Annotated in this window: 63 protein-coding genes and 1 other annotated feature (2 of these 64 cut by a window edge); of the genes, 16 read left to right on the top strand and 47 right to left on the bottom strand. The window is 38.1% G+C overall.

Annotated features, from left to right (window positions below; genetic code table 11):
- Positions 1-389 carry the final stretch of an alanine/glycine:cation symporter family protein gene (locus J2Y03_RS16050; RefSeq protein ID WP_310195701.1) on the top strand. It extends 1,090 nt beyond the left edge of the window, so the window shows 389 of its 1,479 coding nt (coding positions 1,091-1,479); its start codon lies off the left edge, out of view; its stop codon occupies positions 387-389.
- A 136-nt stretch (positions 390-525) separates the two neighbouring features.
- On the opposite strand, the gene J2Y03_RS16045 is transcribed toward J2Y03_RS16050, so the two are convergent.
- Both J2Y03_RS16045 and J2Y03_RS16040 read right to left on the bottom strand, forming a co-directional pair.
- Positions 526-1,752 (bottom strand): MFS transporter, encoded by a 1,227-nt coding sequence (locus J2Y03_RS16045; protein ID WP_310195960.1) that lies wholly within the window; start codon positions 1,750-1,752, stop codon positions 526-528.
- Positions 1,753-1,816: 64 nt separating this feature from the next.
- Positions 1,817-2,734, bottom strand: coding sequence for a ketopantoate reductase family protein (locus J2Y03_RS16040; protein ID WP_310195699.1), 918 nt, complete (start codon positions 2,732-2,734; stop codon positions 1,817-1,819).
- Positions 2,735-2,861: 127 nt separating this feature from the next.
- On the opposite strand from J2Y03_RS16040, the gene J2Y03_RS16035 reads away from it, so the two are divergent.
- Positions 2,862-3,686, top strand: coding sequence for a S1C family serine protease (locus tag J2Y03_RS16035; RefSeq protein ID WP_310195697.1), 825 nt, complete (start codon positions 2,862-2,864; stop codon positions 3,684-3,686).
- A 161-nt stretch (positions 3,687-3,847) separates the two neighbouring features.
- On the opposite strand, the gene J2Y03_RS16030 is transcribed toward J2Y03_RS16035, so the two are convergent.
- The 6 genes from J2Y03_RS16030 to J2Y03_RS16005 all read right to left on the bottom strand — a co-directional run bounded on the left by J2Y03_RS16030 (position 3,848) and on the right by J2Y03_RS16005 (position 9,106).
- Positions 3,848-4,081: a hypothetical protein gene (locus J2Y03_RS16030; protein WP_310195694.1), complete on the bottom strand. Its 234-nt coding sequence runs from the start codon at positions 4,079-4,081 to the stop codon at positions 3,848-3,850.
- Between the two features lie 181 nt (positions 4,082-4,262).
- Positions 4,263-5,606 (bottom strand): multi antimicrobial extrusion protein MatE, encoded by a 1,344-nt coding sequence (locus J2Y03_RS16025; protein ID WP_310195691.1) that lies wholly within the window; start codon positions 5,604-5,606, stop codon positions 4,263-4,265.
- 127 nt (positions 5,607-5,733) lie between these two features.
- Positions 5,734-7,281 carry a DUF4145 domain-containing protein gene (locus J2Y03_RS16020; RefSeq protein ID WP_310195690.1) on the bottom strand — a complete coding sequence of 516 codons (1,548 nt, stop codon included), beginning with the start codon at positions 7,279-7,281 and terminating at the stop codon, positions 5,734-5,736.
- Positions 7,282-7,406: 125 nt separating this feature from the next.
- A complete protein-coding gene (locus tag J2Y03_RS16015; RefSeq protein WP_310195688.1) occupies positions 7,407-7,883 on the bottom strand; it encodes an aminodeoxychorismate lyase in 477 nt (158 codons plus the stop codon).
- Positions 7,873-8,253: a hypothetical protein gene (locus tag J2Y03_RS16010; protein ID WP_310195959.1), complete on the bottom strand. Its 381-nt coding sequence runs from the start codon at positions 8,251-8,253 to the stop codon at positions 7,873-7,875. The genes J2Y03_RS16015 and J2Y03_RS16010 overlap by 11 nt, the downstream gene beginning before the upstream one ends.
- Before the next feature lie 349 nt (positions 8,254-8,602).
- Positions 8,603-9,106 (bottom strand): DinB family protein, encoded by a 504-nt coding sequence (locus J2Y03_RS16005; protein WP_310195686.1) that lies wholly within the window; start codon positions 9,104-9,106, stop codon positions 8,603-8,605.
- A 201-nt stretch (positions 9,107-9,307) separates the two neighbouring features.
- On the opposite strand from J2Y03_RS16005, the gene J2Y03_RS16000 reads away from it, so the two are divergent.
- Entirely contained in the window at positions 9,308-9,535 is a 228-nt protein-coding gene (locus J2Y03_RS16000) for a hypothetical protein (protein ID WP_132086808.1), read from the top strand.
- A 256-nt stretch (positions 9,536-9,791) separates the two neighbouring features.
- Here the strand turns inward: J2Y03_RS16000 and J2Y03_RS15995 are convergent, their stop codons facing one another.
- The 19 genes from J2Y03_RS15995 to J2Y03_RS15905 form a co-directional block, all read right to left on the bottom strand.
- The gene (locus J2Y03_RS15995; protein ID WP_310195685.1) at positions 9,792-10,193 is read right to left on the bottom strand and encodes a PaaI family thioesterase; all 402 of its coding nucleotides are present in this window, start codon (positions 10,191-10,193) and stop codon (positions 9,792-9,794) included.
- A gap of 130 nt (positions 10,194-10,323) precedes the next feature.
- Positions 10,324-11,169 (bottom strand): 3-hydroxybutyryl-CoA dehydrogenase, encoded by an 846-nt coding sequence (locus tag J2Y03_RS15990; RefSeq protein WP_310195683.1) that lies wholly within the window; start codon positions 11,167-11,169, stop codon positions 10,324-10,326.
- A gap of 30 nt (positions 11,170-11,199) precedes the next feature.
- A complete protein-coding gene (locus tag J2Y03_RS15985) occupies positions 11,200-11,976 on the bottom strand; it encodes an enoyl-CoA hydratase/isomerase family protein (protein ID WP_310195681.1) in 777 nt (258 codons plus the stop codon).
- Positions 11,977-11,998: 22 nt separating this feature from the next.
- Positions 11,999-12,781, bottom strand: a complete 783-nt coding sequence (locus J2Y03_RS15980; RefSeq protein WP_310195679.1) for an enoyl-CoA hydratase/isomerase family protein — start codon at positions 12,779-12,781, stop codon at positions 11,999-12,001.
- A gap of 39 nt (positions 12,782-12,820) precedes the next feature.
- Complete coding sequence (locus J2Y03_RS15975; protein WP_310195677.1) at positions 12,821-14,008, bottom strand: CaiB/BaiF CoA transferase family protein; 1,188 nt, start codon at positions 14,006-14,008, stop codon at positions 12,821-12,823.
- 22 nt (positions 14,009-14,030) lie between these two features.
- Positions 14,031-14,540 carry a hypothetical protein gene (locus J2Y03_RS15970; protein ID WP_310195675.1) on the bottom strand — a complete coding sequence of 170 codons (510 nt, stop codon included), beginning with the start codon at positions 14,538-14,540 and terminating at the stop codon, positions 14,031-14,033.
- The gene (locus tag J2Y03_RS15965) at positions 14,479-15,060 is read right to left on the bottom strand and encodes a hypothetical protein (protein WP_310195674.1); all 582 of its coding nucleotides are present in this window, start codon (positions 15,058-15,060) and stop codon (positions 14,479-14,481) included. Before J2Y03_RS15965 ends, J2Y03_RS15970 begins: the two co-directional genes overlap by 62 nt.
- Before the next feature lie 16 nt (positions 15,061-15,076).
- Positions 15,077-15,844 carry an SDR family NAD(P)-dependent oxidoreductase gene (locus J2Y03_RS15960; RefSeq protein ID WP_310195672.1) on the bottom strand — a complete coding sequence of 256 codons (768 nt, stop codon included), beginning with the start codon at positions 15,842-15,844 and terminating at the stop codon, positions 15,077-15,079.
- Between the two features lie 12 nt (positions 15,845-15,856).
- Positions 15,857-16,645: an enoyl-CoA hydratase/isomerase family protein gene (locus J2Y03_RS15955; protein WP_310195670.1), complete on the bottom strand. Its 789-nt coding sequence runs from the start codon at positions 16,643-16,645 to the stop codon at positions 15,857-15,859.
- 26 nt (positions 16,646-16,671) lie between these two features.
- A complete protein-coding gene (locus J2Y03_RS15950) occupies positions 16,672-17,580 on the bottom strand; it encodes an acyl-CoA dehydratase activase (RefSeq protein WP_310195669.1) in 909 nt (302 codons plus the stop codon).
- A gap of 109 nt (positions 17,581-17,689) precedes the next feature.
- On the bottom strand, positions 17,690-18,994 hold the full coding sequence (locus J2Y03_RS15945) for a 2-hydroxyacyl-CoA dehydratase subunit D (RefSeq protein ID WP_132086826.1): 1,305 nt from the start codon (positions 18,992-18,994) through the stop codon (positions 17,690-17,692).
- Between the two features lie 49 nt (positions 18,995-19,043).
- A complete protein-coding gene (locus tag J2Y03_RS15940) occupies positions 19,044-20,198 on the bottom strand; it encodes a 2-hydroxyacyl-CoA dehydratase subunit D (RefSeq protein ID WP_132086828.1) in 1,155 nt (384 codons plus the stop codon).
- A 40-nt stretch (positions 20,199-20,238) separates the two neighbouring features.
- Positions 20,239-21,009, bottom strand: coding sequence for an SDR family NAD(P)-dependent oxidoreductase (locus tag J2Y03_RS15935; protein WP_310195665.1), 771 nt, complete (start codon positions 21,007-21,009; stop codon positions 20,239-20,241).
- Positions 21,010-21,060: 51 nt separating this feature from the next.
- Positions 21,061-22,200: an acyl-CoA dehydrogenase family protein gene (locus J2Y03_RS15930; protein WP_310195664.1), complete on the bottom strand. Its 1,140-nt coding sequence runs from the start codon at positions 22,198-22,200 to the stop codon at positions 21,061-21,063.
- A 31-nt stretch (positions 22,201-22,231) separates the two neighbouring features.
- On the bottom strand, positions 22,232-23,470 hold the full coding sequence (locus J2Y03_RS15925) for a thiolase family protein (RefSeq protein WP_310195662.1): 1,239 nt from the start codon (positions 23,468-23,470) through the stop codon (positions 22,232-22,234).
- 77 nt (positions 23,471-23,547) lie between these two features.
- Entirely contained in the window at positions 23,548-24,168 is a 621-nt protein-coding gene (locus J2Y03_RS15920) for a TetR/AcrR family transcriptional regulator (RefSeq protein ID WP_310195661.1), read from the bottom strand.
- Between the two features lie 353 nt (positions 24,169-24,521).
- Positions 24,522-26,174, bottom strand: a complete 1,653-nt coding sequence (locus J2Y03_RS15915) for a class I adenylate-forming enzyme family protein (RefSeq protein WP_310195659.1) — start codon at positions 26,172-26,174, stop codon at positions 24,522-24,524.
- A gap of 533 nt (positions 26,175-26,707) precedes the next feature.
- Positions 26,708-27,313, bottom strand: coding sequence for a TetR/AcrR family transcriptional regulator (locus J2Y03_RS15910; protein ID WP_132086841.1), 606 nt, complete (start codon positions 27,311-27,313; stop codon positions 26,708-26,710).
- A 196-nt stretch (positions 27,314-27,509) separates the two neighbouring features.
- Entirely contained in the window at positions 27,510-28,487 is a 978-nt protein-coding gene (locus J2Y03_RS15905) for an aromatic ring-hydroxylating dioxygenase subunit alpha (protein ID WP_310195656.1), read from the bottom strand.
- 262 nt (positions 28,488-28,749) lie between these two features.
- Between J2Y03_RS15905 and J2Y03_RS15900 the strand changes: the two genes are divergently transcribed.
- Positions 28,750-30,093 (top strand): uracil-xanthine permease family protein, encoded by a 1,344-nt coding sequence (locus J2Y03_RS15900; protein WP_310195655.1) that lies wholly within the window; start codon positions 28,750-28,752, stop codon positions 30,091-30,093.
- Between the two features lie 38 nt (positions 30,094-30,131).
- Here the strand turns inward: J2Y03_RS15900 and J2Y03_RS15895 are convergent, their stop codons facing one another.
- Positions 30,132-30,887, bottom strand: a complete 756-nt coding sequence (locus J2Y03_RS15895; protein WP_310195653.1) for a GNAT family N-acetyltransferase — start codon at positions 30,885-30,887, stop codon at positions 30,132-30,134.
- 45 nt (positions 30,888-30,932) lie between these two features.
- Positions 30,933-31,424 carry a hypothetical protein gene (locus J2Y03_RS15890; protein ID WP_310195652.1) on the bottom strand — a complete coding sequence of 164 codons (492 nt, stop codon included), beginning with the start codon at positions 31,422-31,424 and terminating at the stop codon, positions 30,933-30,935.
- Positions 31,425-31,656: 232 nt separating this feature from the next.
- Between J2Y03_RS15890 and J2Y03_RS15885 the strand changes: the two genes are divergently transcribed.
- On the top strand, positions 31,657-32,484 hold the full coding sequence (locus J2Y03_RS15885; protein WP_310195650.1) for a formate/nitrite transporter family protein: 828 nt from the start codon (positions 31,657-31,659) through the stop codon (positions 32,482-32,484).
- A 64-nt stretch (positions 32,485-32,548) separates the two neighbouring features.
- Here the strand turns inward: J2Y03_RS15885 and J2Y03_RS15880 are convergent, their stop codons facing one another.
- Positions 32,549-33,499 carry a ribose-phosphate diphosphokinase gene (locus tag J2Y03_RS15880; protein WP_310195649.1) on the bottom strand — a complete coding sequence of 317 codons (951 nt, stop codon included), beginning with the start codon at positions 33,497-33,499 and terminating at the stop codon, positions 32,549-32,551.
- Positions 33,500-33,884: 385 nt separating this feature from the next.
- On the opposite strand from J2Y03_RS15880, the gene J2Y03_RS15875 reads away from it, so the two are divergent.
- Entirely contained in the window at positions 33,885-34,031 is a 147-nt protein-coding gene (locus J2Y03_RS15875; RefSeq protein ID WP_310195648.1) for a hypothetical protein, read from the top strand.
- Between the two features lie 79 nt (positions 34,032-34,110).
- A complete protein-coding gene (locus J2Y03_RS15870) occupies positions 34,111-34,809 on the top strand; it encodes an AIM24 family protein (protein WP_310195958.1) in 699 nt (232 codons plus the stop codon).
- A 63-nt stretch (positions 34,810-34,872) separates the two neighbouring features.
- On the opposite strand, the gene J2Y03_RS15865 is transcribed toward J2Y03_RS15870, so the two are convergent.
- Together J2Y03_RS15865 and J2Y03_RS15860 are read right to left on the bottom strand one after the other, a co-directional pair.
- Complete coding sequence (locus tag J2Y03_RS15865; protein ID WP_310195647.1) at positions 34,873-35,646, bottom strand: NADPH-dependent oxidoreductase; 774 nt, start codon at positions 35,644-35,646, stop codon at positions 34,873-34,875.
- A gap of 873 nt (positions 35,647-36,519) precedes the next feature.
- Positions 36,520-38,223 (bottom strand): 2-isopropylmalate synthase, encoded by a 1,704-nt coding sequence (locus J2Y03_RS15860; protein WP_310195646.1) that lies wholly within the window; start codon positions 38,221-38,223, stop codon positions 36,520-36,522.
- 57 nt (positions 38,224-38,280) lie between these two features.
- Positions 38,281-38,500, bottom strand: a binding site (T-box leader).
- A 284-nt stretch (positions 38,501-38,784) separates the two neighbouring features.
- On the opposite strand from J2Y03_RS15860, the gene J2Y03_RS15855 reads away from it, so the two are divergent.
- Positions 38,785-39,138 (top strand): YisL family protein, encoded by a 354-nt coding sequence (locus J2Y03_RS15855; RefSeq protein ID WP_310195645.1) that lies wholly within the window; start codon positions 38,785-38,787, stop codon positions 39,136-39,138.
- Between the two features lie 176 nt (positions 39,139-39,314).
- Here J2Y03_RS15855 and J2Y03_RS15850 read toward each other — a convergent pair whose 3' ends face one another.
- Both J2Y03_RS15850 and J2Y03_RS15845 read right to left on the bottom strand, forming a co-directional pair.
- Positions 39,315-39,617 carry an MTH1187 family thiamine-binding protein gene (locus J2Y03_RS15850; RefSeq protein ID WP_132086942.1) on the bottom strand — a complete coding sequence of 101 codons (303 nt, stop codon included), beginning with the start codon at positions 39,615-39,617 and terminating at the stop codon, positions 39,315-39,317.
- Between the two features lie 173 nt (positions 39,618-39,790).
- Positions 39,791-40,351 (bottom strand): class I SAM-dependent methyltransferase, encoded by a 561-nt coding sequence (locus J2Y03_RS15845; protein WP_310195643.1) that lies wholly within the window; start codon positions 40,349-40,351, stop codon positions 39,791-39,793.
- Positions 40,352-40,586: 235 nt separating this feature from the next.
- Between J2Y03_RS15845 and J2Y03_RS15840 the strand changes: the two genes are divergently transcribed.
- A complete protein-coding gene (locus tag J2Y03_RS15840; RefSeq protein ID WP_132086946.1) occupies positions 40,587-41,030 on the top strand; it encodes a cell wall hydrolase in 444 nt (147 codons plus the stop codon).
- Between the two features lie 94 nt (positions 41,031-41,124).
- Here J2Y03_RS15840 and J2Y03_RS15835 read toward each other — a convergent pair whose 3' ends face one another.
- From J2Y03_RS15835 to J2Y03_RS15825, 3 genes are read right to left on the bottom strand one after another with little or no spacing between them, the layout of a single operon-like run.
- Complete coding sequence (locus J2Y03_RS15835) at positions 41,125-41,892, bottom strand: dioxygenase family protein (RefSeq protein ID WP_310195642.1); 768 nt, start codon at positions 41,890-41,892, stop codon at positions 41,125-41,127.
- Between the two features lie 12 nt (positions 41,893-41,904).
- A complete protein-coding gene (locus J2Y03_RS15830; RefSeq protein ID WP_310195641.1) occupies positions 41,905-42,258 on the bottom strand; it encodes a DoxX family protein in 354 nt (117 codons plus the stop codon).
- Positions 42,259-42,274: 16 nt separating this feature from the next.
- Positions 42,275-42,649, bottom strand: a complete 375-nt coding sequence (locus tag J2Y03_RS15825) for a DoxX family protein (RefSeq protein ID WP_132086951.1) — start codon at positions 42,647-42,649, stop codon at positions 42,275-42,277.
- A 125-nt stretch (positions 42,650-42,774) separates the two neighbouring features.
- Here J2Y03_RS15825 and J2Y03_RS15820 point away from each other — a divergent pair, with 125 nt between their 5' ends.
- Entirely contained in the window at positions 42,775-43,116 is a 342-nt protein-coding gene (locus J2Y03_RS15820; RefSeq protein ID WP_310195640.1) for a winged helix-turn-helix transcriptional regulator, read from the top strand.
- A gap of 62 nt (positions 43,117-43,178) precedes the next feature.
- Here J2Y03_RS15820 and J2Y03_RS15815 read toward each other — a convergent pair whose 3' ends face one another.
- Positions 43,179-43,745, bottom strand: coding sequence for a TetR/AcrR family transcriptional regulator (locus J2Y03_RS15815; RefSeq protein WP_310195638.1), 567 nt, complete (start codon positions 43,743-43,745; stop codon positions 43,179-43,181).
- 207 nt (positions 43,746-43,952) lie between these two features.
- Between J2Y03_RS15815 and J2Y03_RS15810 the strand changes: the two genes are divergently transcribed.
- Complete coding sequence (locus J2Y03_RS15810) at positions 43,953-44,879, top strand: DsbA family protein (RefSeq protein WP_310195636.1); 927 nt, start codon at positions 43,953-43,955, stop codon at positions 44,877-44,879.
- A gap of 161 nt (positions 44,880-45,040) precedes the next feature.
- Here the strand turns inward: J2Y03_RS15810 and J2Y03_RS15805 are convergent, their stop codons facing one another.
- From J2Y03_RS15805 to J2Y03_RS15785, 5 genes are all read right to left on the bottom strand, one after another.
- A complete protein-coding gene (locus J2Y03_RS15805) occupies positions 45,041-46,108 on the bottom strand; it encodes an alpha/beta fold hydrolase (RefSeq protein ID WP_310195635.1) in 1,068 nt (355 codons plus the stop codon).
- A gap of 20 nt (positions 46,109-46,128) precedes the next feature.
- The gene (locus tag J2Y03_RS15800; RefSeq protein WP_310195634.1) at positions 46,129-46,701 is read right to left on the bottom strand and encodes a polyhydroxyalkanoate biosynthesis repressor PhaR; all 573 of its coding nucleotides are present in this window, start codon (positions 46,699-46,701) and stop codon (positions 46,129-46,131) included.
- A 103-nt stretch (positions 46,702-46,804) separates the two neighbouring features.
- Positions 46,805-47,713 carry an alpha/beta hydrolase gene (locus tag J2Y03_RS15795; protein ID WP_310195632.1) on the bottom strand — a complete coding sequence of 303 codons (909 nt, stop codon included), beginning with the start codon at positions 47,711-47,713 and terminating at the stop codon, positions 46,805-46,807.
- A gap of 201 nt (positions 47,714-47,914) precedes the next feature.
- Positions 47,915-48,439: a hypothetical protein gene (locus J2Y03_RS15790; protein ID WP_310195630.1), complete on the bottom strand. Its 525-nt coding sequence runs from the start codon at positions 48,437-48,439 to the stop codon at positions 47,915-47,917.
- Positions 48,440-48,690: 251 nt separating this feature from the next.
- Positions 48,691-50,319, bottom strand: coding sequence for a transposase (locus tag J2Y03_RS15785; RefSeq protein WP_310195628.1), 1,629 nt, complete (start codon positions 50,317-50,319; stop codon positions 48,691-48,693).
- Between the two features lie 244 nt (positions 50,320-50,563).
- On the opposite strand from J2Y03_RS15785, the gene J2Y03_RS15780 reads away from it, so the two are divergent.
- Positions 50,564-50,935, top strand: a complete 372-nt coding sequence (locus tag J2Y03_RS15780; RefSeq protein WP_310195626.1) for a VOC family protein — start codon at positions 50,564-50,566, stop codon at positions 50,933-50,935.
- 121 nt (positions 50,936-51,056) lie between these two features.
- Here the strand turns inward: J2Y03_RS15780 and J2Y03_RS15775 are convergent, their stop codons facing one another.
- A complete protein-coding gene (locus J2Y03_RS15775) occupies positions 51,057-51,281 on the bottom strand; it encodes a YdbC family protein (RefSeq protein WP_310195624.1) in 225 nt (74 codons plus the stop codon).
- A 358-nt stretch (positions 51,282-51,639) separates the two neighbouring features.
- Here J2Y03_RS15775 and J2Y03_RS15770 point away from each other — a divergent pair, with 358 nt between their 5' ends.
- Together J2Y03_RS15770 and J2Y03_RS15765 are read left to right on the top strand one after the other, a co-directional pair.
- On the top strand, positions 51,640-51,963 hold the full coding sequence (locus J2Y03_RS15770) for a BC1872 family protein (protein WP_310195622.1): 324 nt from the start codon (positions 51,640-51,642) through the stop codon (positions 51,961-51,963).
- A 107-nt stretch (positions 51,964-52,070) separates the two neighbouring features.
- Positions 52,071-52,250, top strand: a complete 180-nt coding sequence (locus J2Y03_RS15765) for a hypothetical protein (protein WP_310195620.1) — start codon at positions 52,071-52,073, stop codon at positions 52,248-52,250.
- 91 nt (positions 52,251-52,341) lie between these two features.
- On the opposite strand, the gene rarD is transcribed toward J2Y03_RS15765, so the two are convergent.
- Positions 52,342-53,271 (bottom strand): EamA family transporter RarD, encoded by a 930-nt coding sequence (gene rarD, locus J2Y03_RS15760; protein ID WP_310195618.1) that lies wholly within the window; start codon positions 53,269-53,271, stop codon positions 52,342-52,344.
- A gap of 277 nt (positions 53,272-53,548) precedes the next feature.
- On the opposite strand from rarD, the gene J2Y03_RS15755 reads away from it, so the two are divergent.
- Positions 53,549-54,961: a vWA domain-containing protein gene (locus J2Y03_RS15755; RefSeq protein WP_310195616.1), complete on the top strand. Its 1,413-nt coding sequence runs from the start codon at positions 53,549-53,551 to the stop codon at positions 54,959-54,961.
- 106 nt (positions 54,962-55,067) lie between these two features.
- Here J2Y03_RS15755 and J2Y03_RS15750 read toward each other — a convergent pair whose 3' ends face one another.
- Positions 55,068-55,829 (bottom strand): TerC family protein, encoded by a 762-nt coding sequence (locus J2Y03_RS15750; RefSeq protein ID WP_310195614.1) that lies wholly within the window; start codon positions 55,827-55,829, stop codon positions 55,068-55,070.
- A gap of 24 nt (positions 55,830-55,853) precedes the next feature.
- Entirely contained in the window at positions 55,854-56,291 is a 438-nt protein-coding gene (locus tag J2Y03_RS15745) for a MarR family winged helix-turn-helix transcriptional regulator (protein ID WP_310195611.1), read from the bottom strand.
- Between the two features lie 166 nt (positions 56,292-56,457).
- On the opposite strand from J2Y03_RS15745, the gene J2Y03_RS15740 reads away from it, so the two are divergent.
- Positions 56,458-57,671 carry the 5' portion of a Na+/H+ antiporter NhaC family protein gene (locus tag J2Y03_RS15740; protein WP_310195609.1) on the top strand. The gene runs 208 nt beyond the window's last position, so only the first 1,214 of its 1,422 coding nucleotides appear in the window; its start codon is at positions 56,458-56,460; its stop codon lies beyond the right edge, outside the window.

Here is a 57,671-nt window from a genome sequence, read left to right as displayed (position 1 = left end):
GCTTTGCCTTCACGACGATTTTTGCTTATTACTATATTGCAGAAACTAATCTTGCTTATCTAGTTAAAGGCAAACAAAGAAAATTAGCTATGACCATATTAAAAATTGTACTCTTAGGTTCTACTTTCTATGGATCAGTTAAAACGGCTGGGACAGCTTGGGCAATGGGTGATATCGGACTTGGAATCATGGTATGGTTGAATTTAATTGCTATTCTTTTATTATTCAAACCAGCGAATATTGCTCTAAAGGATTATGAAGCGCAACTGAAGCAAGGCCTGGACCCTGAATTTAATTCTACTAAATTAGGTATTAAGAATGCAGAATTCTGGGCTAACGGTTATCGAACAGATAAAAAAGATGAAAAAAAACATGCTGCAAACGAATAATTTTTTAGAATCTCCAAATAGTTTGTTACTCTAGACATGTGCACACAGTGCCAGGCTCCACCCAATCAAATTCCCGTAAATCGTAACGCTAAAAGCCGTTTTCTTTTAAAAAGAGAACGGCTTTTTGTATTTCTTTCTAATTGGCGCTTTCTTTTACTACTGGTTTACCAGCTTCAAGAAGAGCCTTACTTCCAACTAAGAAGAATCCTTGAAAAAACATTAGTATTCCAGTCCCTATCAACAGCCATTCTATTTCGATAATGTCTGAGATTGGTCCGAATATGAGCATTCCCAGCGGCATCATTGAAGTTGAGATCATTCCTAAGATACCAAAGACTCTACCGAGATAATCTCCCTCTACTTTTTCTTGCAGTAAGACCGTAGAAGGTGTATTAAACATCGGCATTGCAACACCCACTATTCCCATGAAGATCAAATAGATCCAGAATACTGGGATGATTCCTAATGCGAATGTACAGGCTCCCATAATAAGAGCAGCAAGTGTCATCGTATGAATCTTATTTTTAAAACCACCCCAGGATGCCATGACTCCCCCACCAAGCATCATTCCGATTGAGAAAGTAATTTCGATTGCCGTTAACCGCCAAACATCGTCACCAAAGCTGCGCGTGACCTGAAGTGGAGTAAGAAAAGCAACGGGTGCAGCTAACACAAAGAAAAAGGCAAAAAACACAAAAAACTTCTTAACAAATTCATGATTTTGAATATAGATAAAACCTTGTTTTAAGTCATTGAAATAGCTGGTCGTTTGCTTTTCTGCAGCTTTTGCATGGATTGGTATATGCAAAAATGCTAGTAAAATAAAAATCGCAATGGCAGCGGTGATCACATCAATAAAGAATATTGCTTCCATTGAAGCCATTGTAAGAAGTGCCGCACTTGCCATCGGTGCAACAAGCATAATTAGCGCTTGAATACTGCCGTTTGTTCCATTCACTTTTGTTAGTTTATCCTCTGGAACTAATTGAGGTAGAATAGCCCCCACTGCTGGACCTTGAATACCTGTTCCAATGGCCCGAATGGCTGACATTAGAAATAATAACCAAAGTGCCTCGTATCCCATTAAAAACAGTATAGCTAATATTAAGGTCGATATGGCAATTAAAGCATCTGATAAGATGATGAGTCGTTTCCGATTGTAACGATCCGCCCATACCCCAGCAAATGGAGAAAGGAAAAAGGTTGGAACGAAGCCGCAAATGATGGAAATCGTCATCATCACACCAGATTGAGTGTTCAAGGTGATATACCACATAATCGCATACTGGACCAAAGCGGACCCAAATAGCGATATGGTTTGACTTCCTAAAAAGAGAATCGTATTTCGTTTCCAATTATTCATTTCATGTTTCTGTGTATCCATAGATTACACGTCCTATTTGTGTTAAATATCAAAAGAATTCCTCTCAGTAACTACTTTCAATTGATTTAATCGTATCATATAGTTTCTTGTTAACAGGTGTTGAAATATGATAGTTTTCTCCTAGCTCCAATACAGTTCCTGCAAATAATTCAACCTCACTGTAACGCCTTGCTTCCACATCTTGAGCCATTGATGGTTTTCCATCAGGGCTTAATGTAGCTAATACACTTAACCAGTAATTCAGGTCTGCCTCTGTTAAATGAATCCCTTCATATTCGGACAAAGCAATCACCTCTCTCATAGCTGCAATCATGGTTTCCCTTGCTTCTCCTTCCCTTTGAATTTCACCATAATTACTATTAAACACAGCCACCGTTTGGTTAACGCCGACATTAAGCATAAACTTACCCCATAGCCTTTTATCCATTTTGGTATCTACTTGGTATGGAAAATCCATTTTTTCAAAAAATGCTGCAACACACTTAACGCTTTCTGACATAATCCCAGATTTTTGATCGCCAAACACAAGCATCCCCATATGATCGTATGTAAGTTTATTCCCCACTTTAACTGCGTCCATCCCTTGAGCTACACTAAATAGGACACGATCCCTGCCAAAAGTGCGACCGATGATGGTTTCACTTGTAATTCCATTTAAGGCAGATAAAATGATGGTATTCTCATCGACATGATTTTTTACAGCTTGAATCGCCTCATGCAAGCCTTCATACTTCACTGTAAATATAAGTAGATCGGCTGGCTCACACGTTTCATCAGGTGTTACATAATGAAAATCACATTTTTCACCATTACAATAAACGTGTTCATTTTTATATTTTTGAATTCGCTTCTCATCCGCAATAATCCTTAAATCATCCTTGGGCATTCTCTTCGCTAAATGATTCCCAAATAAAATTCCTAATGCTCCTAATCCGATGATGGTAACTTTCTTAATTTCCATTTTTTCTATATTTCCTTTCCACTTTTTATAAAAATTTTATCATGAAAGTTCAATCATTAATAATTATTAGTTTTTCATTAATAACCGATATAATAAATATATACAAATGAGTAATGAGGGATGGAAAGTGGATAACGAAAACAAAGACCAAAACCATTCGGAAGAGGAAATAGATTGGGAAGTATTTTTCAATCCAGATGATAAGCAGGAATGGGAAAAAGAGAAACAGCATAAGAAAAAACGAAAAAAATTTATCGTTAAAATTATTAGTTCTCTGCTAGCGTTGGCGCTTGTAATCAGCGGATTAGAGGTATGGGTTTCTATCTTTAACCTCCCTGCTATTAACTTTGTTAAAGTATCTACACAATTATCAAAGGAGCCTGACATAAAAGAATACAAAAAATCTGTTGTGACGATTGAATGGGATGGAGTAAAAGGGACAGGATTTACAGTTTCGCCAACTGGAATCATCGTAACCAATGAACATGTGGTAAAGCGTACAAATAGAGTTATTGTCCATTTTAATTCCGGGGATTCTTTTGTTGGAAAGGTGATTGCTAGACACCCGGAACTTGATGTTGCTATTGTAGATATCAACACAGAAAACCTGCCTTATCTTTCCTTATCTTTTGAAGATGATTGGGAAAAGTCGGCAGGTGATAAAATCATTTTTATAGGAAACCCTTTAGCCTTTACCCAAATCGCCAATCAAGGTACGATTCTAGGAAAAGTGCAGTTAACTGACTGGGAAGTGCCGGTTATGATGATTGAAGCTCCAATCTATAAAGGTAACAGTGGCAGCCCTGTACTAAATAAAAATGGTGAGGTAATTGGTGTCATCTTTGCCACTTTACAAAACCCTGAAATCGAAACAAAAGAAATCGTTGGCGTCGCCATACCCTCGAACTACATAAAGGAAATAGTAGATAACCTGTCAATGGACGCACCTTGATGTTCATAGACCGTACTCAAGGAATCAATTCCGCAAGAAAGTCCGGTACCAACTCCCCCTTCATTGGGCAACGGTGTTGAAATAAGGTTTTCACATTGCACATGTATCGGCTTGTATTTATATATTTGTGCAATTAAAGGGATTAAATGATTATTTAATCCCTAAAACAGTTTTTCGGATAACGGTCCTTTGACCTTAATATTTTGTCCTTTTTTAAGACCTAGCCAAAGGAGTCCAACCAAAAAAGCGTCAACCCGCTCTGTGGTCATGTATTGTCCAAATTTCCCATTCGTCTCATTCCAAAGTACACTTTCCATTCCATCGTCTTCAAATTTGGCCTGAAGGCGTACTTTCCCGTTGATGTTGACTTTTTCAGGTTGGTGTATAGTAATCATGTAGGTCACCACCATTCATTAATTGCTACTATTCTATGATGATATATCCTCCATACCATGGACAAACTTACCTATCAATAATAAATTATTCACACTATCACGTGTAGGTGGTGCCGGTACCCCTTCCCTGCTGGCTATTACAAGCGTAATGGGTTCACATATATATCAAAAAGGAGCTTAATCAGCGATTCCTTCCTTGTCTCGATAAGCTTTTTAATAAAAGGATTTTCGGCTTGCCTTTTTTGCGCTCAATGGCATGGACAAAACTTATAAGGACGATTAACTCTGCTAAAAATCCAAATGAATTTCCTAATGCACCAATTATGCCATTCCATTGCGCAGCAAAATTTATACCAATAACTAAGACTAATATTGTAATAATTAGATGTGCTGATTGAGAATAGATCGTTACTTTGGTTTGTTTATATACCATCAACAGTCCATTAAAGTAATCGATGAACGGAAACAAAAGTGCCATTAGCACAAAAACTTTTAAGACTTGTAAACTTGCATCTAACAGCCGTCCATTTACCCCTATCACATACTCTAAAAAGAAGGCACCAAATGGGGTGTAGCAAAAAACACCAACCAATAAGCACGGGATAAATCCAACTAAAATTGAAAACTTTTTTACTTCTGATTCATGATGATCATAAAAATTAATGACAATTTGATGGATATAGGAAAAAAAGCTTAAAAACAATTGTGCCACACTTCCAGCAATGGCGTAACTGGCGATGGCGAGTTCAATATTGGTTGTTTTACCTAAAAAAATATTGATTGCGGGTCCAACCAAAACGATAATAACGGAAGAAAACATCAGCGGACTGTAAAATTTAAAAATAGTCCGCTTCGACTTTATCTTTTGCTCATGATTTTCAGCCATTTTACGAACTAAAACCCTAGCTTCAATAAAGCTAATTGTGCACTCTATAATCATCCCAACCAAAAATATGATGGCCCCTGTTTTCCCTGTAATGTTCCCTGTGTGAATAAAATACAAGGACAACACATACATGGCTGCAAGTCTTATAACCATCCCAATGGTTAACCATTTTGTTTGTCGATTATAGATAATAATTCCCTGACATAAACATCGCAATGCTGAAAAAATCGTAACTAAAATAAGTATCTGATAAATTCCTTTAATATCCTTAACCATATTTTGTTCAGCCCCAAAAATCTTTGCAAAAATAAAGTCACCTGTTGGTGTATAGGCGACGGCAAAGGCAACCAACATTAAACTAACGATTAAGTAGGTGGCAAAATTAGACATTATTTTATACGAATGCTTATCTCTCACCAAGGAAGAGCAGGTTTGACGAAGTAAATTTCCTAATCTTTCCGTTATAGCGAACAAGCTCATCGCAATCGCGTAGCTAGCGATAATATACTCAGAATTTTCGCCCCTTACTAATGTGCTATTGATGATAATATGCGACAACGTTACAAGACTTGCGGACAAGCCTAGTGGAATAAAGAAAAACAACAACGTTTTCATATCCAATTCTTCAGTTTTTTTCATATCCCCATCACCTTTTATTTTTACTTATTTCGTAACTCTAAGTAAATGTTATTTAATGGGACACCTAAATATGAAAAAAATTACCGACACTTATTTTTAGAGTGTCGGTGGTATGAATAATTAAAAATCAATCATCTAAACCTTCTAACAATGGTATCTTTACCTCTACACCCAATCTTGTTAGTAATTTTGCCAGCGTTTCAAGTCCAGATTTTGGATTAATTTTGGTTTCAAGGTAATAAGTAGTACCTGTTCGTTTCGATTTATACGTATGCATTTGGGTAAAATTCCTTTTATCTTTATGAACAGGTTCAAGTGCGATTGCAAATCGTTTGCCCGAATCGGTTGAACCAAGGACAACACCTTCTTCTATTATTCGATGAAGTGGAAGGTTATGGTCTTCTATCCAATTTAGGCCTTCCTTCCATAGGGCAGGCACACTTTCACCACGGATCACCGTGTTTCCTTTTCCGAGCTTTACGTTGATATACAACGATTCCCATTTTTTATAACTTGTCCGATTGGAATCCTCGACCTCTGTTACAGTTTTTTCACTGGCTTTTTGCTTCAATTGTTCAAACAATTTTTCAACTGTTCCTATTCCAACATTTTCATATTTTGCTAGAATCACAAGCTCTTTCGGAAGCTGCCCCACCGTATCAATCTGATCTTCGTTAAGCTGTCTTACTAAGCCCGGAATTCCTGAGAATTCGGCGGTTGTAAGCGGGACTTTTGCAAGTTCTTCCGTAACGACAAGATGATCATCCTTATAAAAGAAAAACAACTCACCTTGACGTTCAAGTGATAGCTTCCTTCTAATTTTTTCCTCTTCAATAAAGGTCCGTAATTCCTCAAAGAAAATTTCATCGTTCTTTTCACTGTAGCGCTTTACATGTTTATGGAGACCCGCCAAGTTCTTTGGCAGCTCACTCATGATTCGTGCCTGCTGCTCTGCTCCAAGCCGGATGAGAAAGGTTTCAGATTTATCAAATCGCTGTGGCAATAAGAAGGCATCGCGTAGAAAGTATGGAACTTCTAGCTGCCTGCCATTTAACGATATAGTACGAATAGTGGTAAATCCTGGATTACCCTTTTCACCTATCGATACTGCCTCTTCAATTCTTTCAACACTTGCCGCTGCTTCCGCTTGAGCTGTTTCAGTAGTTAGTACTTGAACTGAATTAGATAGGAGTTCTTCAAGTGACCTGAGTCGTATTTCCAGTTCAGTCATATCGTACCTTTTTTCCATTCTAGGTGAGGGATCCTGATAATCCGGAACGGAAGCATCTACAGGTCCATACACCTCCACATACCATCTGACAATTTTGTATAAAGCTTCCCATGACAAAAGTGCCTCCGAATAGCGAAACATTCTCGAATTGTGTGCAGCTTGGTTTCCACTTTGTCTAACAAAATGCAAAGCATCACGTATTTCAGGAATTAAGTACCCCTTGTCGTTCAGCATATCTAACTGGTCTTTAAAATTTGCTCGCGGCTCCTCTGGCAGCAACTCAGCGCGTATTACCTGCTGCAAAATATTCTCCACAAAAACCCGGGCATGGGTCAGCATCGTTCTCGGACTGGTAAAAATACTATTTTCCAATTCACGTGCCACTAGTGCCAGCTCTTTTGAAATCGGTTCAATAAATTGATAGAAGTATGATTGGTTATCCATTTGATAGCCCTCCGAATATATTATATTTTTATAATATCATATCAAAGCATTTTTGGAATATACTAGTAGATTCCTTAATAAAGAAAAGCCGATCTCTAAGAGAACGGCTTTTCTTTATGCTATATTTAATTCGTAAAAATCGTTGCAATGATTTGGTCGTATGACATTCCACTATTGACTACAAAGGAACCTGGACGCAAAGCATTTTGTAACCCTTTGCTTTCGATATCCTTTGTGAAAGCAAAAGCATCTGGGATTAATTTTGCTTGAACAAGCACATTACCAACATCGATACTCGTCATACCATCAGCAACATTAACTACAACTTGGGTTACGGTTTTAGCTTTTTCTTCTGAATCTACTGGTGTCGTTTCGGAGCTCTTTGCTGCTTGCAATGTTTTTTCTAGTTCATCTTTCGTTTGAACCACATAGCCTTTAGCTACAAGCTTATCTTTCATTTCCGTTTCATTTAGTTGAACTTTTTCAGATGTTTTGGCAAAGACTTTTTGATTATTACTATCATCTGAAAAATAAACTATGGCACTAATCGATGTCGAAATAAGTATTCCTGCTGCAAAGCTACTTAATAAGTTAATTCGCATTGGCCACTAGTCCCCCCTCATCTTTTATTTTCAGATAAGGTGCTAGCAGCTCTTCGATTTCATTTTCAGTTACCTGTTTTTTCTCAGCGATGCTTTCAATAGAGTAGTTACGTCGATATAAGTCTATTACTTCGCGCATTAAAAGCTTTTCGTCTGCAGAAAGTTGAATGCCAGCTTCCTTCATTACCACTTCTATGTCAAGCTCGATATCACGGATTGAGTCTTGTATGCTATTAATTTCTTTCATAAGTGATACATGAACTAAATCAATTTCCTTATGTTGGGTTTTTGAATCACGATATGTCTTAACTAAAGAAAACACTAGCAACAAAGCTGAAATCACAAATAATCCAGCTAAAGTCCATTCCATCAAAATGAAAACCTCCTTTTTTTTAATAGAACAACACAAGAATCTATTATACATCCAAAATCGAAAATTTTCGATTTGATTTTGCAAAATACATCAAAAGTCTGAGAGATATGTAAAATTGCGGAGAATAAGGAATACATTTGGTATATAAATTTTGAGCGATCCCATTTGGGGTGATTGTTACCCAAATTGTAATTCGAAGCAAAGTTCGGTCACAATCAGAGCAGGTTTGTTACCCAATTTGTAATTCGAAGCAAAGTTCGGTCACAATCAACCGAATAGGTCTCTGTTCCATGAGAAAAAGCACCCTTTTTCAGAGTGCTGCTTCCTGTTCGGTAGTATGTAATTCTTATATAGACGGGGCTTCCATTCCCATTTGGCTCCATTCTTCTCTCGATGGACCATAAATGCCTGGAACCTGAAGTCCAGCTTGACGCATGAGAACGGTCATTTGCCCTCGATGATGAACAATATGCTTAATAAGCATATTAAGCATTACGGCTCTTGGCATTTCCATTCCAAATACATTTTTCATTTCACTTAATGTTTGATCTGTCCATTGTTGTCCCACTGCCTGACTCGTGTTAGCACTTACATTTCGAAATGTCTCAGCAATTTCCCTAGCAGAGGATGGAATCGTGTTTTCGACTTTTACTGCTTCAACCGTAATGCCAAACTCAATAAGCATACCAGGTGTACTAGATACAATATGCCAAGCAATCGCTCCTAAAGTACGGTCATCTGCAGAAACCTTTTGTTGCAGCGACTCATCTGTCAATGCATCCAGAATCTTTTGCGTTGAGGCTGCTTCTTGATTCCACTCATCGATAAAGGCAGATATTGAATTATACATTTGCATTCCTCCATTTAATTGTTTTCATTACTATTGATAAGTATATCATTTCCAAATAATAATACAAAAATTTACCACCAAAAGCATTCCTTCATTGCTTATAAAAGTTGGCCATTTTTAGGTTTATAAAATTTTGACTAAAAAATTTTGTTACGTGCATAGTAAAAAATAATACTAATAAATAATGCGAGGGGTATTAATATGAAGCACAAATGGAGAATCACTATCGTATCAGCTATCCTTTCAATCGGTTTATTAACTGCATGTAATGTAGACAAAAGAGACTCACTAAATCAAGAGGATGATGTAAATTTCCGTCCAATACATTATGAACGTGAAATGAACAGAAATGAGAGTAATAATGAGTATAAAAATCAAGATAACCGACGTTTCTTACACGATGAAAACCCTGATCTGACAGATGATTAAATGGAAAAAGGCAAAAATCTTGAATTTAATAAAAACAGAGGAGCCAAATATAATAAGTCCGGGTAAGGTAGGAGGAAAATAAAGATCGATTATTTTCACCTCTCACATTAATCCTCCTTACAGATAAAACCCTATCTCAGAAAAAGATAGGGTTTGTTTACTATGGTTAATTTCCCTTAAATTTTCTTTCAAGCATATACACTTTACGTTTCAATAACAGCCGTTTTGTCCACGCGTGGTGACAGGCACCCTGTTTTTACAAATTTGCAAATATGCCTGTAGATTTTGCGACTAGTTCATCTTGGTCGTTGTAGATATAACAGTCGAGGTGATTGAGGGTTCTTCCCTTTTTTATCATGTGTGCGTCTGCAGTGAGATAGTCTCCTTTTGCTCCTTTTAGATATGTTGTTTTTAGATCCACGGTTACGACGGATTGGAGATTGTTGTTATCGTCTTCTTCAAAGGAATTACATGTATTACCCATAGCTAAATCTGCCAATAAACTAATAACTCCTCCTTGTACATACCCTACTGTATTTAATAGTAATGGCTGAACAGGCAAGATTACTTTCAGGTTGGTTTCACTTATTCTTTCATATTTGCAATTTAGTAAATGATCAAATGGATTTTTTATATATTGTGTTTCCAGCTTTATCACCCCTAATAAAATCTATAAAAACAGGTCGAATCCACAAAGATAGAATTCGACCTTTCTTTAACTGTCCATCTCAGGCGGACAAATTAGGTGATTTGTCCACGAGCGGTGACAGGCACCAAAAAAGCACCAATTAATATTCGTAAAATCCACGGCCTGTTTTTCTTCCGTAGTGTCCTGCCCGAACGAGTTTTTTTAGTAATGTGGCTGGGCGATATTTGGAGTCAGCTGTTTCTTCGTAGAGTGTTTCCATTACCATGAGCATGACGTCGAGACCGATCATGTCTGCGAGTGCTAATGGTCCGATTGGGTGATTGGCTCCCAATTTCATTCCGAGGTCGATATCTTCCTTGGTTGCTACTCCTTCTTGAAGGACGAAAATGGCTTCGTTTATCATTGGCGCTAAGATTCTATTTACGGCAAACAATGGCGCTTCATTCACTGTGATTGATTTCTTACCAAAGCTTTCACATAAATCTTTAGCGATCAAATAGGTTTCATCTGATGTATCATTGCCACGGATAATTTCGACTAGTTCCATAAGCGGTACCGGGTTAAAAAAGTGAGTCCCAATAACCTGCCCTGCCCGTTTCGTAGCAGAGGCCATCTCGGTAATACTTAATCCTGATGTATTGGAGCAAAATATTGCTTCAGGTTTACAAATCTGATCAATGTTCCGATACAACTCTTTCTTTTTCTCCATATTCTCGATGATAACCTCAAAAACTAGATCAGCGTCACTCAAATCTTCTAATCTAGTAGTTGCCGTAAATCGATCTAGAATAGTTTCAACAGAGTCACTTAGTTTCCCCTTAGAGGAAAGCTTCTCTAAGCTCTTTCTGATTACTCCCATTCCTCTTGTTAAAAAATCCTCTTGAATATCCGATAAAATAACTTGGAAACCTGCGCAAGCTGCTACCTGAGCGATGCCCGATCCCATGCTTCCGGCTCCAATCACACCAATTGTTTTTATTGACATATGACAACCTCCAAAAATTTTTCTAAAAAGTTAAACCCCTTTAAATTCAGGAGCCCGTTTTTCCAAGAATGCATTCACACCTTCTTGCATATCATCACTTGCAATCAGGTGGGCTTGAACCATGGTTTCTTGTTCTAAAAATGCCTCCCAAGGGAGCTGTACCGAATGGTTCAACATTTTCTTCACATATCGATTACTTAATGGCGGTCCCTTCAAGATTATTTGGGCAAATTCACTTGTACCCTGAAGTAAATCACCTTCAACCACCTTGTTCACAATCCCCCACGTCTTAGCCTCTTCTACACCTAAAATCTTCCCAGAAACAATCCATTCCTTGGCAATGGCAGTAGGCACTCTTTCGGATAATAACTTGATTAAGCCTAAATCTGGAATGACTCCAATATTCACAAAGCTTAAACCAAACTTCGCCGAGGAGTCCGCGACGATGAAATCGGATGCAAGGGCAAGACTAAAGCCTGCTCCAGCAGCATATCCATGAACAGCAGAAATAACATATTTTTCCATACTTAAAAGCACACGGGTTACATTTATCGCTTTTTCTAAATAAGCAGCGATTTCACTTTGTTTTGTGAACTGCTGAATGGTCTCTAAATCTCCCCCAGCACAATAGGATTTCCCTTCACCTGATAGAACAACCACTTTGACCTCAGGATTTTTATCCAAACTTAGCAGCGCTTCTGTAAGATCCTGTACTAAATCGATAGATAAAGAATTTAACTTTTGGGGTCGATTGAGAAAAATAGAACCAATTCCGTTCTCAATTTTTACAATTATAGGTTGAGACATTGTATTTCTCCTCTATAAAAATTTATTTTCCTTGAAACTGTGGCTTTTCCTTCGCTAAAAAGGCTCTCGCGCCTTCTTTTTGATCCTCAGTGGAACAAAGGCTTTTAAATTGGACTGCCTCAAGTTCTAATGCATCATCCATCGGCAAATCCAGACCCTTGGTAATTGCCTTTTTGGCAGCTTTGATAGCCAGTGGTCCCTTCTTCTGAATCTTCGCTGATAAAATATGAGCCCGACTTAGTGCTTCTCCAGCTGGAACGAGAATATCTACTAATCCAATTCGGTATGCTTCACTTGCCTCGATGTTATCACCAGTAAAAATAAGCTCTTTCGCTTTTCCAGCTCCTACTAATCTAGGTAAACGCTGTGTACCACCATATCCAGGAATGATTCCTAAATTTACCTCAGGCTGTCCAAATAACGCTTTTTCACCTGCAATCCGAATATCACATGCCATCGCTAATTCACAACCAGCTCCAAGAGTAAATCCTTCAATCGCCGCTATCACAGGTACTTCAAAGTTTTCAATCTTATTAAAAATCTGGTGGCCAATTTTAACAAGGTCGTATCCTACATCAGGAGTCATATCAGTAAACTGCTTAATATCTGCGCCCGCAACGAACGCTTTGTCACCGCCACCAGTAATAATAACGGTTTGAATATTTGAATTCTCCCTAACCACATCCATAGTCTGATCAAGCTCTTCCATAATCTGTGCACTAAGCGCATTTACCGGTGGATTTTCAATCGTAATAACAGCCGTCTTATTTTCAACATTTAATTTTACAAAAAGTGTCTTTATCAAAGCTTTTACCTCCTACATTCTATTGAAAAATGAACTCTTTTAACTGAAAAGACCTGTCTTGCCAAGCTCATCGATTTCCTCTTGCGAGTAGCCGAGATTTTTCATCACTACTTCTGTATTCGCTTCTGATAGAGGAATACCTGCATGACGATACTGAGGAATTGATTCAGAAAACTTAATCGGATTGCCAATCTGTTTTACTTTCGTCTCATTAGGTCCAGGGACTTCAACCACCATTCCACGCTCTTCAACAAGCGGTCCCTCTAGTACCTCACCTAGTGTAAGTACAGGCTCTACACAGGCATCTGCAGCATTAAATAATTCCATCCATTTATCCAACGTCTTCGTCTTTAAAATCTCACTAATCTCCCCTTTGATTTGAGCCACATTTTCTGGCTCCACGCCTCCAGCAGCCAGTTCAGGTCTTCCAATTGTTTGACAAAAGGCCTTGAAAAATTGTGGCTCAACACCACCGAAACTAAGGTATCTTCCATCCTGGGTTTCATAGTAATCATAAAGAGAGCCCCCATTGAGGAGATTTTCCTCCATTCCAATGTCTTTACCATTTACTAGATAACTGGCACCCTGCATAAACGAATTAAATGCAATCATTCCATCTGTCATCGAAACATCGATATGCTGACCATTACCAGTCCGCCCTCGATAGATGACGGCTGACAGGATTCCAATAATGGCATTGTTGGATCCGGAAGCAATATCCGCTACTTGTATTCCAATCAATGGCGGTCCTGACTCTTTCTTCCCTGAATAAGAAGCAACACCCGACATGGCTATGTAGTTAATGTCATGACCTGCACGGTCCCTCATGGGTCCTGTCTGACCGTATCCTGTTAATGAGCAATAAATTAATCTCGGATTTACTTTTTTAAGACTCTCGTAATCGAGGTTCAGTTTTGCCATCACACCTGGGCGGAATTGTTCGATGATAATATCGTACTCTCCTAATAGCTGGTGAATGACGTCTACCGCACGAGGGTCCTTAAGATTGAGAGTCATGACCTCTTTATTTCTGCTCAATTGTGCCGATACAGCTGATAACTCTGTTCCTGGCAGGAAAGGCGGTAAAAAATCGACTACATCTGGCCGCGTTCCCGATTTTATCCTAAGGACATCCGCTCCCAAATCTGCCAAACACATGGTGGCATATGGTCCCGGAACCAATGTACTAAAATCTAATATTTTTAAACCTTCAAGTGCTCCAGTCATTTTTTTCTCCTTTCCGGTTGTTTCATTTTATTTTTTCAAAATGCTTTCGGGCTATAGCTGCTATTTCTTCTGGTAGTTTAAAGGACAGTGGTTCTTGATGAAGGGCTTGGAAGAAGTTGATATCACTCGTATTTAGAAGTCCTAAGGTTAGACGTGGAATCAAACGAACATGAATCGGCTGTTTTGATTCCGGATCTGGTGAAATATGGAGCATTAAATTAAAACTGGCAAATCCTTGTTCACTTAAAGTGGCAAATAATGCACGTAAACCTGTCGAAAAATCAATCCAATTTTGTTCCTTTACATCATCAATCGAATAGGCTTTTGAAAAAAAAGCGATGAAATCATTATGACTTTTCGGTGCAAAGGCATGCACCCAAGCAACATCTCCTACTTCTCCAATCCATCTTTCTTCTAGCGTTTTTTCTGTTTCATATAACTCTGTAAAATATTCTTTACCTGTATCATTATTAAACGCGTGTGCTTTTTCTGCTACTATTCTTTGATAATTTGATGGTGAATCTGAAACCATTACTTGTATATGAGGATGAAGAATACTCCCCCCCTGATAGTGGTAGATAATTCCAGTTAAAAGAAGCATGCTTTGCCTTAGAATCTAAAGCGGCTACCCGTTGGATAAAGGTTTGTGCAGCTAAGAAGGCATCTTTTATCATTTCGATAGTAAATTCTTCTAATCTGACATAATGCTGATCAGAAAAAATAACGACCCCATTATGTTTGCTATATGGGAATAGATTCGGAAAAACAACAGCGCTTCCTTGAGAAATTCGACCTTGTTCTGTGATTTCCCTCTTAAATAAAGGAGTAAGTTTTAGTAAGTTTTCGCTGCAAAACGGGCAATTTTTCCCACATGTTTCCTTACCAACCTCTGTATAATCAGGCGGCTGTATTTTCAAGCCAGGATCAAAGATGAGCCGCGATGATTCCCCTGTCAGCGGATCAAATCGAATCTCCGTTTTACGTTCGATATCATTTCCTTGATTATCTTGAAAACTAAACACTTCTCCTTGTTTACGAAATTCAATGGTCATGGCTGTGTCCCCCCATTTACTTCGCAGGCAGCTGTGCTGCACCGTCTAGCATAATCGTTGTTCCATTTAGATAAGGATTCTCAACAATATGTCTAACCGTCGCTGCATATTCAGATGGCTTGCCTAGCCTCTTAGGGAATGGGATATGCTGCGATACTTCCTGTTTAAAACTTTCAGGCATTCCACTAGACATTTGCGTATCAAAAAGACCTGGCGAAATCGCAACGATCCGCATTCCATAATCCCCAATCTCCCGGGCAATCGGAAGCGTCATTCCCACTACACCAGCTTTTGAAGCACTATACGCTGCCTGTCCGAGCTGACCGCCAAAGGCAGCTGCAGAAGCAGTATTTACAATAACGCCTCTTTCTCCGTTTTCATCAGGTTCATTTTTTAACATTTCTTGGACTGCATACCGAACCACATTCATAGTACCGATTAAATTTACTTGGATTACCTTATTAAACTTATCCATCGGAAAAAGTCCTTTTTTTGAGTGGACCTTCGCACCAAAAATAAGACCGGCACAATTGACTGCCACATGAATTCCACCAAAAGCGTTTGAAACCTTTTCCACAGCTTCACGTACAGAATTTTCATCGCTCACATCTGTTTTGCAGAAAATAACAGATTCACCAAGTTCTCGAGCAAGATTTTCTCCACGGTCTTCATTCATATCTAAAATTCCGACCTTTGCACCTTGTTCCACAAACAGCCTTGTACAGGATTCACCAAGGCCTGATGCCCCGCCGGTTATGATGAACACACGATTTTCAATTTTCATTTTTATCTCCCCTTAATAGCCCTTAAATTCAGGTTTGCGTTTTTCTGTAAACGCTTTTAGTCCTTCTGCTAAGTCATAGGAGCGAACATGCTGCCTTAAATGAAGCATTTCATGGCGTAATGCTGCGTCCTGAGTTTGATCAACCGATGCATTCGCCACTTCCTTCATCCGGCGGAGCACCAATGGACTTTTAGCAGCTAGCTTCTCAACAAAAGACTCAACTTCCTCCACAAGTTGTCCATCTGCAACTACTTTATTTACTAAACCAAATCTCTCCATTTCTGCAGCTGATAGAAAATCACCGCTAAAAAGAAGATATTTAGCTCGATTAAGCCCGATTTTCTTCGGTAAAACCGCCGCTCCACCCGCACCTGGAAATACGCCAAAGTTAGAATGTGCATCGCCAATTTTGGCACTTTCTGCGGCATATACGATGTCACAGCACATGACAAGCTCCAGACCGCCTGCAAGTGCTAACCCATTAATGGCAGCAATGACAGGTTTTGGCATTTTACGAAGAAGACCGCATACCTCATCGAACATATCAAGAAAATCCTTCGTACCAGGTTCAGAATGATTTAAAGAGGAAAGGACATTTTTAAGGTCCGCTCCAGCGCAAAAGGCAGATCCTGTTCCAGTTAGAACAACAGCCTTGACACTGCTATCAGCTTCACATTCCTTTAATACGCTCTCCAACTCACCCAACATAGTGGACGATACCGAATTCATATTCTTTGGACTGTCTAAAATAATCCAAGCTCCGGCACCGCGACGCTCAAATTGAATACTTTCGTATTTCATGGCTTTCTCCTCTCCAAAAAGCTGTATCAGTTTTTATTTAATTGGTAAGTCTGAACAGAACAAGTACCGCAATCTTTAGCGGGTGCCCGAGCCTTATCTAAATCTTGTTCCTCTTCTACTTTTTTCCGAATCCCGGTTGCGAAATCATTTGCAAATAACGCAGCCCCTAGAGCACCAATAATCTGAGGTTCATCAGGAATAAATATAGACTCACCTAAGGATTTTTCTAAAGCATGAACCAATCCAATATTTTTGGCTCCTCCACCAGTCATCATCACTGGCTTCTGCAATCCAACACGGCCAACCAATCCTTTCATTCTCCCTGAAATCGCCTTATGCATACCTGAAAGAATGTCTACCGTTGTGTGACCTTCTGCTACTAAAGAAATGACTTCTGACTCAGCAAATGTTGTACACATGGAGCTGATTTTGATATCCGCATCTGATTGCATCGACAACGGTCCAATTTCAGTCAATTCAACATCCAAAGCTCTCGCAAGAACTTCGAGGAATTGACCGGTCCCAGCAGCACATTTGTCGTTCATTGCAAAATTTTTAACATTTCCTGACGGATCGACCGCAATTACCTTGCTGTCCTGACCGCCAATATCAATGACTGTTTTTACTTCGGGAAAAAGGTAGTTAGCTCCTTTTGCGTGACAGCTAATTTCCGTAAGATTCTTACCGGCAATTTCTAATCTTTTCCGGCCATAACCAGTGCTTACGGTATAAGCGATATTATCAAGAACCAGCCCTGCTTTTTCCAAGGCGTCATCAATCGCCATCATGACGGCTTTTTGACTAACAAACCCCAATTGTTTAACACTATAAGAAACAATTCGTTTATTTCCATCAATTATTACTGCTTTTCCTGTTAAGGATCCGCTATCCACACCCATTGTATAAAAGGAAGAACCATCACTTTTCGATGTCATCTAACTCTCTCCTTTATCATTCTGTTTTATCTTTAAGGGATACTCTCCCTGATTCAACAACTTTCTAAATCTGTCCGCAGAACTCTGTCCCGGACAGATTTAGAACCTATTAACCTCTGCTTTTTTGAGCTTCAAGACTCTCAATCAGTGCTTCGATTCGAGTATTAACGAGTTCTTCCTTATAGAATGAATCGTCAACCATGTCTCCTTCAAATGAAGTAGATTGAATTCCCATCTTTTTATTCAAGTTTTCAGCTAACAAGAAATGCGAACGTGAGAAGGATCGGCAAGTTCTTGCACCATGGAAGACAATACCGTCGATAGAATAATCTTTGGAAAGTGTCATCATCCGCTCTTCGGTAATTGGGTAGCCAAGGTTAAGCTGACATTCCAGATGATTAATCGCGATTCCTCTTAATGGATGTTCAGGATCAATCGTATCAGGCTCGTGCCAGAAGGCCATATGCGTATATCGACCCGCGACAACTGTGGCGTCATAGCTAGCAAACTTATCTGCCATCCAGCCTAGCTTATTCCAATTCATAATTCCTTCCCAGAAAATACGATACTTTTCCTTCGGTACAGCACTAATACCGTTGTCGAGTCTCTCTTGAACCTCGTCTTTAACGGCTTGCATAGCTTCAATTGTTCCTGGCCATGCGGTGAGATAATTGACCGGTGCAATTTGAATGGACCAATCAAAGAAGCTGGCAGGAGCTGGTTTCGCCTTACATAGTTCCATCGCCTCCATTCGAAGCTGACCAACTTTCTTAGTGACACCCATTAACTCTTGGAACTTATCCCAGTTATATGGCTTGCCGCTAACTACCTCTAAAAACTTAATTAAATCTTCAAACTGCCTGACAACATATTTAACATTTTCCTCAAATTCTTCACCTTTCATATAGGTAGAACCGTTACGTCCCATATGATACGGAATGACAACATTGAACCATGGAATTTTCTTACCAAAGACACGCTCAATCGCCCAATCCCACTGCGGACCTGTAGAACAGCCTGGATAACAAGTAACGATGGCATCTGGTGCTGGGATTTCAGTCGCGATTGGACCTGGGTTCAAATCATCCGGAACACCTAATTCCGCGAACATTGCACAACCCATTTGTGTTCTTGCATAAGAGCAAAGTTCACGATTAAAGCCCTTGTTTTCAGCAAAGGTTTGCGGTTCTTTTTCCTCGTGCCTTGCCGCTACACGAGCACCGTATCCTTCTCCGTGGATCCATGCCATATCCTGCGCAGCCATAAATGGTCCAATCGGAAGTCCAGTAGTATAAACAACCTTTTTACCAGTCTTTTTTGCATTGATTAAATCTTCCCAATATTCATTAACAAGCTTGTTAACCAATTTTCCGGATTTTAACCTATTCGCTCTTTTCGCTTCTTGTACTGCCATCTATCATCATTCCTCTCGATTTTTTGTTACGTCTTTATTTTTATACAAATTAAACAGCCATTTCTACAAAGGCTTCTAATCTAGTCTTGATCGTTTCGATAGAATCTAGTTCGTGTGAGATTTCTAGGAGTAGGTGTGGGATTCCAGCTGCTTGCATAGCATCTTTAATATCTGGATAGAAGAACATATGCGGTTCACAAAATTGCGCCATTACAATGACAAGTTGGTCTGCCTTATACTTTCGCATAGAATCAACGAGGTATTGAGGCCAGTCAGTTTTAGGATCACATCTAGTCGGACAAGGGACGTTTGTATTTTTATCAATATAATGTGCAGCAATGGCTGCCAGTGGTTCTCTGTCTTCAGCAATATTGTCACTGATATATCTGTATCCGTGGAAAAGGTCATCTCCGACCACAACAGCACCGGATTGTTCAACAAGCTCCAATAATTCGTTTTTCGGTGCGCCGCAGAAACTGCCAGATAAGAAGACACGCACTCCTTCTTCTTTGATAGAATCCTTCTTAGCTTGAAGCTTCGGAAGCAGACTCTCTAAAATTTCGTTATGCTCTTCCTTCGGCATTACCATGCTAGATTTAATAATCGATAACATATCACTGGAAGTTAACAGCGACGGATGGATTGATTTTAACTCGTATACTTCCCTAATTAGGCCGCGGTTTTTGTTATAAATGCGTATACTTTCAAGGATATCTTCATCACTAATCTCTTTGTCTGCAAATCTTTCAATATCGCGCTTTAACTCCTTTAAACCTTGAACAATATCTCCATGGGTCCAAGGCTGGTTGCCAACAGGCAAACGGAAAAACATGTTATTGACTTTTGGAAGAAGATTCCCTACCACCTCTGCACCGCCAACGGCTTGGATACAATAATCTCCACCGACAAAACCGTCTAAGAAATCTAATTCTCCCTTTGCTGCTTGATCGACGATACTGCGGGTCGGACCACAGAAATAAGCAGGATAATAGGCGTGCCCAGTAGTAATCGGTTCCTCTTTTACTTGAAGGACAATCGGTAAGACGCCTGCTGCATGTAGTAACTCTTCTGGAAAGTGCATGATATAACAGCCTATAATCTTGGAGCCTGTTTCCATTTTCCATTCCTTCGCTCTTTCATAAGGGTCAGCTGCTATTTGGGCTAATTTATTTAAGATTTCATCCGTTGATAAATTTTGGTACATAATCGTGTTCCCTCCTATTTTTATTAAAGAATATGAAGACTTACCCTGCAAATGAAAGACCGCCATTAATACTTAAGGTTTGACCTGTAATTCTGTCGGATTCTGGTGAAGCAAAGAAAAGTGCAGCCTCTGCAACATCCTCCGCATTTGGTAAACCAAGCTTCGCACGGTCAACAGCTTTTTGAAAAACATGACTTGCTTCTGTAGCCATTACTGCATCAAAACCTGGGGTGTCTTGGATAACGGTTAAACAAAGAGCATTCACACGAATCTGCCAGCGTGCAAACTCATTTGCCAACGCTTTGCTCATCAGTACAAGTCCTGCCGCTGCCGATCCAATCAGTGACTCTCTTGGGGTCGCAATTCTTCCTGCATCAGAGGTAATGATGACAATCTTCCCGTAATTTTGCTCTCTCATATGGTCAAGCAATGCCCGGATTGCATAAAGCCTAGACGATTGTTGGCTATTTAAGCAGCCGTCATAATCATTTGGGTCTAATTCGTGAAAGAATTTTGCATATTGAACGGTTGCACCGCCATTTGCTATTAAAATATCAATCTTTCCCATTTCTGCAACGGCACGGTCTGCCATCTGTTTGACAGAATCATAGACAAACAAATCACATTCTAAAAATATTGCCTTCCTGCCCAGTTCTTCTATTTCGGCAACCACCTGCATTCCTGCTTCGTGATTTCTACCACTTACCACAATATCAGCTCCACTTTTTGCAAGCTTCAAAGCAGTTGCTTTACCAATTCCATTTGTTCCACCTGTTACGAGGGCAACTTTTCCTTCAAGATTTGTAATCATGGTTTTCTCCTTTTTTAGATAAGGTTTAATATTCAGATATTTTCATAGAGATTAAATTTGTAGTACACGACCGATGGCCATTACCTCTGCCTCTTTCGTTCCTTCATAAATTTCAAGAATTTTCGCGTCACGGTACCATTTTTGGACATTGTATTCCTCCATATATCCGTACCCGCCATGAATTTCGATAGCCGCATTTGCGCAAAAGACAGCTGTCTGTCCTCCTAAGTATTTTGCCATTGCTGATAGAGTAAAATCAGGTTTTCCTGAATCAACGAGCCATGCCGCTTTATAGACGATATTTCGAAGTGCCTCAACTTTGACAGCCATCTCGGTTAATTTCGTCATTGTCGCCTGGTAACTGCCAATCGGGTTTCCAAAGGCATATCTTTCTTTTGAATATTTGATAGCTTCATCAAGGCATGCTTGCGAGATTCCCAATGCCTGAGCAGCAACCATCATCCTAGTAATATCAAAAAAGTGCATGAGCTGTGGGAATCCTTTCCCATCCGTACCAACAAGATTGGACACCGGAACGCGGACATTTTCAAAGGAAATTTGTGCCGTATCACTAGACCGAATTCCTAACTTTCCATGGAGCTTGCTTCTTGTGACTCCCTCACTATTGCTGTCTACGATGATTTGAGAGAATCGCTTATGTCTTTTCTCATCCGGCTGTGTAATCGCTTGGACCACCATAAAATCACTGACCGTACCATTGGTAATAAAAATTTTACTGCCATTGATGATGAAATCATCACCGTCCCGTACTGCCCTAGTTTGGTAACCTGATGCATCCGTTCCGGCATTTGGCTCCGTAAAAGCTCCTGATGAAACCCACTCACCTTTACAAACCATTGGTAAATACTTATGTTTCTGTTCCTCTGTTCCATAAAGATAAATGGCTTCACACCCAAAGCTTGCCGTGATAATATTTGTACCAATTCCCATGTCGACTCGGGAAAGCTGTTCCGTTATGACCGCCTGACCTAATATCCCCATTCCAGCACCGCCGTACTCTTCAGGTATCCATGCACCAACGAGCCCTAGGTCTGCTGCTTTTTTTACGATTTCAGGAGTATATTTCTCTTCTCTATCACATTTCGCTGAATGAGGAGCAATTTCATTCACTGCAAATTTGTAGGTCATATCCTTTAACATCGTCAATTCTTCCGTTAAATTGTAATCCACCGTTCTTCTTCCTCCTCTTGAATCCAAGTGCTCACGCTTTTTCTAAAATATGAATGCACATAGCGGCTTCTTCGACTCCAATACTGCCGCCTCCGTTTTCAGCAAGACCAATTTTTGCTCCAATTACTTGTCTGTTTCCTGCTTCTCCTCTTAGCTGGGTAACAACTTCGTATATTTGTGCAAGGCCGGAAGCTCCAATTGGATGTCCCCTGCTTTCAAGTCCGCCACTCGTGTTTATTGGAATCGATCCTCCTAGAGTTGTGGCACCTGATTCTGCTAGTGCCCCGCCTTCACCAGGTGGGCAAAATCCCATCGCTTCACTTTGGTGCAGTTCACCATAAGCCGTAGCGTCATGTAACTCTGCTAAATCAATATCCTGTGGACCAAGCCCTGCTTTTTCATATGCCTCTTTTGCAAGTCTTTCACCGATATCCTCACCATCAAGGTCTCGATCCGTACCTTGACCATGGACGGAAGCAAGAATTTTTACTGGTCGTGATTTCTGTAATTTTTTCAAGAATCTCTCAGAACAAACGATAACTGCCGCTGCCCCGTCCCCAACCGGCGCGCACATACTGCGAGTCAAAGGATATGTAACAGGACTGTCATTCATAACTTCCTCTATGCTCATTCTGTTCTGATACTGCGCTTTTGGATTGAGGGAAGAGTGAAAATGGTTTTTCGATGCGATCGCTGCAAGTTGTCTTTGAGTTGTACCATACTTGCTCATATGCCAACGAGTCATCATCGCATAAACATCCATAAAAACACTTCTTCCAGCACCAGGTGCTGATTCATCAGGAGGAAGTGCAACTTCTAGGTTCTTCCCGTATTCCAATAACGTATTGATCTGCTTATCAAAATTTTCTACATCCATACAGCTTGAGTATGCGGATAATGATTTTGCTTTGTCTGGGTTTGTTAACTTTTCAGAACCGACAGCAATTGCGACATCATACATGCCGGCTCGAATGCCGGTATATGCTAGGTGCAGTGCAGTTGAAGCTCCCGCACATGCATTTTCCACATTGGTTACAGGTATTCGGTCAATTCCCATTCCCCTGAAAACGACCTGACCGCGTATGGAATGCTGCTTATCAAACATTCCCCAAAAAGTATTCGAAAAGAATCCTGCCTGTAAATCCGCTTTACCTATCCCTGCGTCTTCCAAAGATTGTTGGATTACCTGCTCCGCCATGGTCCTGACTGTCTCACCAGGGTACTTGCCAAATTTGTTCATTCCAATCCCGATAATATAAACTTCCTGCATGTTAATCCTAACCTCCTGTTCTCTATTTCATATGTAACTTTTTTATAGAATGCAGCCAATGCTACTACTCTAGTATTCTAGGCTTCGAGCTTAAATACTGCTTTATAGCACAAGTCTGTTAATGACTCTGCAGCCTTTTGTGTTTCCATTTGACTAGTAGGCTGCCGCATTAAATGATGGCAATATCCTTCAAACATACACGCTAGTGCTCGAATCGTGACATCGATATTCATATTGTGACAGTAACCCTTTTTCATGGAGCCTTTAATATCACGCTCTATCCGTCTAAATAACCTTTCACTTATTTTCAACCATTTCTCTTTAAAGTGTTGGTCTACCATCATCGCTTCTTTTAATGCCAGGAGTACCCCACTGTTTTGATTGTAAAAGTCTAGTATTTTTTGGGCTTCCATTCTCATGGCTTCATATAGATTTACTGATAAGGCTTTTGTCTGGGCATCTTTGTCTACCTTTTCTAATAGTTCGTCTACTAATCGGTCTAGGAGGTGATTTTTATTTTTGAAGTAATGGTAAAAGGTTCCATGTCCAACATTTGCTTTTGTCGTAATATCCTTGACAGTCGATTTCATGTAACCGATTTCAGAAAAGACTTCCATAGCAGACATCATGATTTGATCCTGATTTACGGTCCTGCGTCGGTCTGGTTTCGTTGTCTCCTGAGATTTTGCCATTTTCATATTTAAAACTCCTACTTTTCATAAATTTTACCTTTATCAACATTGTAGTCACATATGACACTAATGTCAATATAAACTGACAATTCAAAAATATAAATAATTTTACGGTTTTTTGAGGTCAAATATGGAAAATCATAGAATTAAAATTAGTCAAAGTTGGTAAAAGGAGCTTTAATTACCTTTCACTTTAGAAATTTGAGTTCAAGGGAATCAAAAAGGGGTTTTGGTTCCCTTCCTCTTTGAAAACTTGAGTTCGAGGGAATCAAAAGGATACTTTGGTTCCCTTTCCCTTGCGAATCTCCCATCAGAGGGAACCAAAATAGGGTGTTCCAATGTTGGAACACCCCTGCACTTTATATTTGAGTTAAATTGGTACCTTGCTCGACTTCACCATTTTTGACCATTTCTTGCAGCTTAAATTTCTGAATTTTCCCTGCTGCTGTTTTTGGAAATTCTTTAACGAAGTACCAATTCCTTGGTCTTTTAAAACCGGCCATGTTGGCTTTACAGTATTCAGTAAGTTCAGATTCTGTTGGCAGATCTTCAAAGGATGTTGGGATGACCAGTGCGGTGACCTGCTCTCCCCAATATTCATCGGGCATTCCAACTACTGCTATATCAACAACCTTAGGGTGGTCTCGCAACAATGATTCCACTTCGCTTGGATAAATATTGACGCCGCCGCGAATAATCATATCCTTTAATCTACCTTTAATTTTAATAAAACCTCTTTCATCCATAGAGCCAATATCACCTGAATGTAACCAACCATTGTCTTTCAGAGTGGCGGCTGTCTGCTCTGGCATATTGTAATAGCCAATCATGGTCTGATAGCCACGGCAGCAGATTTCTCCGTCCATACCGAGTGGAAGGACTCCACCAGTTGCTGGATCAGCAATCTTAACCTCAATTTGCGGATAAGGCTGCCCAATGGTTTCTGCCTGGTCCTCGGGTGAATCGTGTAGATGCGTTTGCGTGGTTCCACCATGCATCTCCGTCTGTCCACAGACAATCGACATCCCACAGCCAAGTTCTTCCTTCACACGTCGAACTAAATATGGTTCAACCTTGGAAGCACCAGAAAGAAGAGATTTCAAGGTTGAGAGATTATATTTTTTTCGATCAGGATGGTTTAAAATCGCTTCTACCATGGTTGGCACGAGGAGCGCAAATGTTCCTCCCTCTTTTTCAATCAATTCTAGAAATAGTCTTGGATCGAACGTATTAACTAGTACATGCGTACCCCGTTGTTGAAGGGTTCCAAGTACTGCAAACCCGCAGCCGCCCATATGAACGAGCGGCATAACATTCACCCATACACCGCCAACTTCCATGCCTGCACGTTCCGCCATAAATTTAGTACTGTTAGTTATACCCTTATTGTGAAGGATTGCACCCTTGGATTTACCTGTTGTACCTGATGTATACATAATTACAAAGGGATCTTCTGCCTTAACCACTGGAAAAATGGTCAATTGGCTGGCAGTAGTCATGAATTCCTCAAAATTAGAAAAACGAATCACTTCACGAAGTAACGGTAAGTCTTTACGGACATTGGTCACAGCTTCAAGCATATTATAGCCTCGGTATTCATCAACCAGGAAAATTCCCGCTGCTTCAGATTGGCGTAACAAGTAGTCAAGTTCCTTCTCCCTTAAAGCTGGGTTAACAGTCACTAAGGTGATTCCTGCAATCGCACAACCAAATTCAAGCAGTACCCATTCCACTTTATTTGGTGCCCAAACTGCTACATGATCCCCTGGCTTAAATTTAGTAAGCAAGGCTGAAGCAACACGTTCAGAATCAGCTAATAACTGAGAGTATGACCATCTTCTTCGCTTTGCCGGATCCGCAACCCCATCAACTAGTGCAATCCGGTCAGGAACCTCTGCTGTAACTTCTCTTAAAGCCTGAGCAATAGTCCAGTCGTGCAGCGGACGCGTAGTGTCAGCTGGCCAGTAAGAATCCGTTAATACTGTAGCATTATATACCTCGTGTTTCGCCAAATAAATCCTCTCCCTTTGCATCCATATAGTTAGCGCCATTTACACTGTAGAATCTATAGGTGCGTGAAAAATGAATTTGTCACAATCCCCCTTTACATATGTATTTTGTAGTTGATCAGTAAGTATGGATTCAATAGTTGAACCTATGTGCCATAATAATAATGGTCCCTCAAAATTGAGAATAGAATTTTTCCATTTTCAAAAAAGCTAACGTATAGAAAATTTACTTTTTTGTTTTCTTCATCACCTCCTTAATTGTTCGTCAGATTTCCATTGAATTCCTTTAATTTTTGTAAAATGACACTGTTATCGCATATGACACATCAGTCATTTAACGGCAAAAAGAATCAAATAAACGATTAAAGATACAATCTTTCTTTAAAAAGTTTATTTGTCTCTGCAAAAATAAATACAATTGTAAGCGCATACATAAGCTTTATATTAAATTTGTTTCCGAAGATTCACACACGTGGTCATTAAAGAATAAGCAACAAAATGATAGTCTCTGCTGCCTATTCTAGTAAATCATATAATTATTCCTTAAATACAGCTTTATAGCAAAAGTCAGTCAATGATTTGGCTACCTCTTGGATTTCCGCTGGTGTTACTGGCTGTACCATTAAATGATGACCATAACCCTCAAACATACAGGTTAATGCACGTATCGTTACGTCAACATTAATGTCGTGACAGTATCCCTTTTGGATTGAGCCCTTAATGTCCCGCTCAATTCTTTTGAAAAGGCTTTCACTTATTTTCAGCCATTGTTCCTCAAATTGCCTGTCAACCATGAGGGCTTCCTTTAGTGCCAACAGGATACTGCTGTTATTTACATAATACTCCAGAATTCTTTGAGCTTCATATTTCATTCTTTCGTAAACAGTTAACTGCATATTCTTTGGCTGTACATAATCATCCACCTTCTCAGCCAGGTCGTCTACCAGTTTACTCAGAAGGTCCTGCTTATTTTTAAAATAGTGATAAAAGGTTCCATGTCCCACATCAGCCCGTGAAGTAATATCATTAACAGTGGTTTTCATGTAGCCCATTTCGGAAAAAGCCTCCAAAGCACCGCTAATAATCTGCTCACGTATCCATGCCTTTCGACGGTCAGTTCTTGAATAATTTTCAGCTTTCATATTTTTCTCCTATTTGAATCAGATTTCTATATATAAAATTGTAGTCACTTATGACTATTCTGTCAATATATAAAAACTATTCAGAAAACTTTTTTTAAATTTTAGCCCACTCCTTCTATGAAAACACAAATGACAAAAAAAGAGCCGCACATGCTCAATCACTGTGCGGCTGATTTTGATAATCACTTTTACACATTCATTCCGTCCCAAGTCTAACCCCAAGTCTCTTCAAATATTTCCGATAAGCTATGCTCATTCGGTCGCATTTTAATGAGAGTTCTACCTGTAGGTCTAGTGGCAGGTCTTCTGGTTTCTGATTTTCGACGATTGGTTTATCTTGGGCAAAGATCATATTCTGAAAATCAATCATTTCTTGGTCGGTTGTACCTGTTTCATAGTTGACTGACATAATTCCGTACGCAACAGATTTTCCTTCCGCAATTGGCTTAATAATTAGCATGATTGTCATCTTATTGTCTGTATCCGGATCCCGTTTCGTGAATCGGACAGATAATGGTTGAACGATTTCATAGGTGTAATAGACATTTTTAGCGATTCCAGTTCCATCTGGATCTGGCTGAAAAATAGCAATTTCATCTGAGTAAATCCGATTTCCTTCTGTATGAACATCGTAATCGCCAATTTCCGGATGTTCAGGTACTCCAAGAAATCCTTCATGAATAAAGGAAAGATGACTGACATCAAGGAAGTTCTCCACAATTCTTGGCGGGTTTGCATTTACTTCCTGTGGTCCCCATAGGACATTCCGGTAGCTGCTATCCGTAAATTCAGGATAAGCAGGAAATTCAGGGTTGTTATTTTCAAGGTTAATCCAAACAAATCCATACTCTGCTCTGCATGTATATTTAATCGCTCTAGCTTTTAATGGAATTGACCTTCCTTCAGGCAGCTGTGGGATTTTTGTACAAGTCCCCTCTGAATTATATTCCCAGCCATGATAGGGACAAACCAGGTTCCCGTCTTTTACGCATCCTAAAGATAGTGCCGCTCCGCGATGGATACATAGATCCTTAAATGCGTGAATGCCTAGTTCATTTTTGAAAAGAACAATCCTTTCACCTAGAATTATTACCTGTATTGGCTCTTCTTTTACGTCTTCTATTTTACAAGCAATGATCCAATCACTGCGTAAAACGGTGTCATTGATGAACATTTATACATCCCCTTCTATTCAATATATACGTATATTTTATGGAGAAAATGATTTAAAGTCAACCAAAAGACGAACAATAAAATATTTTTACGAAAAATTATTCGTAATATTATATTTACAATTTTCAAATCCTTCATTATAATTCATATATAGTTTTTAATATCCCCATAGTATTAAATTACATCAACGGCATTTTATTAAGTTTTTCATTCGTTTTCTAGATTGTTTTTTACATGAATTTATAATAAGGGAGAATGGTACTGTGTCACAAAAAGAGCAAAATCCGAACATTACAGTAGGAGTAGATGAAAAGATAAGTTGGGGTAAAGCACTTCTGCTTGGTATGCAGCATGTACTTGCAATGGATTTATATATCGCACCGATCATTATTGCAGGGTTACTAGCGTTAGACACTATGAATACTACTTTTTTCATTCAAATGTGTTTCTTGGCTGCAGGTCTTGCAACCCTCATTCAAACTATTGGAGGGCTAAGATTACCAGTTGTTCAGGGTCCTTCGTATGTACCTATCGGTGCACTAGCTGCGATTGGTGGAAAACTTGGAATGGGAGCTGTATTTGGAAGCTTACTTCCAGGAGCTTTATTAATTGCCATCCTTGGCTATCCATTAAAATGGTTTGCAAAAGCCGTTAAAAAGATTATCCCACCTATTGTCGGAGGAACAGTTATTGTAATCGTTGGTATCTCTCTAATGCCTTCCGCATTCAATAGCATTTATTCTTCACCAGGTAATGTAGGTCATAATATATTAATTGCATTTGTTTCCGCTGCTGTCCTAGTTATTTGTATCCTGTTAGGACGTAAGCAGAAAGGGTATGGAACATTTTTCCGACTTATTTCAGTAATTCTAGCGATTGTCGTTGGTACAATAACAGCTTCACTATTTGGTACAGTCGATTTCTCCACTGTAAAACAAGCAGCTTGGTTTTCGCTTCCTAGCTTCTTCCCATTTGGAAAACCTGTATTTGATTTACAAGCCATCCTAACCATGGTGTTTATCTATTTAATTATCTTAATCGAAACTACTGGTACGTGGTTTGTTGTATCTACAGTAACTGGCAGTGAATTAGATGAGAAAAGATTAAACAGGGCTTCCGTAGGTGAAGGAATTGGTTGTTTCGTAGGGTCACTTTTCGGCGGTACTCCAATGACTGGATATTCATCAAATGCTGGTATCATAGCTATTACAGGAGTTGCCAGCAGAATGGCAATCATTAGCGCAGGTGTAATTTTAATCGCTTTAGGGTTAATACCAAAATTATCAGCTATCATTACTTGTGTTCCTCAACCAGTCATTCAAGGAATTTTCGGAGTTGTCTGTGTAGCAATTGTTATGAACGGGATGAAAGTTATTCAGCATGTAGTCATTGATGATCGTAATATGATGGTAATCGGTGTTCCGATTCTATTAACAATAGGTACAATTGTTCTACCAAAAGAAATTCTTTACAGTGTTCCTGACTTTGCTAATTACATTTTATCTTCTGGTACAGCTGTAGGTGCTCTAGCAGTGGTAATTCTAAATCTCGTCATTCCAAAAGAACGGCAAAAAGCTGTTCCAACGAGTGAAGAGTCTCTCACATAAAATCACAAAGGACTGGTGAAATATTCACCAGTCCTTTTCTAATTTTCATCAACTTTTTGGCAATAATATTGATAGCCAAGGTATTGGTAGTTTTGTCTTCTATACATGTCTTTTGGCGTATCCATACCATCTGCAACTAAAAGGATGGTCTTATCTTGAAACGTATCCATTACGAATTTTTGAATTCGGCTTCCAATTCCTCTCTTTTGAAAGGCTTCATCCACTCCTAGATTATCAATTTCCGCTGTATCCTTTGAAATAATTACTTCTACTGCCCCTGCTGGTGTTCCTTGATATAAGGCAAGAATCTGCATAAAATTCGGATCTTTAAAAATTTGCTTGTTTAGCTCTACCTTTTGATTAGCGTAATTACTGCCAAATACGATATCTTGCTGATACTGTAAGTTAAGAAAAACCTTAAGGTTTTTTTCCGTTACCATTTGAACCTCAATATCAGGATGATCTTTAACATCTGGGAATTGATTAGGCTGAATGGTATAGAGTTCAAGAAATCCAATATCATATTCAGCTAGATTTAAATAATTCACTAGCTCTACAGGGACTTCTCCATTTTCTGGAAACTTAAACTTAATGTGCTTTTGTCCATTTTTGAGATGATATTCTCTCAAATATCTTTCAGCTTCTTTAAATTCATCCAGTGATGGTAGGGTTTTGTACTCAATAAAATTACTATCGTATCTTGATAACATCTCTGGAAAATGATAGTGCTTATATAGGTTATTTTCAACTACAACATGACCATGTGTAAAAATATTCTCAAAAGTAATTGGCACGAATGTCATCCCCTTATTCATAAAAACATACTGTCTTTTGAAGTTCTATTTCTTCCATAATTGATAAATTATTTCTGTAAACATTTGATCTAAACTTTTCTTTTTTTGACTTTTTATCCATTCGACCTGGTCAATGGGCAGGTTTAATTTTAAACTAACGTTTTCATTGGGCATTTCTACTTTTCTAATTTCTTCTAGGGTAATTCCCTCTTCAACATTCGGAAACCATGAACTATTATCATCTACTCTATCAAAATCATCGTACTCGCTTATGTCAACGAGATCACAAAATAAATTTAGCTGCGGTAAACCTCCAGACAGAGTTTTTACATGCATAATGGAATTGATCATTCTACCATCTTCTAATTCTATCTCCATAATTAGCGTTTGCTCATTTCTATATCTTCTTACCGTAACCTCACTGACAATCAAATCCAGCTCTAATGTGAATCCTGAACTTGATTCAAAGATGTAGATGACACTATTAAATATATGAATAGTTTCACCATCTATTTTTACTGATTTCACAACAGCCATAAACGACTCCTCCAAAAAACATCACATACACAAAATTATTAATCTAATTTTATACCAAAACAGGAGGTAACTTCAAAAAAACTTATGATATATATGATATTTATTGAAAATACGCTAATTTTATAAAGTTAAAGAAATGTTCACAGCATATTTGAGTCGATTGAGTTAAAATAAAGTCAAATCAATATGTGATGCACTTCACAATTAAGACAGTTAGAGAGGAAATCGTGTTATGTCATTACACACACCAGATAAAATACTTGAAATATCCGTTAAAAATGGAATCAAAAAGACCAGTTACCCGTTACTAACTACTCTTCTATTAGGCTTCCAAGCAGGTGCCTTTATATCTTTAGGATTCCTGTTATATATTCGTGTTACAGCACCGCTATCTGAAGGTTTATCAGGTTTAAGTGCTATTTTAGGTGCTTCTGTTTTCCCTATTGGGCTTATTCTTACCTTAATTGCAGGCGGAGAACTTCTTACTGGTAATATGATGGTAGTTCCGCTGGCAAGGTTTGCAAACAAAATTAATACAAAACTGGTACTTCAAAACTGGTTTCTCATCACGGTGAGTAATTTTCTTGGAGCGATTTTCGTTGCTTACTTTTTTGGACATATTGTAGGTTTAACAGAAACGGGTGTTTACCTGGAAAGCACGGTTCATATTGCGGAACATAAATTAGACGCAACCTTTCTACAAGCATTTGTTTCAGGGATTGGGTGTAATTGGCTTGTCGCTGCCGCTGTGTGGTTATCTTATGGAAGTGAAGATATGATGGGCAAAATTGCGGGAATTTGGTTTCCAACCATGGCCTTTGTAGCAATTGGATTTCAACACGTTGTGGCCAATATGTTTGTGATACCGGCTGCTATTTTTGCAGGACACTTTACATGGATGGATTATGTAAGTAACTTTATCCCTGTATTTTTAGGCAATGCCGTTGGCGGAGCACTTTTTATTGGCATGGCGTATTGGTTTGCCTACAAAAAGAATGAATACACAGTAATTGAAGGAACTAAAAAGACAGGGATCTTAGATAAAAAAATTGGATTATAGTAATTTGAATTGCTATTGAAGACAGCAAAAGAGCCATGGTAAACACGGCTCTTACTTATTTTATTTATTCAAACAAAGGACTAACTGCTCTTTCATTATGAATTCGGTCAATAGCCTCTGCTAGTAATGGGGCTACAGACAGCATCGTAATTTTATTAATTCTTTTTTCTTCAGTCTGCTCAATCGTGTTCGTTATCACTAATTCTTGAATGGCTGATGATTCAATTTTTTCTACAGCAGATTGTGAGAGAACAGCATGAGTACAGCAAGCATAAACCGCCTTTGCCCCATGCTCGACTAATGCATTGGCTGCTAATGTCTGCGTTGTAGCAGTATTAATTAAATCATCAACAATAATCGCATTTTTCCCTTCAATATTCCCAATAATGTTTAATATTTCGGAGACATCCGGTTCAGGGCGACGACGATCTATGAGAGCAATCGGTGCATTTAAAAGATTGGCCATTTTCCTTGCTCTCCCAACCGCACCATTGTGTGGTGCAACAACAACCACATCCTCAAGTCCCTTTTTCTCAAAATACTCGGATAGAGTTGGAATTCCAATTAAATGATCCACTGGAATATCAAAGAAGCCCTGTACCTGAGGTGAATGTAAATCCATCGTCAGTACCCTCGTAGCACCTGATTTTTCTAAAAGGTTCGCAATTAATTTAGCCGTAATAGGCTCTCGAGATCTAGCTTTTCGATCCTGACGCGCATAGCTGTAGTAAGGAATAACAACATTGATCATTTTGGCTGAAGCTCTTTTTAAAGCATCAATCATGATGAGAAGCTCCATGATATGGTCATTATTTGGGTGCGAAGTGGATTGAACGACATAAACGTCGCAGCCGCGAACACTTTCTTCTATATTCACTTGAATTTCTCCATCACTAAATTGGGTGACCGAGCTCTTCCCAACCTCACAGCCTAAATGCTCAGCCATTTCCTTTGCCAAGCTCTGATTTGAATTTAACGCAAACAATTTAAACCCTTTTTTTAGTTGATATGGCACTTTATGTCCCCCATGCTTTGTTTATTTACAAATATTAATTTTTGCTCTTTTTCTTATTTTACATGAAATGATGACTTCAGAACACTTTTAACCACATAGATAAAAAAATATTCACAAACATGGATTAAAAGAATGGTGTCCATTCAATGATACAAGCATATTATGTACTCAATTATTTAACGAAAAACCTCTACTGTTATTGTGCAGGAGGTTTAACAGAACAATGTCAATTAGTTCATTCAAAGATAATAATTGATAATGATTATTAATGTTAATTGTTATTTTTATCTTAGGTGCTAGATTATTTAAATTGTTAAATTGTTGTCAAGAATCTCAATATGGCACATATATTTTGGCAGTATGATTTTTAAGGAGGTCATGAGGAATGATGACATCGAATGGAATGCGTTTAAGAAAGATCCAAAGACTTGCTCATGAAATTATAGATGAGGTGAACATTAGAAATGAGCAAAGACCACCAGAAATCCTAAAGTCAGTTGTGTTCGGTTTGACTTGCTTGATTATCCAATAAAATTTTCCATTTATCTCTATTAAAAACGAAACAAAAAAGATTTATACTCGTAGTAAAGGGATGGAAGGATGTGGGAGCAATGAATAGATACTCGATTGAAGAATTTATCCAACAAACAGAGCAGCAAGATAAAGGCGAAGGTTTTTTTGAATTAGAAACGCCGCGGATGTTGGAAGTAAACTTAGACGGACTGGTTTGGGCCAAAGCTGGTTCGATGGTCGCATATCATGGAGAAATGAAGTTTGTTCGTGAAGGAATACTAGAACATGGTCTCGGAACTGCGTTCAAAAAGGCATTTACAGGAGAAGGCGCCTCCTTAATGAAAGCCAACGGGAAAGGAAAATTATATCTCGCTGATAGTGGGAAGAAAATCATCATCCTAAATTTACAAAACGACGCCATTTATATTAATGGGAATGATCTACTAGCCTTTGAACCTAGTATCAAATGGAAGATAAAATTGATGAAACGAATTGCCGGGATGCTTGCGGGCGGATTATTTAATGTACGCTGTGAGGGAACTGGAATGATTGCTTTTACAGCGCATTATGAGCCAATCACACTGAGGGTATTGCCCGGAAGTCCTGTCATTACCGACCCTAACGCAACCGTCGCCTGGTCTGGTAATCTTATGCCAACATTTCAAACCGATATTACCTTAAAAACATTTTTCGGGAGAGGCAGCGGTGAGTCGATTCAAATGAAATTCGAAGGTGACGGCTTTGTGGTTATCCAGCCTTTTGAAGAGGTCTACATGAAGTCGAAGCAAATTACATAATTTCGAGTCTGAACAGCATAATCAGCCTATGGAAGCTCTAAGCTCTCCGTAGGCTGATAATTTTTACAGGTTGCCTTTTCGGAAACCTTGTTGTTCCAGCATTTTTCCAACATCTTTATAACCATTATTCACATAAAAAGGATCCTTGTAAAAATTAGCCATTCTTTGTGTCCATGTAGAACCACCGCTATTTCTCCCTTTTGTAGCTTCAAGATGGAGATGATTAAATCCTTTGATTTCTTCATGAATATTCTCATTGTAACGTTCTTCATGGAAGATTGCTTCCTTTGGTAAGCGTGGCACCTGGTCAGGTATTTCACACGCATAGCCAATACACAAACCTGAAACAGGAATCACATACTCAGGCAACTCCAGCAGTTCTATAAACTCAAGTGGACTTCTGCGAATGCCGCCAATTGGTACAGTCCCTAATCCTAGAGATTCTGCAGCTGTAATCGCACTTGCTAACGAGATTCCTACATCAACGCTTCCCACGATTAATAAGTCGGGATTTACTTCAGACTTAAAATCGATCCCTTCCATTTCACATGCTACCTTGATACGGTGGAAATCTGCACAAAATACTAGAAAGACTGGTGCCTCGACAATATATTTTTGATTTCCAGCAAGTTCCGCCATCTTCTTCCTTCGCTTTAGATCATTTATCGAGATAATCGTAACATGTTGACCGTTGACCCATGAAGGGGCAGCTTGAGCAGAGCGAATAATTGCATTAAGATCCTCCTTCGAAACCTGACGATCTGAATATTTCCGTATGGATCGATGATTCATCATCGTTTCTACTACTTTATTGGTTGATATTTCATTAGATTTCATATGTACCACCTTTAATTAGAATTTAAATATAGTCATTACCCTAACAAAAAAGTTGCCCTAAAGGAAGAGCAACTCGGTGAAAGGATTTTTTGTAGATGGAACATTTTTCATAGAAATGTTAGTGATGTACTTTAGGACCGCTTACTGCAATATCAAATCCATTCTTTTTATTTGGAATGAATCATACTTCTAATAAATGTCCTTGCAGGATCATTCATAAATCGACGGACTGGATGTAACAAATAGCATTCCTCATTATTATTAACAGCATTTATAAGTTCTCTTCTCCTATATATTGGTATGTCACGCATCCATTTACCAACATTAGCAGGATAAGGTTTTGATTTTACGCCTAGAGTTTTTGAAAGTTGCAAATAACATTTCTTCTAAAGCAAATACATCATCTTCCGTTTGTCTCATAATCCTTTTCATTTCATCCAATTTGTTAAAGGAAAGTAATTGCTTAACGAACTTCCGACTAAAAACTTGTGAATTATTTTTGTCTCATGTTTCGGTAGTCACTTAAAGGTCTTTCTGTATATACATTGTTTACAAAACCCTGGTGCACGTTAACGGCGAGTGCTGGATATAGCTTGATCCCCTAGACAGGCATTATATGTTTATGCAATAAAAAAATATATGACATTACTAATTTGCCAATCTTCGGAAAATAGGTACAAGTTCATGTGGTCAAGTTACCATATGGAACGTTGAAATAAATTCTAGATAAAAACCTTCTTTACTTATCTGTACTGTTTATAACATAGGTATTCATCTCCCTGCCTATATGCTATTCATCAGCGGTTTTAGAATTTCGTTCCGTATAAAAAAGACCAGCAGCAAGGTATCTCTTGCTGCTGGTCTTTGTTTTCTTTATTTTTTATTAAGGATAAAGTCCTTTTCAATTGGTGCTTGTACGGTGGCAATCATGTTGTTAACTGCGCTAAAGAGTGCTTTTACAGAAGAAGTCATGATATCAGCGTCAATCCCGCAGCCCCAATATACGGCACCATCTGTTGCAGTTATACCCACATAAGATACTGCGTTTGATCCGGATCCTATTTCTAGAGCATGCTCCTTATAGACTAAATCTTTATACTGAATACCCAATTGGGTTTGAAGAACGTTGCTGATGGCATCTAGCCTTCCATTCCCAACACCAATAAATTCAAGAACTTCATTATCTATCATAATTGATACAATGGTTTCGTAATGGTCATTTTGGGTGTATCTGTAATTGATAAACTTAACAGGGATATTAATATTCACATATTCTTTTTTGAATATGTCAAAAATTTCATTTGGCATAAGCTCCTTATGCAAACGATCTGATTCATCTTTCACTTTATAACCGAAGTTTTCACGCATCTTGGCAGGTAAATCTAGCCCATAGTTTTGTTCCAAAATATAACCAATTCCCCCTTTACCGGATTGGCTATTAATACGGATGATGTCTCCTTCATACTCTCTGCCAATATCCATTGGGTCAATCAATAGATAAGGTACTGACCAATACTGACGCTCCTCTTCCTCACGCCATTTCATCCCCTTGGCAATGGCATCTTGGTGGGAGCCAGAGAATGCAGTAAAGACAAGTTCGCCACTATATGGATGTCTTTCATGAACCCTCATCCTTGTTAATTTTTCATACTTTGAAATAATCTCACGGATATTTTCAAAATTAAGCTGTGGGTTTATCCCATGTGAATACATGTTTATTGCGAGCGTTACGATGTCTACATTACCCGTTCTTTCTCCATTTCCAAACAGAGTTCCTTCGACCCTTTGTGCACCCGCTAGCATTCCAAGTTCTGCATCAGCAACTCCTGTTCCTCTGTCATTATGCGGGTGGAGTGACAGGATGACATTGTCCCGGTAATTTAGATGATCACTCATAAATTCAATCTGGCTTGCGTAGACGTGGGGCATGGACATTGAAACGGTAGCTGGAAGGTTAATAATTACCTTGTTCTCAGGAGTTGGCTGCCAAATATCAAGTACCCGGTTACATATATCAAGAGCAAACTCCATCTCTGTACCTGTAAAGCTTTCAGGTGAATACTGAAACTGGAAGTTCCCCTCCGTCTCTTCTGCATATTTTTTTAGCAACTTTGCACCGCTTACCGCAATATCGATGATTTCTGCATCAGACATTTTAAATACCTGCTCACGCTGTGCCACGGAGGTAGAATTATATAGGTGCACCACTGCTTTGTTCACACCTCGAAGCGCTTCAAATGTTTTTTCTATAATATGATCTCTCGACTGCGTTAACACTTGCACCGTTACGTCCTCTGGAATTAAATTCTGTTCAATCAAGGTCCGTAGAAAGGTATATTCTGTCTCCGATGAAGCAGGAAAACCAACTTCTATTTCCTTGAAACCTACTTCCAAAAGCAACTGAAAGTATTCTAATTTTTCTTCTAGGTTCATCGGGACGACTAATGCTTGATTTCCATCTCGTAAATCGACACTGCACCAAGTAGGGGCCTCCGTTATGTATTCTTTCTCTGTCCATTTCAAACTTTTGACTGGGGGCATAAAATATCCTCGGGAATACTTTTCAATATTTCTCATACTAATAACCACCTTTTCATTTGAGTGTCAAAAAAAATAAAAAAAGCCTATCATCTCATAAGAGACGATAGGCTTTACCTTCGTGGTACCACTCTTTTTGATTCGAATTTAAACAGACGAATCCACTTTGAGACTTGATGACGGTGGTCAACCGTTAAGACCTACATATCAGCCTTACCACTCCTGGGCGAGTTGGGGAATTTATTGACTGTCTTTCACCAGCCGACAGCTCTCTTAGCAATAAATATTCCTTAATACTCCCAATCATTGTGTTTTAACTAAATCTGAATTTTCCAATTTTTATTAGTTTATACTAGATTTATAAAATAATCAAGACCTTATGTTTCAATTTCACTTCATAATAATATTTTCTCTTTCATCTATTATTACTCCTTTTTTTGTCATTAATGTACATTCCTCAGAAATTATTGTTTTCATTGGAACATATCTTCTACGGTTAATTTAAGAAAAATTTAATGTATATTTTAGAATCCTTTTATATTTTCCTATTAGACTAGGTTTGTAGAGAAATTTAATCATCATTAAAAGGAGCATATTCAAATGACACACGCACACTTAACCTCACTGGTATTGGCGCTATTTTTTCTAATCATTATTGTTGTTCTCCAAAACAAAGGGAAAAATATTAAAATATGGCATATGGTTTTGCGTGCTACATATATACTAGTCATCGTTACAGGATGTATGCTATTCTTTTCTGCCTATTCTATTCCCCTATCCTATTATCTCAAGGCGATACTTGGCATTATTATGATTGGTCTATTTGAAATGGTCATCGTCCGGAAACAAAAAGGAAAAACAACAGACCTACTATGGATTGCCTTTTCTATCGTCTTTGTCATCCTGTTTGTTCTTGGATTTACACTCCCAATGGGATTTGATTTAATAAAATAAAAAGAAGTGTTTCATGGTGCCTGTCACCGATGAAACACTTCTTTTTAGAATCTTTCTCGGTTGGTGTTGATACCGCTGAAACACTCCTTAAATTGCTTAAATTTATAGGTTATTTTTGTTTACATAATATTATTATATAAAACCGAATGGTAAGTTCATTTCATAACCTTCAACTACTATAATTTTGCCTGTACCGACTGTAACTTTCTCTCCATTGTATTTTCTTTGTCACGGCGGTCATCAATTCGAATGTTCGTACATACTCTCTGCAGGCCTTTTTGAAAAGGTACTTCATGGAGTTCGTGAACAATCTCCAGTAATAATTTCAAATCTCCTTCAATTAAAGTACTCATTGGGGTTAACTGATATTTAACCTTCCCTTCATACTGTCGAAGAACTTTTTGTATTTCAACTACATACTCACTTACACTAGGTGTGCCTGTCCCAACCGGAATAACAGTTATATCAACAATGGCCATTCTTCTACCTCCTACTTTAATCATCTCTTCACTAGAATATCATAAAATAGACGAGACAAAAAATTACTACGGTTTATAGATATCTGTTCTCAGGAAAAAAGGCAACCTTTTTCCTAAGTTTAATAGGAATTAAGGTTGCCTTTGTTTGTTGCTTGGTATTTTTGATATTTAATTTACCGCTTCTGACAGAATATCGATTGCCATCCCTCTTGTTCATTTTCTTCGAAATAAAGTACCTTCCAATCTCTAAATTCATCTAACAACTCATTCGACCGCAGTTTATATTGTTCTGATATCCCCTGGCCCACAGTCTCAGGTGATTGATAGTAGGTTTCCATGAAAAAATACCCGCCCTCTTTAATGCTGCTCTTTACAACCGGAAATAATGCGCGATCAAGGTAATAGGTAATGACCATTACGTTATATGCATTCAGCCAATTTTGAGCATTCACATTGGTAAGGTCTGCTACCTGCGGCTGAATAGCAAGATTATCTTTAGATGCCTGCTCTTGAATATAGTTGATCGCGACATCAGATATATCCATTGCCTCAACCTGATAATCACTTTGGGCAAGAAACATACTGTTACCGCCAAGACCACATGCGATATCAAGCGCAGTGCCTCCTTCCTTAAAATATGCAGCCAGTTTTTTTAACCTTGGATTTGGTTCAGGTTCCTCAAGCTGGGTAATCCGATCAAGATGTTTGATATTCCATTTATCTCTTGTATTCATTCTTCTAGCTCTCCTTATTTATGTATTAATAGTAATAGATTACCTGCAAAATTATTTTCAGACAAGTTACTAGATCGAATGTTTACATATTAATAGTATTTTTCAAACGCTATCATTCTACTTGTCTCTGATAGGAGAAACTTCGTTTGCTGCCCTCACCAATAATGAGGTATTAAATACAATAATTCTGACATCAATGTATGCTTTTTTCCATACTATATTTTGGGGTGAAAATATGCCAAGAATAAATTACAGAAGTTCAGACGTTGACTTAATGGCAAGGATGATGCGAGCAGAAGCCGAAGGTGAAGGAAAACAGGGAATGTTAATGGTTGGAAATGTCATTGTTAATCGTGTTAAAGCAGAGTGTTTAGACTTTAAAGATGTAAGAAACGTTAACGATGTCGTTTTTCAAGTACAAGGAGGAAATTTTTCTTTTGAAGCTGTTCAAAAGGGGAATGTATTTTATCAACGAGCGAGATCTGCTGAAAAAAGATTAGCAAAACAGAATTTGGATTATTGGAGAGAACACCCATCTAAATATTCCCTTTGGTATTTTAATCCGCATGCTCCATGCCCTCCAACATGGTACGGTCAACCTCATTCCGGTCAATTTAAACAGCATTGTTATTATGAACCAAAAGCTGGAACATGTGATAGTGTTTATAAGGGAGCTTAAGCTTACTCTTTGAGTAAGCATTTTTTGCGTCGGGCAAACGCACAAAGAAGCCGCCAAAGTGGCAGCTGGAATTACTATTTCTAATTCACATAATTTAAAATTCCATACACAAATTGCTCAATGCTCCGAAATCATATGTCTGATTAAGTACCAATGGTTTCTTATTTTCATCCCCACTCCCCAACGCAAGAAAGAGCGGAACAAAGTGTTCTGGTCTTGGTACGGCTAACCGCGCATGTGGAGCTAATTGAAGGTATTGATCTAAAGAATCTATATCCCTTTTTTTCACATACTCAATAATCCAATTATCAAATTCTACTGCTTCTTTAACAGGTTCAGTGGCTTCCGGGAAAAACCAATTAAAATTATGAACAGTTGTTCCACTTCCAATTACCAGAATATCCTCATCCCCAAGTCCTTGTAACGCCTGACCAATATGGTATTGTGCTTTAGGCGTCAAGAAAGGATGAACGGATAATTGAATGACTGGAATGTCGGCCTTCGGAAACATATGGCGCAGTGCTACCCATGAACCGTGGTCCAAACCTCTTTTTTCTTCTCTTTTTGTTTTAATCCCTAAATTCTTAAATCGTTCCTCAAGAATCTTGGCGATTCTAGTTGAACCTCTAGCGGGGTATTTGATTTGATACATTTCTTCTGGAAAACCGTAATAGTCATAAACGGTTTCAAGTACATCGTCTGTATACGTTAATGAGAGAATTTCACTTTCCCAGTGAGCACTAAATATAACAATGGCTTTTGGGTTATAACGTTTGCCCAATTGTGATAAAAAATTGGAATACTCATTTTGTTGTACAGCTAAATATGGTGATCCATGGCCAATGAATAAAGATGGTACCATCTTCGACTCCTCCTAAAAGCGTCCGATTGCGACAAATAGTGCTAATGCTAATAATATAATATTCATCCCGATTGCTTGATTTTCCTTCCTCTTGATATGAAACCCAGCAGCCAAGATCATGATAATCGCAATTCCAATCGCTGCAATCGGTGTTAAGATAGGTGCGATTCCTAATGCATAAGGTAAAATCAAACCAATTGCTCCAAGTACTTCCGCCAGTCCAATAAAAACAACCAAGCCCTTTGAGGATTCTTGTACCCAAGGCATGCTTGTTTTCGCTTTTTCATAAGAAAAGGCTTTTGTAGAACCTGCAAATAAAAACATTAATCCCAAAATAATTTGAACAGCCCATAACGCAATATTCATGTCTCAATCTCTCCTTTTATACCGTTTTTGTTGTTACTGCCATTTTTCTTTGACCCAAAAACAAAGCGACGGCTAAAATCAAAAGAATGAAAGGTGTCATAGCAACAGCAAAACCTTGTCCAGCCTGGATATGAGTGAATACTGCACCCGCCATCACTACTGTTAAGACTCCACTAAAAATCGGTACTAAATTTTTCTTCCAATACCCTATGAGTAATCCAATGGCAGAAATGACCTCAATGGCTCCCACCACAAACATAAACCCTGTTCCATACCCATACACATCATTAAATGCCTCAACTTGCATTGGATTCGCACTCAATTTCATAAAACCAAATAATAAATACCCTACTACCAATAATCCTTGTATGACACGAACTGTCCACTTCATTGTAACAATTCCTCCTTGTTAAAATTTTCCTCTCACTGATATAATAAGCACTAAGGAGTAATTTTAGAAGTAGGCACATTAATGTGTCATAGTATCAAAAAGGAAACCATAAGGGGGAAAAGGAATTGTCTAATGATTGCAAAGTGGAAACCGCTCTCGATATACTCGTAGGAAAATGGAAACCTGTTATTCTTTACCATATTTTATCGAATGGAATATTACGTTTTAGCGAACTGCAACGATTGATACCGGATATAACCAAAAAAATGCTGACATCCCAGCTAAGGGAGTTAGAGTATCATGATATTATCAATCGTAAAATTTATGCACAAATTCCTCCAAAAGTTGAATATTCCATGACGGAATATGGAAAAGGACTCATGCCACTTCTAGAGTCTATGCACAATTGGGGTTTGGCACACATCGAACACTTAAATGAGATTTACGGGGAAGAAGAAGCAAAATAGCATCAAAAAAGAGCTGATTTCAGCTCTTTTTTATACTCCAAGATATCTTGAATAATCTATGACTATTTAGAAGTAAAATTAATGCCGTTCGTTATATATGGAATTGCTGATTTTATAAAATCCTCTGGAGCTATTGTCTTACTATTTCTTCTCCATTCTACAGAAGCCCCATAGATTCCCCAACTCAATATGACTGCCGCAACCCTGAGCGCTTTCTCATCATCCGTTGAATGCTGTTTTACCAACATTTTGTAAAAGATTAATTCAAGCTGTTCCTTAATGATGCGAGCAATGGTATCTTCGTATCCCCGATGGCATCGATTCGATAAAGATTTTTGGAAATTCGTAATTGCTTTAAAGATACTAACGAACGCTTCTTCATTTATTTCGCTATTTTCGTAGACACTGTAATCTAAATTAATTAACAATACCTCTGATAACACTTTTTCTAATAAGTCGTATATATCTTGAAAATGATAATAAAAAGTGGCACGATTAATCACTGCCTCTGTTGTAATATCCTTAACCGTTATATCCTTAAACTCCTTTTTTTCCGAAAGTTCAATAAAAGAATCCATGATTAATTTACGGGTACGAAGAACTCGGGGATCAGTCTTTGTTTCACTCATATCAAAATTCCCTCCGACTTTTTAAACAAATATGCAAATGTGTTGGATAAACGACATATCCAATGAACTATTGGTATTGATTGTTTTCAATATGGATTAAAATACAATTGTGAAGCAAATAAGTCCTTTTACTGCAACTGATAATCATTGTATCAAAACATGAAATAAACTTCTTAAAAATTGTCTCAAGAAAGTGAGGAAATATTAATGACGAACAAGAATAATTTGATGTGCGATTTAGAAACAGGTGTGTGTGGTGTAGTTGGTGAGGAAGAAATGGAGCTAATAGATTTAAATCCACCAAAGAAAAAAATTGAACTTTATTATGTTACCGACCCAATCTGTTCCCATTGCTGGGCGCTAGAACCTACCCTTCGCCGTTTTGAAAAACAGTACGGCCATTATTTCAATTTCCATACCGTAATGGGTGGCTTGCTGGAAAAATGGGGTGACGGGCCAGTTGATCCTGCCAACGGAATCTTCGGACCGGCGGACGTCGCAGGTCATTGGAGAGAAGTCGGGGAATATTCGCGCATGCCAATCGATGGATCACTGATGATTGACAATCCTGTTCAGTCATCCTTCCCTCCCTCTCGCGTGTATAAAGTGATTCAAAAACATCATAATGATGAAAAAGCATTTGAATATTTACGCCGTGCTAGAGAAGCCCTATTTGCCTTTAATCAAAATATTGCCGAGAAATCCGTTATGATTGAAATCGTGAACAGTCTAGGACTTAATGGAGAAGCGATTGTAAAAAAAGCGGAAGAGCAAACCGGACATCAATTATTAAATGAAGACTTCTCACTTGCAAGAAAACTAGGCGTAAGAGGTTTTCCAACTATTATTATGGTGAATGAAGAAAACAAGGGTGTAAAAATTGTCGGCAGCCGCCCGTTAGAAAACTATATTAACGGATTATCTCAAGTTTTAAATGGAGAAGAACCGAAACCAAACCAACAACCTTCTCTAGCTGACTTGCTAGCTACAGAAAAACTCCTATTCTCAAAAGAAATAGAAACCATGTATGATGTGGAACAATCTGAGCTCCAATCTTTTGTTGAAAAAGAATTGACCCCAGGTATTTTTGAAGAAAAAGAAGTGCTAGGTGAAAAATATTTTGTAAAAAAATAAATCAGCTCATCAAGAACCTCTAAAAAAATCTGTAAAATCTTGAAAAAGACATTACAGATTTTTTTATTTATCGCAAGAAAATGGCGCTGCAATAATTAATACATTACTAATGCCTGGTGTTACACAAACTCAATGCAGCTGCCACTGTTGAACAAAGTGTTTTATCCATTATTTACTTTCGTTGAACGTTCTGACAGCCATGGATCAATTGCAAAGGCAAACTGACCGGTTAAGCACAATGATACATGCCCTGCTTCCTCATGCTGATAGGTTTTATCTTCACTTGAAATAAGGTCCATAACAGGCAGGCTTTGGGATTCTAACACTAATTCATCCCTAGTGGATGATATGACCAATGTACTGCACTTAATGTTAGATAAGTCTACCTTCTGACCGCCAATCTTCATTTCACCTTTGACAAGCTTGTTATCTTTGTATAATTCATTGAACATTTGCTTAAATGCTGCCCCTGAAAAGGTAACGGCGTCTTTCATCCATTTGTCCATTCTCCGCCACTTATCTACATATTTTTGATCATGTGCGCGTGTGACCAAGTTTATCGTTGGGCCGATATTAAATCCTTGCAATGCCATAAAAATCGCAGATAAAAACTCGGATGGGATTACTTCGTATGCATCTGCGAACCTGTCAAAATTAAGTGTCCCGTTTTGGATGGCTTTCACCCATTTATCAGGAACAATGACATCACTGTAATCAATTGGAACTGCAGCCAAAACAAGATTTTTGATGGGCAGATCCGTTAATGAGGTTAGAATAGCAGATAGTGTTCCACCAATACAGTATCCTACCAAAGATATTTCTTTTGCACCTGAATGTCTTAATGCCCGTTTTACCGCAACTTCCAGATAGTCAATAATGTAGTTATCTAAAGTGAGGTCCTTGTCTTCCAACCCTGGAGAACCCCAATCTAGCAAATAGACATCGTATCCTTGTTTTGTAAGGTTTCCAATGACACTTGCTTCCTCAGAGATATCTAGGATGTACGATTTATTTAATAATGAATAAACCAAGAATAAGGGTGTGTTATATTTCTTTTCTGAAGCAGGGTGATACCACAAAACAGATTTATTTTTTTTCCAGACGGCTTTTCTAGGTGTAGATTCAATATTAGGCTTGGGTTCACTTAAAACTTTATAAATCGTATTCCACCGCTGCTTCTCCGTTTCAAGATTGAGAACAGGGATATTTAAGAGTGATTTAACCGCCATCATTTATTCCACCTTCACCTTTATTTGGCTGTCAGAACGGGTTCTTTTTTACCTTCCTGCAATAGCTTTTTCATTTCTTCGAACTCATTTTTCATTTCAGAAAATTTAGCAAGCTCCTGTGTTACTTTTTGCCATTCCGAATGGACAAGTTTTGTGAATTCCATTATTTCTCCAAGCATTTTGTTTTGTTCTTCCGTTGCTAAAGCAAAACTTTCTTGTAAATTCCAGATTTGCTCTTCCAGAATATCTATTTTTTCTTCAGCTTGGATGGTTTGTTTGACCGCATTTGCTACATCCATTTTTGTGGGTAGATTCAAATAATTAGCCATTAGTTCTCGGTTTCTCTTTAATGTCTCTATGTATCTAGAATTCGCCTCAATGCCAAGCTTAGTTATTTGGATTAACGGATTGTTATCAATCGATTGAAATAACAAACCATTTAATCTCTTTTCCCACATCCCACTTATTTGTCTTAATGAATTGTAAGGATTATTTTCGGACATGCCCTTCACCTCAGATAAAATATTAGTATTCTCCAATTCATGGTTTTCAGTTGGTTCTTCGCCACTCCTTTCGAGTGAATGAACAATCATTCATTCCTTATTACCTGTATTTTACATTGAAAAATAAGAGCTTACAATAGGTCAATTTGAAGATTCTGAAAACAAACGCAAAAAATTTTATATTGTAGGTTTTTCAACGATTTACGCTGAATATCTTCCTGATAAATTCACCGATTTCTCTCGTAGCCTTTTTCGCTTCAGGTAATCTGTTGCTTATTTGCCAAACATGCCACATACCTTCCCAAATTTTGAAATGGACCTCCACCCCTTCATGACAAGCTTTTTTAGCTAGCATTTGGGCATCGCTTAACAAAATTTCAATACCTCCTGCCTGGATAAACATTGGTGGAAATCCATAAAATTCAGCAAAAACTGGAGAAATTAGGTAGTTGTCAAGTGACTCACCTGCAGCATACTGTTGAGCAGTTTTTCGAACAAGATTAGACCTCAAATACGGATCTTTTTCGCTGTTTTCCCTGAAACTTTCTCCAGAGCTTGTTAGATCTACCCAAGGGGATAAACATACTAGTGCCGCTGGAAGTGGTTCATATTGTTCCCTAAGCACGAGCGTGGCTGCCACCGATAATCCCCCTCCTGCAGAATCACCTGCAAAGATGATATTGGAAGATTGATAACCTTGCATTAAAAGCCATCGATAGATTGTGAGAGTATCTTCTATTGCTGCAGGAAATGGGTGCTCAGGTGCAAGTCGATATTCAGGGAGGAGGACTTTTACACCTGCTTCAATCATAATTCTTGCAGCCAACGATCGATGGGTATCCGCTGAGCAATATCCATATCCCCCTCCGTGCAAATAAAGAATCACTTTACCTTCCTCTGTCTGATTGTTTGAGATCCACTCAGCGTAAATTCCTTCAATTTGGATCGAATCAATCTTACAGTTTTTCGGCAACCTGGCGAATTTCCGGGCAAAGGTATCAATCATCTGCCTACTTTCTCCAATATCCTTTTCTTCCAAGTTAAGTTTTTTTGAACCTACTTTAATACCTTTTTTTATAAAATAACTAGTTACACTTGGCAAAACAGTCTCCCCTTTGTGTTTTTAAATCACAAGCATGAATGATTACTGAGTGAGCATATAACAAATTATTTTGGGTATTTCCTTATACCTAATTTTACCAAAATCTATTTTCGAGTGAATATGCACTTTTGACAATTTTTCGGCAGATTCACAAAGTCTGAAGTGGCAAGTAAAATAAAGAAGCCACCACTTTTAATCCTGCTATTCCATTACAATCTCAATGTCATCGGCAGTAGGTTCTTCATTTGAGTAGGCAATCCAATACTTATATTCCATAGAAAAATCATTCGTAAAATGTTCTACGTATGTTACAGCTTTTGCTGACTCACCAAATACTTTTATTTCTTTTATTTTTGTATTATTCAATGGCATGTGAATCGTAACCGAAGGTCCTTCATCTCTGCCAAATATGATAGCCGTATCAATTGACATGGTACGGTCATCTGGACCTGCCACCCATTCTAAATTTCCATTATTATTCTCTAAAATAACTAAATCTGGATTATGAGTGTTGCTAAATGCATGTTGGTTTTTAAAAATCACGTAAACAAAATTATCTTTAATATCATAATCAATTATTTCTTTATTCTTTAATTTGTTTTCTGACATAACATGGGTGATTTGTTCTTCTAATGATAAACTTTCCGTTTTCTTTACATCTTTATCCTCTTTGGAACAACCAAACAAAACAAGGGTTAGCGTAAAAATAATAAATAATTTTTTCAAAATATCACCTCTCCTTACTGGTTATACGACATCACTGATGCTCCACATGCATAAATGCAGTGGGTTCATAACTTCCTAGTCTTCTCCTATTCGTACACACACTTTTCTTCGGGAAGAAAACGGCTTTGGAAACAGGAACTGGAACTAGTTCTGTTCGAACATTCGTAGTCAAAGCAACCTCTGTTACCATTCACGACTACATCTTTTGTTCTTGCGAACTCGGCTACATCAAACCGCAAAGAAATAAAATTTTAGGCTGTACATTCTTCAGGCTTTTTTCCTTTCAATTTGATACCAGAATTTAAGATTACTTCATGTTTATTCTCGATTTTCTCAATTTCTTCTTCGTGAAATTTATAAAATTGCTCAAACGTATTTAAACAAGATACTCTATCTGATTTAAATCCTAACAAATCTGAATTCATTAAAAGAAAAGCAGAATATAAATCACGTTGGACCTTGGTATCATCATCAAATCTATGCCATCTTTCTTTTAATTCATTCTTTTTGCATTTGTCTGCTATGTGATCATATTGACTAGCTTTAAAAGAAGCTGTCTTGACTTTGATGAAAGTCCCACCCAAGGCTGTGACTTTTTTTGAAAGAATACTTACGAAGGCTGCGGGAGAACGGCGGGCTATGGTTTTGCCGAAACGTTTTTTCTTTTTATACTTTCCTGTTTTTTCACTTACTTCTGTCTTTTTAGCACGCTTTTGGAGAGCTTTAAAATTCATTTCTTCGATGTAAAATATATCACCTAACATGATCATTCGATTGACTCCGTATTGATGGCTTAACTTTCGATATAAAGCTAATTTTCGATATAGCTCTTTCAATTGAGCTTTCAGTTTCTTATAATTCTTAGAAAATTCCCACTGTTTTTTACCTTTTCTAATTCGACCTGCTTCATCGAAGTTCTGTGGATTAGTCGCTCTTTTCGAACGGTCTAGTTTTCTATTCAATAGCCTGATTTCTCTTTGAACATTTTCAACCTTTTTTATGTTTTCAGCTAAGTTTATTAATAGAACCTTTGATGTACTTGAAACGGCAATCGAGGATGTCCCAATATCGGTGCCAACCGGACCTTTTCCTAAAGGATATTTAACCTGTCCTGTTTTTCTGTCTCTTTTTAACGGAGGATAACCCGCACAAACTAATTGGGCATAGTATCGAACAATACCTCTGACGATTCGTTTTAAAATACGAACATATTTTACCCTATAGAAGTCCGTATCTGTTTCTCCTTCTTTGTTCTTGTATTGAAATATCTGTTGGGAGTTTAGTAGATGGAAAGCTTCTATAAGATACAAATCCATTTCTTTTACCTTCAGTGCAAATACTCTATCATTTGAGATTACTTTCCCCTCTTTGAATCTCCAACCAGTATCGTTGTTTTTCCCTTCAAAGGAGTCCATTTCTCCACGCTTTACAAATACCACTTTTTTCGCTTTCCCAAACAACTTCTTTTTGAAAGTGTTCCATGCTCTTGTGGCTGTTTTTTGGGCAATAATTGAATTAATCTTACAATGAAAGTGATTTCGAACATCTTTTATGTATTCGTGCATCGAATATTCCGTTAATCCAAATTCTTCTCTTAGTTTCTTGAATTCTTTAGAGAGGTTTTTCTGTTCATTTTGAAAACACTCCATCTTTTCTTTGTTACTATTTTTAGCTAGATGTGACTTTATGGCTCTTGAAATACGGACAAATTTTTTGTATCGTTTTGTCCTTTTCATTTGTTTTTCTCTCTTCAAATACTCGCCCAACGAAGTATTATAAATCACTCGATTAATTTCCAGTTCAGCATCGATCATTAATAAGTCTCTATTCGTACCTTTTAATTCTACATCGATGATAAATGAAGGAGTTTTTGCTTTCACCATGTTTCACACCTACTTTTACAACTGTATTCAAACATACGTTCGTATATATATTACCAAAAAAAACCTAAAAACGCAATAAAAAAATCGGTTCATCCCCATACTTAAAAGCAGGGGCTTTCCCGATTTTGTATTGGTAAAAATAAGTTTCATACTTGTGGTTGAACTAAGGAAGTTGTGTAAGGCAAAGTTTTAATTTATACTTAATTTATGGAAAGTTTTTCTATAAAGGAGCTAAAGAAAAATGAAACTTGGCGCATTTTCTGTAAGTTTAACGGTAAAAGATATACATAAATCAAAAGCATTTTATGAGAATTTAGGGTTTTCATCATTAGGAGGAGATATTAGCCAAAATTGGCTCATTATGAAGAATGAAGATACCATTATTGGACTATTTCAAGGAATGTTTGAAAAGAACATTCTCACGTTTAATCCTGGATGGAATCAAAATGCTGAAAATCTCGAATCGTATACTGATATACGAGAACTTCAAAAGCAGCTTAAAGAAAAAGGTATGAAATTGCTGACTGAAGCAGATGAGTCCAGTGAAGGACCATCACATTTTACACTTGAAGATCCAGATGGTAATCAAATTCTTTTCGATCAACATCGATAAACAAGAAGTATTAGCAAAACAAAGATACTATACAACATGTAAACTGATTGACAACTCCCCATTAACTTATCTATGGGGAGTTGTTGTTTTGCTGTAAAAGACTGATTCAACCATTTATAACCTAATCCAAGTCCAGTTCATTTATTAAATTTTTTAATTTTATTAACTCCTCTTTAGATAAGGTAATTCCTTTCCCCATTTTCTCATGGTTTTGATCCCAATCTCGCAAATCGTATTTCGGCTCTCGATCATTCCAACTGATGAGATTCAGTTCCTTGTTCCATCCTTTTGCACTCTCTGTAATGATTCCAATAGTTTCTATAATTTCATATTTTAACTTTGCCATCATTTCACTCCTTTATTTTCTCTGCTTTCATTTTGTGGTTTAGTCTTCATCAGCTTCATGATGACAGTTTCATCTGTATTTCTCCAGTGGTTTGGTCTTCATCCGCTTCATGATGACAGTTTCATCTGTATTTCTCCAGTGGTTTGGTCTTCATCCGATTCATGATAACAGTTTCTTCGGCTATTCTTCAGTGGTTTGGTCTTCATCGGCATATTCTTCCCTTGATTAAAACAGAAACTAATATACTTCTAAAAAAAATGAAAAATTTTTCAAAAAACCTGTGGTCGTTTTAGATTTTGTGTTATATAATAATAAATAATTATATAACTGTTATATAACATTAGAGGAGGTATAGGTTATGAACAAAACTGATTCAATCGCTCGGAGAATACTTGGATGGAAGTTAAATAGATGGGACCGCTGGTTTGATTATGAAAAAGGAATTTTCATTCATGATTCTGAGTTTCAACCTGAGCAAAACCTTGAACATGCGATGCTGATTGTTGAAAGATTAGAGAATTTTGGGTTTACTTTTTCAACATCTGGAGAGTCCGAAGTTAGCTTTAATAACATCCGCGCGAAGGGTGAGACATTAGCACAAGCAATCACGAATGCCGCTTACTCCATTATTGAACAAAACGCTGACACTAACACCACTAGAATCTGGAGCACCTTGTGCTAACCCTATCATTTTTGTAAATATTCTCCATATTAAAATACCAAACTTCTAAAGCCTGAACCTATGTTACAATCTAGTAAGATACTGGACACCTTAAGGAGAATACAACGATGATATACGTTTGGGCGATTATAATTAGTGCTGTAGCAACCATTTTATTTGATATGATTTTTTCCAAAATTGAACATGAACGTAAAGTAGAAAAATCGTGGCAAGCGCTGAATGACCAGCTTGAACGCGAAGGAAGACCTCGTTTAGATCAAATGAACCGTGATGATGAAGGAGAATAAGGTATCAAAAAGTCCCAAGACTTGATAGTCTTGGGACTTTTTTTTATTGAGTTAGAAAGTAAATAGAAAAGATGCCAGATAGATTACTTTGTTAAATACTTTTTACATTTGTAACTACTGTTGATACTTTTCGTTTTTTTATCATTTGACGAATATTTGGAATGCTGAAGATTGCACATGCAATCCAGATGAATGTAAAGGTTACGGCATGGTCCTTTGTAAAGGACTCTCCGTAAATTAGAACGCCAAGAAGTAAACTAATGGTTGGAGCAATATATTGTAAGAAGCCCACTAGGTAGAGAGGAATCTTTTGTGCCCCAATACTAAACCAAATTAGCGGCAAGGCTGTAGCAATCCCTGACCCTATTAAAAATAAATCATTCTTAAGAGACCCTGTTGCGAAGCTTTGCTGACCGTTTACACCTAAATATGCTAAAAACAATAGAGCAAACGGTACAATAAATAAAGTTTCCAGTAGCATGCCAAGAATGGAATCTACCTTTATTAGTTTTTTTGACAATCCATAAAAACCAAAGGATAAGGCTAATATTATTGCAATCCATGGGAAATTTCCAAGGGAAAGCGTCATATAGACCACACCAATTCCAGCCACAACAAATGAGACTGCCTGCCACACATTCATCTTTTCGCCTAATACAAAAATGCCTAACAAAACAGTGACAAGCGGATTAACAAAGTATCCTAAGCTTGCCTCCACAATATGGTTCGTATTCACAGCAAAGATATAAACGAACCAGTTAATACTTATCAAAAGAGAAGCTAGTAAAAGTCCTAGCCACGTTTTTTTCTCTTTCATTTGAACTTTAAAAAAGTTCTTTAATAGCTTTCTCTTCAAAAGAGCCACTATAAGTAAAACGAAAATAAACGACCAAATGACTCGATGAGCTAAAATTTCAAGCGCTGGAACTTCACCTAATAATTTCCAGTATATAGGTAAAAATCCCCAAAATACATATGCACCCGCAGTAAAGTAAATACCTTTTGAATTTTCACGTTCCATCTTTTTTCACCCAGTTTCTGTTTTATCGTAGTTGTTTAACTCTCTCCTAAAAAACATTAGTAATTATATCACACTATTATTTTCATGGTAGGATTTCAACTTAAAGACGGGATGTCGAAAGTTGAAAACGGTCCAAAACCCTACACAATTCTACCCTGTTTAAAACAATTGCACTATGACCAATGACTCATCAATAGGAATTATCTTCATGGTAAACTTATTAGAATGTTTTTTTAACAACAAATACATAATTTTCACCAACAAGAGGAGGATTCGTGTGAATCGACATAGCTTTTTATTATTGCTGCTGATCTCATTTGTTCTTTCGGCATGCAGTAGTGAAAAAGAAAATGTAACAACCAAACTTACTGCGAATGAAGTAGTAAAAAAGGAAGAAAAGCAGGATAGTATTTTAGAAGAATTAGAGAAAATAAATTTAGAAGTATCCGAGGAAATACTGAGCAGCATGCCACCTGGGAAACTGATGGAAGATTTTTCTTATGAAAAAGATGTAGAAGAAATTGGCAATAATATTCCTCAACTGGATCCGGATTTAAAAAGTCAATTACCAGCACAGCTAGAACAATTGACAAATGAAACGGGTGATTTGGATACGATTAAAAAAGGATTGGTTGCCCTGCTTGCCAGCCCCCACTATAAGGAAATCATTAAAAATAGCAATGCCTATCAACCACAGTTCGAAGAACCGTATCTGCCGGATCCAACAAGGTCTGAGGGCGGTGAGGAGGTAACAGCTGCCAAAAATTCGATTATCTTACTTGACGCTAGCTCAAGCATGCTGCTGCAAGCCGATGGCAGATTAAAAATGGACATAGCCAAGGATGCTGTGAAAAGCTTTGCGCAAACGATTGGGCAATCAAGCGAGGTTTCACTTGTAGTCTATGGACATAAAGGCACGGAATTGGATGAAGATAAATTCGAGTCGTGCTCGGCCATTGAGGAGCTTTATCCAATGGGTAAATACTCAAAACAAGAATTCCATGCCGCCGTTGACTCTTTTGATAGTAAAGGCTGGACACCACTCGCAGGTGCCATTCAAAAAGCGGCGGACATGAGCAGTGGTTATTTGGATGGAACCACGATTTACATTGTCAGTGACGGAGCCGAAACCTGTGACGGAGATCCTATCCAGGCAAGCAAAGATTTGGCTGCAAAGAACAGTAACAATACTATCAATATCATCGGATTTGATGTTGATGGCAAAACAGAAAATCAATTAAAAGCTGTTGCCGAAGCAGGAAACGGTGAGTACTTTAAAGCCGACAGTCCGGAAGAATTGAAAAATACCATCCAATATGAATGGCTTCCCTCCACACTTAATCTTGCCTGGGCTTTCACCATGGCTCCCGATGGTTGGGAGATGGTAGATGAGTATAAAATCGGGGAACAATATCCTCAACAATTATGGACAGTTGGCAGACGCGAATCACATCGTTTAAGAGATGCGATTACCATCATGGGCGAGAAAAATTTAATTACCGATGACCAGCAATCCGAACTAAGAGATTGGGCAATGGAACGAAGTGAAGCCATGCGAGAAGTTTATACTGTGATGGCCAAGAAGAATCGTGATAAAACAGATGTAAAAAGCAAGGAAATTCGGCAGTCTGTGGATGAATGGGTCGCAAAGATGAATGCGTTGAAACAAGAGCGCGGTGATATTTGGTAGACATGAATAGTTATAATAGATACTACGCTTTCATTTACATCAAATGAAAAAAGCTGCAGCAAAAATTAGCTGCAACTTTTTTTATTTTTGGGTTAATAACTCTATTTTAATGAGAATATTTTTCTGCTTTCGATTTACGAATGTAATGGATAATAAATGTTACCACAAAAGACAAAACCAAGAAACCGATAAAGATTTCATTTGGGATATGAATATCCACCAGCGTTAAGCCCATTTTAATCGCAATAAAGGTGATCAAGATGTAGGCGGTTGTTTCAAGCTCAGGTACCCTGTCCATTAATGCGATGAAGAATGTTGCCACTCCTCGCATGAGAAGAATCCCAATCATCCCACCAAGTAAGATGACCCAAACTTCCTCTGATACAGCGAGTGCAGTCAGAATACTATCGACTGAAAAGGCTAAATCCATAAGCTCGACACTGATCACGGTTGCCCAGAAAAAACCAAATGTTTTCACTAACCAGCCTTTTGGTTGTACTTGACCTTCCTCTTCTCCTGCTTCTTTATGAAGCAGCTTGTCTTTAAAGAATTTAACGGCAAGCCATAACAAGTAAAGGGCACCGATTAATTTTATCCACCATAATTTAATTAAAAATGTTCCAAGTCCGATGAAAATAAAACGGAATAAATAAGCTCCCCATAACCCATAAACCAAGGCTTTCTTTTGCTGCTCTTTTGGTAATGGCTTGACAAAAGCTGATAAAACCAAGGCATTATCAGCAGATAGAATACATTCTAGGACGGCTAATGAGAGTATTAACCCCCATGCTTTTGGCGAGGTCAGCACCTCCGCCCACATATGCCAATCTAACATAGCTGCATAGGTCGAGACAATTCCTTCCCACATTCAACATTTCTCCTTTGTGCTTTTTTAATCCATCTTTTCTAGCATTTCATTTAATTTTTTTAGCCCATTGATGATTTCGTACAGCGTTTGATCCGTTTCTCCTTGAATCGCATGTGAAATCTTTTCAATCAATTCTTGATTAATCTCTTTAACCACATGAATTCCCTTCTCCGAGAGAGCAACCTTTACGACTCTTTCGTCCAATTCATCTCTTACCCGTTCAATAAAACCTTTACTCTCAAGCTTTTTACACATCGTTGAGACATTGGTTCCGGCAATATTTAATCGACTGGCTAAGCTACCGATGGTATGTGAACCATGGTGCTGTATTTCTATTAGTATCCTTCCTTGCAGTGTGGTTATCCCATGGTGGTCACATAAAGTGTTAATTAAACTAGTTGTTTTCTCACTAATTTTTCTCGTGTTATTCCAAAGAATATTTTTAAAATCGACTACATCCATGGTTACCTCCATTTAATTATAATCCATAATATATATGATTTATATATATTATATTTTATATATTTATGAATATCAAATATTCGACTTTTCTGATAATAATTTTAAATGAGTATTTATTAGGAGAAGTCCAAACAATAAAGATATTCAGTAATGGGAGGAAGAACAATTGGAGCATACTTGGCTTTCTCTAGTACCATTTATTATCGTCATTGGGATGTCCATTTGGTTAAAAAACATTTTACCTGGACTAGTAGTTGGCCTGCTTGCTGGATCATTGATTTTTACCACAGATTTATTAGATGGAACCATCCAAAGTGTTACCTATATGGTAACCACACTCTCAGATGAGACCAACATTAAAATTATTGCTTTTCTTTATTTATTTGGCGGTCTGGTCGGGATGATGAACATTTCTGGCGGGATTAAAGGATTTTCCGAATGGGTTGGGACGAAGATTAATAGTGAGCGCGGGCTTCTTGTGCTAATCTGGCTTACCCTCCCTTTTACCTTCATGATGCCAATGTTTCGTATCATGATGATTGGCCCTGTCGTTAAATCACTTGCTAAAAAAATGAATGTCTCGAAGCAAAAGGTCGGGTTGACTATGGATATCTCAACAGAGTCGGTCATCGTCCTTTTACCCGTTGCAACGGCATTTGTGGGATTCATGGTTTCTTTAGTGGAGGGCAGTATTGGCGAATTGGACTTGGGTATGTCGCCCTATGAAGTATTCTTATTAAGTATCCTGTTTAATTTTTTTGCCATTACCACACTCATAATTGGATTGATCCAAACCTTTTGGAATCGTGGTAAGAAGGAATCGAATGTACAAGGTGTTCAAGAGCAGTTGGAAGAAGAAGAGCATGAATTTCACCGGATTGGAATTAAGAAAGAATTATCGATGGTAAAAGCACAGCCTTGGAACTTGATTGTACCAGTCTTTTTACTTTTAGGGTTATCACTGTTTTTGTTGTGGCAGGACGGCAAAAGTAAAGGAGCAAAAACCGTTTTCGATGCCTTTTCGATTGCAGATGCCACCTTTGTCATGCTTTTAGCTGTTTTTATCACCCTTATCCTATCGTTCATTTTTTATATTATTAGACGGCAACATCTCAGTGAGCTTTTGTACCATTTTTATGATGGCGGGAATCAGATGATGGAGGCTATTAGTCTGCTCGTGCTGATTTGGTCATTAACCCTTTCAGCAGAGGACCTTGGTTTTTCTAGCTTTATTAGTTCAACTTTAGGTTCATTTTTACCAGCTTGGTTAACTCCAGCTACGATCTTCCTGCTCGGCTCTGTTGTGGGCTACTTTATTGGTTCCTCTTGGGGAACATGGGGATTATTTATGCCATTGGGAGTTAGTTTGGCAGTCTCAAC

The organism is Neobacillus niacini (assembly GCF_031457145.1).
Classification (GTDB): Bacteria; Bacillota; Bacilli; order Bacillales; family Cytobacillaceae; genus Neobacillus; species Neobacillus niacini_J.
This window is presented reverse-complemented; position numbering and strand designations above follow the sequence as displayed.

What these genes read in the sequence shown, in the direction of transcription:
- J2Y03_RS15875 (WP_310195648.1), top strand. Translation starts at nt 33,885, where the DNA reads ATGATGACATCGAATGGAATGCGTTTAAGAAAGATCCAAAGACTTGCT.
- J2Y03_RS15965 (WP_310195674.1), bottom strand. Translation starts at nt 15,060, where the DNA reads ATGACCATTGAATTTCGTAAACAAGGAGAAGTGTTTAGTTTTCAAGAT.
- J2Y03_RS15810 (WP_310195636.1), top strand. Translation starts at nt 43,953, where the DNA reads ATGACGAACAAGAATAATTTGATGTGCGATTTAGAAACAGGTGTGTGT.
- J2Y03_RS15990 (WP_310195683.1), bottom strand. Translation starts at nt 11,169, where the DNA reads ATGTCAATAAAAACAATTGGTGTGATTGGAGCCGGAAGCATGGGATCG.
- J2Y03_RS15885 (WP_310195650.1), top strand. Translation starts at nt 31,657, where the DNA reads ATGTCATTACACACACCAGATAAAATACTTGAAATATCCGTTAAAAAT.
- J2Y03_RS15745 (WP_310195611.1), bottom strand. Translation starts at nt 56,291, where the DNA reads ATGGATGTAGTCGATTTTAAAAATATTCTTTGGAATAACACGAGAAAA.
- J2Y03_RS15775 (WP_310195624.1), bottom strand. Translation starts at nt 51,281, where the DNA reads ATGGCAAAGTTAAAATATGAAATTATAGAAACTATTGGAATCATTACA.
- J2Y03_RS15905 (WP_310195656.1), bottom strand. Translation starts at nt 28,487, where the DNA reads ATGTTCATCAATGACACCGTTTTACGCAGTGATTGGATCATTGCTTGT.
- J2Y03_RS16020 (WP_310195690.1), bottom strand. Translation starts at nt 7,281, where the DNA reads ATGGATAACCAATCATACTTCTATCAATTTATTGAACCGATTTCAAAA.
- J2Y03_RS16040 (WP_310195699.1), bottom strand. Translation starts at nt 2,734, where the DNA reads ATGGAAATTAAGAAAGTTACCATCATCGGATTAGGAGCATTAGGAATT.
- J2Y03_RS15815 (WP_310195638.1), bottom strand. Translation starts at nt 43,745, where the DNA reads ATGAGTGAAACAAAGACTGATCCCCGAGTTCTTCGTACCCGTAAATTA.
- J2Y03_RS15805 (WP_310195635.1), bottom strand. Translation starts at nt 46,108, where the DNA reads ATGGCGGTTAAATCACTCTTAAATATCCCTGTTCTCAATCTTGAAACG.
- J2Y03_RS15845 (WP_310195643.1), bottom strand. Translation starts at nt 40,351, where the DNA reads ATGAATACAAGAGATAAATGGAATATCAAACATCTTGATCGGATTACC.
- J2Y03_RS15920 (WP_310195661.1), bottom strand. Translation starts at nt 24,168, where the DNA reads ATGAAAATGGCAAAATCTCAGGAGACAACGAAACCAGACCGACGCAGG.
- J2Y03_RS15780 (WP_310195626.1), top strand. Translation starts at nt 50,564, where the DNA reads ATGAAACTTGGCGCATTTTCTGTAAGTTTAACGGTAAAAGATATACAT.
- J2Y03_RS15870 (WP_310195958.1), top strand. Translation starts at nt 34,111, where the DNA reads ATGAATAGATACTCGATTGAAGAATTTATCCAACAAACAGAGCAGCAA.
- J2Y03_RS15890 (WP_310195652.1), bottom strand. Translation starts at nt 31,424, where the DNA reads ATGGCTGTTGTGAAATCAGTAAAAATAGATGGTGAAACTATTCATATA.
- J2Y03_RS15985 (WP_310195681.1), bottom strand. Translation starts at nt 11,976, where the DNA reads ATGTCTCAACCTATAATTGTAAAAATTGAGAACGGAATTGGTTCTATT.
- J2Y03_RS15945 (WP_132086826.1), bottom strand. Translation starts at nt 18,994, where the DNA reads ATGGCAGTACAAGAAGCGAAAAGAGCGAATAGGTTAAAATCCGGAAAA.
- J2Y03_RS15860 (WP_310195646.1), bottom strand. Translation starts at nt 38,223, where the DNA reads ATGAGAAATATTGAAAAGTATTCCCGAGGATATTTTATGCCCCCAGTC.
- J2Y03_RS15960 (WP_310195672.1), bottom strand. Translation starts at nt 15,844, where the DNA reads ATGAAAATTGAAAATCGTGTGTTCATCATAACCGGCGGGGCATCAGGC.
- J2Y03_RS16005 (WP_310195686.1), bottom strand. Translation starts at nt 9,106, where the DNA reads ATGTATAATTCAATATCTGCCTTTATCGATGAGTGGAATCAAGAAGCA.
- J2Y03_RS15955 (WP_310195670.1), bottom strand. Translation starts at nt 16,645, where the DNA reads ATGAAATACGAAAGTATTCAATTTGAGCGTCGCGGTGCCGGAGCTTGG.
- J2Y03_RS16015 (WP_310195688.1), bottom strand. Translation starts at nt 7,883, where the DNA reads ATGCGAATTAACTTATTAAGTAGCTTTGCAGCAGGAATACTTATTTCG.
- J2Y03_RS15800 (WP_310195634.1), bottom strand. Translation starts at nt 46,701, where the DNA reads ATGATTGTTCATTCACTCGAAAGGAGTGGCGAAGAACCAACTGAAAAC.
- J2Y03_RS16045 (WP_310195960.1), bottom strand. Translation starts at nt 1,752, where the DNA reads ATGAATAATTGGAAACGAAATACGATTCTCTTTTTAGGAAGTCAAACC.
- J2Y03_RS15840 (WP_132086946.1), top strand. Translation starts at nt 40,587, where the DNA reads ATGCCAAGAATAAATTACAGAAGTTCAGACGTTGACTTAATGGCAAGG.
- J2Y03_RS16010 (WP_310195959.1), bottom strand. Translation starts at nt 8,253, where the DNA reads ATGGAATGGACTTTAGCTGGATTATTTGTGATTTCAGCTTTGTTGCTA.
- J2Y03_RS16030 (WP_310195694.1), bottom strand. Translation starts at nt 4,081, where the DNA reads ATGATTACTATACACCAACCTGAAAAAGTCAACATCAACGGGAAAGTA.
- J2Y03_RS16025 (WP_310195691.1), bottom strand. Translation starts at nt 5,606, where the DNA reads ATGAAAAAAACTGAAGAATTGGATATGAAAACGTTGTTGTTTTTCTTT.
- J2Y03_RS15765 (WP_310195620.1), top strand. Translation starts at nt 52,071, where the DNA reads ATGATATACGTTTGGGCGATTATAATTAGTGCTGTAGCAACCATTTTA.
- J2Y03_RS15750 (WP_310195614.1), bottom strand. Translation starts at nt 55,829, where the DNA reads ATGTGGGAAGGAATTGTCTCGACCTATGCAGCTATGTTAGATTGGCAT.
- J2Y03_RS15975 (WP_310195677.1), bottom strand. Translation starts at nt 14,008, where the DNA reads ATGACTGGAGCACTTGAAGGTTTAAAAATATTAGATTTTAGTACATTG.
- J2Y03_RS15950 (WP_310195669.1), bottom strand. Translation starts at nt 17,580, where the DNA reads ATGACATCGAAAAGTGATGGTTCTTCCTTTTATACAATGGGTGTGGAT.
- J2Y03_RS15940 (WP_132086828.1), bottom strand. Translation starts at nt 20,198, where the DNA reads ATGTACCAAAATTTATCAACGGATGAAATCTTAAATAAATTAGCCCAA.
- J2Y03_RS15770 (WP_310195622.1), top strand. Translation starts at nt 51,640, where the DNA reads ATGAACAAAACTGATTCAATCGCTCGGAGAATACTTGGATGGAAGTTA.
- J2Y03_RS15925 (WP_310195662.1), bottom strand. Translation starts at nt 23,470, where the DNA reads ATGCAGGAAGTTTATATTATCGGGATTGGAATGAACAAATTTGGCAAG.
- J2Y03_RS15825 (WP_132086951.1), bottom strand. Translation starts at nt 42,649, where the DNA reads ATGAAGTGGACAGTTCGTGTCATACAAGGATTATTGGTAGTAGGGTAT.
- J2Y03_RS15835 (WP_310195642.1), bottom strand. Translation starts at nt 41,892, where the DNA reads ATGGTACCATCTTTATTCATTGGCCATGGATCACCATATTTAGCTGTA.
- rarD (WP_310195618.1), bottom strand. Translation starts at nt 53,271, where the DNA reads ATGGAACGTGAAAATTCAAAAGGTATTTACTTTACTGCGGGTGCATAT.
- J2Y03_RS15970 (WP_310195675.1), bottom strand. Translation starts at nt 14,540, where the DNA reads ATGGTTTCAGATTCACCATCAAATTATCAAAGAATAGTAGCAGAAAAA.
- J2Y03_RS15850 (WP_132086942.1), bottom strand. Translation starts at nt 39,617, where the DNA reads ATGGCCATTGTTGATATAACTGTTATTCCGGTTGGGACAGGCACACCT.
- J2Y03_RS16000 (WP_132086808.1), top strand. Translation starts at nt 9,308, where the DNA reads ATGAAGCACAAATGGAGAATCACTATCGTATCAGCTATCCTTTCAATC.
- J2Y03_RS15910 (WP_132086841.1), bottom strand. Translation starts at nt 27,313, where the DNA reads ATGAAAGCTGAAAATTATTCAAGAACTGACCGTCGAAAGGCATGGATA.
- J2Y03_RS15830 (WP_310195641.1), bottom strand. Translation starts at nt 42,258, where the DNA reads ATGAATATTGCGTTATGGGCTGTTCAAATTATTTTGGGATTAATGTTT.
- J2Y03_RS15935 (WP_310195665.1), bottom strand. Translation starts at nt 21,009, where the DNA reads ATGATTACAAATCTTGAAGGAAAAGTTGCCCTCGTAACAGGTGGAACA.
- J2Y03_RS15865 (WP_310195647.1), bottom strand. Translation starts at nt 35,646, where the DNA reads ATGAAATCTAATGAAATATCAACCAATAAAGTAGTAGAAACGATGATG.
- J2Y03_RS15855 (WP_310195645.1), top strand. Translation starts at nt 38,785, where the DNA reads ATGACACACGCACACTTAACCTCACTGGTATTGGCGCTATTTTTTCTA.